Source organism: Streptomyces sp. NPDC088116 (genome assembly GCF_044741745.1).
GTDB lineage: Bacteria > Actinomycetota > Actinomycetes > Streptomycetales > Streptomycetaceae > Streptomyces.
On sequence record NZ_JBIUTF010000005.1, the window covers coordinates 281409 to 339079 of the forward strand.

The 57671-nt window shown below is 68.4% G+C and carries 54 protein-coding genes and 3 tRNA genes (1 of these 57 only partly in view); 24 read left to right on the forward strand and 33 right to left on the reverse strand.

All coding sequences use genetic code 11. From position 1 onward, the window contains the following. Window positions 1-402 precede the first annotated feature (402 nt). From ACIOJD_RS21795 to ACIOJD_RS21810, 4 genes are all read right to left on the reverse strand, one after another. Window positions 403-747, reverse strand: coding sequence for a rhodanese-like domain-containing protein (locus ACIOJD_RS21795; protein WP_401916098.1), 345 nt, complete (start codon window positions 745-747; stop codon window positions 403-405). A gap of 184 nt (window positions 748-931) precedes the next feature. After that, window positions 932-1945 carry a hypothetical protein gene (locus ACIOJD_RS21800; protein ID WP_401916100.1) on the reverse strand — a complete coding sequence of 338 codons (1014 nt, stop codon included), beginning with the start codon at window positions 1943-1945 and terminating at the stop codon, window positions 932-934. Between the two features lie 49 nt (window positions 1946-1994). Beyond that, on the reverse strand, window positions 1995-3443 hold the full coding sequence (locus ACIOJD_RS21805) for a DUF2252 domain-containing protein (RefSeq protein WP_401916103.1): 1449 nt from the start codon (window positions 3441-3443) through the stop codon (window positions 1995-1997). Window positions 3444-3622: 179 nt separating this feature from the next. Continuing rightward, window positions 3623-3985 (reverse strand): winged helix-turn-helix transcriptional regulator, encoded by a 363-nt coding sequence (locus ACIOJD_RS21810; protein ID WP_401916106.1) that lies wholly within the window; start codon window positions 3983-3985, stop codon window positions 3623-3625. A 173-nt stretch (window positions 3986-4158) separates the two neighbouring features. Between ACIOJD_RS21810 and ACIOJD_RS21815 the strand changes: the two genes are divergently transcribed. Then, on the forward strand, window positions 4159-4773 hold the full coding sequence (locus ACIOJD_RS21815) for an FMN-dependent NADH-azoreductase (protein WP_401916108.1): 615 nt from the start codon (window positions 4159-4161) through the stop codon (window positions 4771-4773). A 308-nt stretch (window positions 4774-5081) separates the two neighbouring features. Here ACIOJD_RS21815 and ACIOJD_RS21820 read toward each other — a convergent pair. Then, window positions 5082-5165 (reverse strand) — tRNA-Leu (locus tag ACIOJD_RS21820). Window positions 5166-5481: 316 nt separating this feature from the next. On the opposite strand from ACIOJD_RS21820, the gene ACIOJD_RS21825 reads away from it, so the two are divergent. The 6 genes from ACIOJD_RS21825 (at window position 5482) to pknB (ending at window position 13646) form a co-directional block, all read left to right on the forward strand. Next, window positions 5482-6366 carry an FhaA domain-containing protein gene (locus ACIOJD_RS21825; RefSeq protein ID WP_401916111.1) on the forward strand — a complete coding sequence of 295 codons (885 nt, stop codon included), beginning with the start codon at window positions 5482-5484 and terminating at the stop codon, window positions 6364-6366. A 10-nt stretch (window positions 6367-6376) separates the two neighbouring features. Then, on the forward strand, window positions 6377-6907 hold the full coding sequence (locus ACIOJD_RS21830) for an FHA domain-containing protein (protein WP_401882210.1): 531 nt from the start codon (window positions 6377-6379) through the stop codon (window positions 6905-6907). Between the two features lie 141 nt (window positions 6908-7048). After that, window positions 7049-8542: a PP2C family protein-serine/threonine phosphatase gene (locus ACIOJD_RS21835; RefSeq protein WP_401916114.1), complete on the forward strand. Its 1494-nt coding sequence runs from the start codon at window positions 7049-7051 to the stop codon at window positions 8540-8542. Between the two features lie 29 nt (window positions 8543-8571). After that, window positions 8572-9996 (forward strand): FtsW/RodA/SpoVE family cell cycle protein, encoded by a 1425-nt coding sequence (locus tag ACIOJD_RS21840; protein ID WP_401882214.1) that lies wholly within the window; start codon window positions 8572-8574, stop codon window positions 9994-9996. Then, the gene (locus ACIOJD_RS21845) at window positions 9993-11459 is read left to right on the forward strand and encodes a peptidoglycan D,D-transpeptidase FtsI family protein (RefSeq protein WP_401916119.1); all 1467 of its coding nucleotides are present in this window, start codon (window positions 9993-9995) and stop codon (window positions 11457-11459) included. The genes ACIOJD_RS21840 and ACIOJD_RS21845 overlap by 4 nt, the downstream gene beginning before the upstream one ends. A gap of 168 nt (window positions 11460-11627) precedes the next feature. Continuing rightward, window positions 11628-13646 carry a Stk1 family PASTA domain-containing Ser/Thr kinase gene (pknB, locus tag ACIOJD_RS21850; RefSeq protein WP_401916122.1) on the forward strand — a complete coding sequence of 673 codons (2019 nt, stop codon included), beginning with the start codon at window positions 11628-11630 and terminating at the stop codon, window positions 13644-13646. Between the two features lie 99 nt (window positions 13647-13745). Here the strand turns inward: pknB and ACIOJD_RS21855 are convergent, their stop codons facing one another. The 5 genes from ACIOJD_RS21855 to ACIOJD_RS21875 form a co-directional block, all read right to left on the reverse strand. Further along, window positions 13746-14567, reverse strand: coding sequence for a class E sortase (locus tag ACIOJD_RS21855; RefSeq protein ID WP_401916125.1), 822 nt, complete (start codon window positions 14565-14567; stop codon window positions 13746-13748). Window positions 14568-14603: 36 nt separating this feature from the next. Next, window positions 14604-16088, reverse strand: coding sequence for a class E sortase (locus ACIOJD_RS21860; RefSeq protein ID WP_401916128.1), 1485 nt, complete (start codon window positions 16086-16088; stop codon window positions 14604-14606). Then, window positions 16085-16720: an aminodeoxychorismate/anthranilate synthase component II gene (locus ACIOJD_RS21865; RefSeq protein ID WP_401916131.1), complete on the reverse strand. Its 636-nt coding sequence runs from the start codon at window positions 16718-16720 to the stop codon at window positions 16085-16087. The genes ACIOJD_RS21860 and ACIOJD_RS21865 overlap by 4 nt, the downstream gene beginning before the upstream one ends. Then, window positions 16717-16890 carry a hypothetical protein gene (locus ACIOJD_RS21870; RefSeq protein WP_401916134.1) on the reverse strand — a complete coding sequence of 58 codons (174 nt, stop codon included), beginning with the start codon at window positions 16888-16890 and terminating at the stop codon, window positions 16717-16719. The genes ACIOJD_RS21865 and ACIOJD_RS21870 overlap by 4 nt, the downstream gene beginning before the upstream one ends. Window positions 16891-17038: 148 nt before the next feature. Next, entirely contained in the window at window positions 17039-17806 is a 768-nt protein-coding gene (locus tag ACIOJD_RS21875) for a DUF881 domain-containing protein (RefSeq protein WP_401916137.1), read from the reverse strand. 140 nt (window positions 17807-17946) lie between these two features. On the opposite strand from ACIOJD_RS21875, the gene crgA reads away from it, so the two are divergent. Continuing rightward, window positions 17947-18204, forward strand: coding sequence for a cell division protein CrgA (crgA, locus tag ACIOJD_RS21880; protein WP_401882238.1), 258 nt, complete (start codon window positions 17947-17949; stop codon window positions 18202-18204). A gap of 374 nt (window positions 18205-18578) precedes the next feature. Here crgA and ACIOJD_RS21885 read toward each other — a convergent pair whose 3' ends face one another. Further along, window positions 18579-19490 (reverse strand): rhomboid family intramembrane serine protease, encoded by a 912-nt coding sequence (locus ACIOJD_RS21885; RefSeq protein WP_401916139.1) that lies wholly within the window; start codon window positions 19488-19490, stop codon window positions 18579-18581. A gap of 142 nt (window positions 19491-19632) precedes the next feature. Then, on the reverse strand, window positions 19633-20160 hold the full coding sequence (locus ACIOJD_RS21890) for a peptidylprolyl isomerase (protein WP_401882244.1): 528 nt from the start codon (window positions 20158-20160) through the stop codon (window positions 19633-19635). A 479-nt stretch (window positions 20161-20639) separates the two neighbouring features. On the opposite strand from ACIOJD_RS21890, the gene ACIOJD_RS21895 reads away from it, so the two are divergent. After that, the gene (locus ACIOJD_RS21895) at window positions 20640-21329 is read left to right on the forward strand and encodes a DUF5324 family protein (RefSeq protein WP_401916142.1); all 690 of its coding nucleotides are present in this window, start codon (window positions 20640-20642) and stop codon (window positions 21327-21329) included. Window positions 21330-21498: 169 nt separating this feature from the next. Here ACIOJD_RS21895 and ACIOJD_RS21900 read toward each other — a convergent pair whose 3' ends face one another. Beyond that, the gene (locus ACIOJD_RS21900; RefSeq protein WP_401916144.1) at window positions 21499-21885 is read right to left on the reverse strand and encodes a DUF6344 domain-containing protein; all 387 of its coding nucleotides are present in this window, start codon (window positions 21883-21885) and stop codon (window positions 21499-21501) included. Between the two features lie 567 nt (window positions 21886-22452). On the opposite strand from ACIOJD_RS21900, the gene ACIOJD_RS21905 reads away from it, so the two are divergent. After that, window positions 22453-23142 carry a lytic polysaccharide monooxygenase gene (locus ACIOJD_RS21905; protein WP_401916147.1) on the forward strand — a complete coding sequence of 230 codons (690 nt, stop codon included), beginning with the start codon at window positions 22453-22455 and terminating at the stop codon, window positions 23140-23142. 118 nt (window positions 23143-23260) lie between these two features. On the opposite strand, the gene ACIOJD_RS21910 is transcribed toward ACIOJD_RS21905, so the two are convergent. From ACIOJD_RS21910 to ACIOJD_RS21925, 4 genes are all read right to left on the reverse strand, one after another. Beyond that, complete coding sequence (locus tag ACIOJD_RS21910; RefSeq protein WP_401916150.1) at window positions 23261-24055, reverse strand: SDR family NAD(P)-dependent oxidoreductase; 795 nt, start codon at window positions 24053-24055, stop codon at window positions 23261-23263. Window positions 24056-24289: 234 nt separating this feature from the next. Continuing rightward, window positions 24290-25114, reverse strand: a complete 825-nt coding sequence (locus ACIOJD_RS21915; RefSeq protein WP_401916153.1) for an aldo/keto reductase — start codon at window positions 25112-25114, stop codon at window positions 24290-24292. Window positions 25115-25252: 138 nt separating this feature from the next. After that, on the reverse strand, window positions 25253-25669 hold the full coding sequence (locus ACIOJD_RS21920) for a heme-binding protein (RefSeq protein WP_401916156.1): 417 nt from the start codon (window positions 25667-25669) through the stop codon (window positions 25253-25255). 52 nt (window positions 25670-25721) lie between these two features. Next, window positions 25722-26942: an MFS transporter gene (locus ACIOJD_RS21925; protein ID WP_401916158.1), complete on the reverse strand. Its 1221-nt coding sequence runs from the start codon at window positions 26940-26942 to the stop codon at window positions 25722-25724. Between the two features lie 167 nt (window positions 26943-27109). Between ACIOJD_RS21925 and ACIOJD_RS21930 the strand changes: the two genes are divergently transcribed. From ACIOJD_RS21930 to ACIOJD_RS21940, 3 genes are all read left to right on the forward strand, one after another. After that, a complete protein-coding gene (locus ACIOJD_RS21930; protein ID WP_401916161.1) occupies window positions 27110-27577 on the forward strand; it encodes a MarR family winged helix-turn-helix transcriptional regulator in 468 nt (155 codons plus the stop codon). Between the two features lie 556 nt (window positions 27578-28133). Continuing rightward, entirely contained in the window at window positions 28134-29339 is a 1206-nt protein-coding gene (locus tag ACIOJD_RS21935; protein ID WP_401916164.1) for a glycoside hydrolase family 105 protein, read from the forward strand. 7 nt (window positions 29340-29346) lie between these two features. Then, on the forward strand, window positions 29347-30135 hold the full coding sequence (locus ACIOJD_RS21940; protein WP_401916167.1) for a heparin lyase I family protein: 789 nt from the start codon (window positions 29347-29349) through the stop codon (window positions 30133-30135). Window positions 30136-30360: 225 nt separating this feature from the next. Here the strand turns inward: ACIOJD_RS21940 and ACIOJD_RS21945 are convergent. Then, window positions 30361-30433 (reverse strand) — tRNA-Ala (locus ACIOJD_RS21945). Window positions 30434-30619: 186 nt separating this feature from the next. Here ACIOJD_RS21945 and ACIOJD_RS21950 point away from each other — a divergent pair. Further along, window positions 30620-31168 (forward strand): helix-turn-helix domain-containing protein, encoded by a 549-nt coding sequence (locus ACIOJD_RS21950; RefSeq protein WP_401916170.1) that lies wholly within the window; start codon window positions 30620-30622, stop codon window positions 31166-31168. A 146-nt stretch (window positions 31169-31314) separates the two neighbouring features. After that, entirely contained in the window at window positions 31315-32799 is a 1485-nt protein-coding gene (locus ACIOJD_RS21955) for a protein kinase (protein WP_401916173.1), read from the forward strand. 14 nt (window positions 32800-32813) lie between these two features. Here ACIOJD_RS21955 and ACIOJD_RS21960 read toward each other — a convergent pair whose 3' ends face one another. The 11 genes from ACIOJD_RS21960 to dnaA all read right to left on the reverse strand — a co-directional run bounded on the left by ACIOJD_RS21960 (window position 32814) and on the right by dnaA (window position 47835). Beyond that, the gene (locus tag ACIOJD_RS21960; RefSeq protein WP_401916176.1) at window positions 32814-34118 is read right to left on the reverse strand and encodes a hypothetical protein; all 1305 of its coding nucleotides are present in this window, start codon (window positions 34116-34118) and stop codon (window positions 32814-32816) included. 314 nt (window positions 34119-34432) lie between these two features. Further along, on the reverse strand, window positions 34433-34567 hold the full coding sequence (locus ACIOJD_RS21965; protein ID WP_003958712.1) for a DLW-39 family protein: 135 nt from the start codon (window positions 34565-34567) through the stop codon (window positions 34433-34435). 242 nt (window positions 34568-34809) lie between these two features. Further along, window positions 34810-34883, reverse strand: a tRNA-Ile gene (locus tag ACIOJD_RS21970). A 58-nt stretch (window positions 34884-34941) separates the two neighbouring features. After that, complete coding sequence (locus ACIOJD_RS21975; protein WP_401916179.1) at window positions 34942-35613, reverse strand: DUF3566 domain-containing protein; 672 nt, start codon at window positions 35611-35613, stop codon at window positions 34942-34944. Between the two features lie 87 nt (window positions 35614-35700). Next, entirely contained in the window at window positions 35701-38373 is a 2673-nt protein-coding gene (gyrA, locus tag ACIOJD_RS21980; RefSeq protein WP_401916182.1) for a DNA gyrase subunit A, read from the reverse strand. Between the two features lie 51 nt (window positions 38374-38424). Next, entirely contained in the window at window positions 38425-40503 is a 2079-nt protein-coding gene (gyrB, locus tag ACIOJD_RS21985; protein ID WP_401916185.1) for a DNA topoisomerase (ATP-hydrolyzing) subunit B, read from the reverse strand. Between the two features lie 544 nt (window positions 40504-41047). Beyond that, window positions 41048-41677 (reverse strand): DUF721 domain-containing protein, encoded by a 630-nt coding sequence (locus ACIOJD_RS21990; RefSeq protein ID WP_401916188.1) that lies wholly within the window; start codon window positions 41675-41677, stop codon window positions 41048-41050. After that, entirely contained in the window at window positions 41674-42909 is a 1236-nt protein-coding gene (gene recF / locus ACIOJD_RS21995) for a DNA replication/repair protein RecF (protein ID WP_401916190.1), read from the reverse strand. The genes ACIOJD_RS21990 and recF overlap by 4 nt, the downstream gene beginning before the upstream one ends. Before the next feature lie 77 nt (window positions 42910-42986). After that, the gene (gene gnd / locus ACIOJD_RS22000; RefSeq protein WP_401916193.1) at window positions 42987-43874 is read right to left on the reverse strand and encodes a phosphogluconate dehydrogenase (NAD(+)-dependent, decarboxylating); all 888 of its coding nucleotides are present in this window, start codon (window positions 43872-43874) and stop codon (window positions 42987-42989) included. 79 nt (window positions 43875-43953) lie between these two features. Then, complete coding sequence (gene dnaN, locus ACIOJD_RS22005; RefSeq protein ID WP_401916196.1) at window positions 43954-45084, reverse strand: DNA polymerase III subunit beta; 1131 nt, start codon at window positions 45082-45084, stop codon at window positions 43954-43956. Between the two features lie 975 nt (window positions 45085-46059). Then, complete coding sequence (gene dnaA / locus ACIOJD_RS22010; protein WP_401916199.1) at window positions 46060-47835, reverse strand: chromosomal replication initiator protein DnaA; 1776 nt, start codon at window positions 47833-47835, stop codon at window positions 46060-46062. 361 nt (window positions 47836-48196) lie between these two features. Here dnaA and rpmH point away from each other — a divergent pair, with 361 nt between their 5' ends. The 9 genes from rpmH to ACIOJD_RS22055 all read left to right on the forward strand — a co-directional run bounded on the left by rpmH (window position 48197) and on the right by ACIOJD_RS22055 (window position 55094). Further along, window positions 48197-48334 carry a 50S ribosomal protein L34 gene (rpmH, locus tag ACIOJD_RS22015; protein ID WP_030354375.1) on the forward strand — a complete coding sequence of 46 codons (138 nt, stop codon included), beginning with the start codon at window positions 48197-48199 and terminating at the stop codon, window positions 48332-48334. 26 nt (window positions 48335-48360) lie between these two features. Next, window positions 48361-48732 carry a ribonuclease P protein component gene (rnpA, locus tag ACIOJD_RS22020; protein WP_401916202.1) on the forward strand — a complete coding sequence of 124 codons (372 nt, stop codon included), beginning with the start codon at window positions 48361-48363 and terminating at the stop codon, window positions 48730-48732. Continuing rightward, the gene (yidD, locus tag ACIOJD_RS22025) at window positions 48729-49088 is read left to right on the forward strand and encodes a membrane protein insertion efficiency factor YidD (RefSeq protein WP_401882342.1); all 360 of its coding nucleotides are present in this window, start codon (window positions 48729-48731) and stop codon (window positions 49086-49088) included. The genes rnpA and yidD overlap by 4 nt, the downstream gene beginning before the upstream one ends. 3 nt (window positions 49089-49091) lie before the next feature. Continuing rightward, window positions 49092-50372 (forward strand): membrane protein insertase YidC, encoded by a 1281-nt coding sequence (yidC, locus tag ACIOJD_RS22030; protein WP_401916205.1) that lies wholly within the window; start codon window positions 49092-49094, stop codon window positions 50370-50372. A 14-nt stretch (window positions 50373-50386) separates the two neighbouring features. Then, complete coding sequence (locus tag ACIOJD_RS22035) at window positions 50387-50911, forward strand: protein jag (protein ID WP_401916208.1); 525 nt, start codon at window positions 50387-50389, stop codon at window positions 50909-50911. Window positions 50912-51017: 106 nt separating this feature from the next. After that, window positions 51018-51734, forward strand: a complete 717-nt coding sequence (gene rsmG / locus ACIOJD_RS22040; protein WP_401916211.1) for a 16S rRNA (guanine(527)-N(7))-methyltransferase RsmG — start codon at window positions 51018-51020, stop codon at window positions 51732-51734. Window positions 51735-51999: 265 nt separating this feature from the next. Then, window positions 52000-53076 (forward strand): ParA family protein, encoded by a 1077-nt coding sequence (locus ACIOJD_RS22045; protein ID WP_401917100.1) that lies wholly within the window; start codon window positions 52000-52002, stop codon window positions 53074-53076. Continuing rightward, window positions 53073-54173, forward strand: a complete 1101-nt coding sequence (locus tag ACIOJD_RS22050) for a ParB/RepB/Spo0J family partition protein (RefSeq protein ID WP_401916214.1) — start codon at window positions 53073-53075, stop codon at window positions 54171-54173. Before ACIOJD_RS22045 ends, ACIOJD_RS22050 begins: the two co-directional genes overlap by 4 nt. A 303-nt stretch (window positions 54174-54476) precedes the next feature. Continuing rightward, window positions 54477-55094, forward strand: a complete 618-nt coding sequence (locus ACIOJD_RS22055; RefSeq protein WP_401916216.1) for a GNAT family N-acetyltransferase — start codon at window positions 54477-54479, stop codon at window positions 55092-55094. A gap of 109 nt (window positions 55095-55203) precedes the next feature. Here the strand turns inward: ACIOJD_RS22055 and trxA are convergent, their stop codons facing one another. The 4 genes from trxA to sigM all read right to left on the reverse strand — a co-directional run. Beyond that, complete coding sequence (gene trxA, locus ACIOJD_RS22060) at window positions 55204-55536, reverse strand: thioredoxin (protein WP_401882357.1); 333 nt, start codon at window positions 55534-55536, stop codon at window positions 55204-55206. 42 nt (window positions 55537-55578) lie between these two features. Further along, the gene (trxB, locus tag ACIOJD_RS22065) at window positions 55579-56553 is read right to left on the reverse strand and encodes a thioredoxin-disulfide reductase (RefSeq protein WP_401916219.1); all 975 of its coding nucleotides are present in this window, start codon (window positions 56551-56553) and stop codon (window positions 55579-55581) included. Window positions 56554-56673: 120 nt separating this feature from the next. Next, on the reverse strand, window positions 56674-57627 hold the full coding sequence (locus ACIOJD_RS22070; RefSeq protein ID WP_401916222.1) for a hypothetical protein: 954 nt from the start codon (window positions 57625-57627) through the stop codon (window positions 56674-56676). Further along, a protein-coding gene (gene sigM, locus ACIOJD_RS22075; RefSeq protein WP_401916225.1) for an RNA polymerase sigma factor SigM crosses the window boundary here: on the reverse strand, window positions 57624-57671 show its 3' end. 657 nt of this gene lie beyond the right edge of the window; the window shows 48 of its 705 coding nt (coding positions 658-705); its start codon lies beyond the right edge, outside the window; its stop codon occupies window positions 57624-57626. Before sigM ends, ACIOJD_RS22070 begins: the two co-directional genes overlap by 4 nt.

Consider the following 57671-nt stretch of genomic DNA (forward strand, 5'->3'; position numbering starts at 1 on the left):
TCCGGCCACCACGGAGGTGGCGTTGGACTTCGACCGCTGACAGACCGCCGGCACCGGAGCCCTTGGGCCAGGGCCTCGTCGGGACGGCTCGGACCGGTCCGGGGCCAGCACCCCGTGCCCAAGGCCTCGTCCGGTGAGGGGCGGCGCATACCGGTCCCGTCCCGTTCCCATCCGGCCACCACGGAGGTGGCGTTGGACTTCGACCGCTGACAGACCGCCGGCACCGGAGCCCTTGGGCCAGGGCCTCGTCGGGACGGCTCGGACCGGCCCAGGACCAGCACCCCGGGCCCAAGGCCTCGTCCGGTGAGGGGCGGCGCATGCCGGTCCCGTTCCGTTCCGTTGCGACCGTACGGCAGCCGGACGAGCGGTCTCAGGCCCGTGCCCGGCCCTCCCGGACGGGCCTCAGAGGACGAAGGCCGGACTGCCGTTGTCGGTGACCATCGGACGCCCGGCGCCGTCCCAGGCGAGCATGCCGCCGTCGACGTTCACCGCGTCGATCCCCTGCTGCACCAGATACTGGGTGACCTGCGCCGAACGGCCACCGACCCGGCACATCACATACGCCCTCCGGCCGCCGTCCACCGCCTCGGTCACCTCACCGAAGCGGGCGACGAAGTCGCTCATCGGGACATGCAGGGCGCCCTCGACATGACCGGCCGCCCACTCGTCCGCCTCGCGGACGTCCAGCACCAGGCTGTCGGACGGAACCGCCGCGGCGTCGACCGAGGGCAGCGGAGCGAAATTCATGGGTGTCGCCTTCTCTCGTACGGGACCGGTGCCCAGGTTCCTGGGTGGGCCTGCGCCGGACTCGGCACCGGAACTCGGTATCGGAGTTCAGCGCGGGAATCCGCTACCGGAACCCGTCACGAGGATCCGGTGCCGGGATCCGGCCCGGAGCCAGGACGGGTCCCGGCCCGGGGCTCCGGAAAACCTACTCCACCAGCCCGGCGAGTCGCGTCTCACGCTCGGAGACCTCCGCCAGCAGCTGTTCGGCGATCTCCTCCAGCAGCCGGTCCGGGTCATCGGGCGCCATCTTGAGCATCGCGCCGATCGCGCTCTCCTCCAGCTCCTTGGCGACCAGCGTCAGCATCTCCTTGCGCTGGGACAGCCACTCCAGCCGGGCGTAGAGCTCCTCGCTCTCACTCAGCCGGGGCGCCCGCGGCGCGGGACCCGCCGCCCACTCCTCGACGAGTTCCTTCAGCAGCGGCTCGTCCCCGCGCCCGTACGCCGCGTTGACCCGCGTGATGAACTCCTCGCGGCGGGTCCGCTCCGTGTCTTCCCGCGCCAGGTCCGGATGCGCCTTGCGCACCAGATCGCGGTAGAGCTTGCGTGCCTCGTCGCTCGGCCTGACCCGCTTGGGCGGCCGCACCTGCTGGCCGGTGAGCATCGCCGCCGCCTCGGCCGACAGGCCGTCGGAGTCGAGCCAGTCGTGGAACAGCTCCTCGATGCCGGGCATCGGCTGCACGATCGCGCGGGCCTCGCGCGCCTTGCGCAGATCCTCGGGGTCGCCCGTACGAGCCGCACGGGCCTCGGCGATCATCGCGTCCAGCTCGTCCAACCGGGCGTACATCGGGCCGAGCCGCTGGTGATGCAGCCGGGAGAAGTTCTCCACCTCGATCCGGAAGGTCTCCAGAGCGATCTCGAACTCGATCAGGGCCTGCTCGGCAGCGCGCACGGCCTTCTCCAGCCGCGCCTCGGGCCGCGCCGCGGCCGCCTCGGGGCTCTCCGCCCCGGCGGCAGCCTCCGCGGCCGAGGCCGTGGCCGCCGCGTCGGACGTGACTGCCGCCTCACCCATGCCACCTGCCGCCGACGGCTCCCCCGGCCCGGCATCCGCCGCACCGCCCAGGCCCACGGCCGCCGTGGGCTCCGTGGCATCCGGCACGTCTCGTACGTCCTGCTCGTCTTCGTTACGGATCGTCGGCTCCCCAGGGGCGTCGTGCATCACCCGTCCAGCCTACGGGCGATCGCGGCCGCCTCCGCCCGCTGCCCGGCTGTCACACCCCGAGCTCGGCCGCTGTCCGCCCGCTCCTGATGGCCGTCACCAGCGCGGAATGGTCCGCCTCCGTCCGGTCGGCGTACGCCACGGCGAAGGCCGCGACGGCCGTGTCCAGCTCCTCGTTCTTGCCGCAGTACCCGGCTATCAGACGCGGATCCACGCTGTGCGCGTGCGCCCTGGCCAACAGCGCCCCGGTCATCCGGGCGTAGTCGTCCACCTGGTCGGCCGGCAGCGCCGCCGGATCCACGCTCCCCTTGCGGTTCCTGAACTGCCGTACCTGACAGGGCCTGCCCTGGACGGTCGTCCAGCCCAGCAGGTTGTCGCTCACCACCTGCATCCGCTTCTGGCCGAGAACCACGCGGCGCCCCTCGTGCGCCACCTCGGGTGCCTCGAATCCGACATCCGGCAGATGGGGCAACAGGGCGGAGGCCCGCGCCTCTTTCACCTGGAGCACCAACGGCTCGCCCAGGTGGTCGAGCAGCAGCACCACATACGACCGCGTCCCCACGCTGCCGGTGCCGACCACCCGGAACGCCACATCGTGAACCGCGTACCGCGCGAGCAGCGGCAGCCGGTCCTGGGAGAGCGTGCCCAGATACTCCTCCAGAGAGGCGGCGACCGCAGCGGCCTCCCCGTCGGGCACCCTGCGCAGCACGGGCGGGGCGTCGACGAAGCGCCGCCCCGCAGGGCCCTGCCCGTCCTCGTCCTCCAGCGCCTCGGTGGCCTTGGCAGCGAACCGCGCGCTCGTGTTGTTCCGGGCCTTCTCCGAGACGCGCTCCAGGGTGCCGGCCAGATCGCGCGCGTCCGCGTGCGAGACGAGTTCCTCGTCGGCGATCGCGTTCCACGCGTCCAGCGCCGGGAGCTTCGCCAGCAGCCGCATCGTGCGCCGGTAGGCGCCCACCGCGTCGTACGCCCCTCGCCGACAGGTGTCCTCGTCCGCTCCCGCCTCCCGGCCGGCCAGCACCAGCGAGGTGGCGAGCCGCTTGACGTCCCACTCCCAGGGACCGACCACGGTCTCGTCGAAGTCGTTGAGATCGATCACGAGCCGGCCGCGCGCGTCTCCGTACAGGCCGAAATTCGCCGCGTGCGCGTCACCGCAGATCTGCGCGCCGACACCGGTGACCGGCGTACTCGTCAGATCGTGAGCCATCAGCCCGGCGGCGCCCCGCAGAAAGGCGAAGGGCGTCGCGGCCATCCGTCCCACCCGGATCGGCACGAGCTCGGGCACCCGGCCGCGGCTCGACTCCTCGACGGCCCGCACCGCGTCGGGCCGCCCCGCCCCGAACGCCACCACGTCGTGCGAAGACCGCGGCACCCGGTCCCGCAGCGCCTTCCCCCGGGTCTTGGGAGCCTCGGCAGCGCCCGTATGCGGCGCGAAACCCAGCACTTCCGGAATGCGCCCGGGAACCGTCCGCCGTCCGGACACCACCGCCTCGGCCTCGCCCATGACGTGCCGCCTCCCCCGTACTCGTACCTCGCGTGAGATCAACTGCCCACGACGGTACCGTCGAGCGCGGACAACCGTCGTCGCCTGTGGACAACTCCCGCGCGGCCGACCGACCGCGCCGAGTCCACCATGGACCACGACGTCCCAGATCGCCCCGTGACCGTGTCAAACAGGGGTCCTCAACAGGGGTCCTCACAAGAACCTTCGGGCCTCTTCCACAGGTAGGAATCGGCCCACAGCGACAGTTCCTTCAACGCGGGTTCCATCGCCGCCCCCGCGTCGGTCAGCCGGTAGGAGACACGCAGCGGCGGCCCCTCGTCGACCTCGCGCACCACCAGCCCCGCCACGCCCAACTCGGTCAGCCGGTCCGAAAGCATGCGCTCACTGATGCCGGGGATCGCCCGGCGCAGCTCGGCGAAGTACGCCGGCCGTTCCATCAGTACGGAGATGATCGGCCCGGTCCAGCGCTTGCCGAGCAGCCCGAAGACCCGCGTGATACCCACGTCGACCTTCTTGCACGCGTCCTCGCTGTGGTCCGCCATAGGCACAGCGTACTGTCCCGAGCCAAGGGGATGAAAAAAAGTAAGTGACTATGCTATCCATAGGTGCGTACGGATTTTTCGTCCGTACGCCTCGTGCGCATACCCGCGTCACTTCGGTACGCGGCGTGCGCACTTATCCGTCGATCGCCCCCGCACCACCTATGGAGACCGTCATGGCCACGCTTCTGCACATCGACTCCGCCGTCTTCCCCGAAGGCTCCGCCTCGCGCGACATCACCGCCGCCTTCGTCCGGTCCTGGACGGAGCAGCACCCCGAGGGCAAGGTCATCTACCGCGACCTCGCCGCCACCCCGCTGCCGCACCTGGACATCGCCGCCGTCGTGGCGGGCGCGGAGAACGAACTGCGTGCCGAACTCGCGGCCGAGCTGGCCGAGGCCGACGCGGTACTCATCGGCGCCCCGATGTACAACTTCACGATCCCGTCCACCCTGAAGGCGTGGCTGGACCAGGTGATCATCGTCGGCCACAACGCGGGCCCCGACAGCACACTGGCGAGCACCCCGTTCACGGTCGTCGCCAGCCGCGGCGGCTCGTACGCCACCGGCACCCCGCGCGAGGACTTCGAGTTCGTCCAGACCTACCTGGAGAAGGTGCTCAACGGCATGTTCGGCGCCACGGAGATCGACTTCATCGTCCCGGAGCTGACCCTGGCCCACTCCAAGCCGGAGATGGCCGAACTGATCCCGCTCGCCGACGCGTCCCGCGCCAAGGCCGACGAAGAGGCCACCCAGAAGGCCAAGGCCCTGGCCGCCCGCCTCTCGGCCTGACCCCGCCCCTGAGCGTCCCCCGCCCGAGCTTCCCGGGCACCCGACGCCCCGAGAAGAGATGCCTCCCCCAGGGACCCGGCCCGTGGGAGGCATCTCTCACACCGCGCCGCCCCTGCCGCGGCCACAACGAACCGGACAAGAAACCGGCCGGAATGCGAAGTCCGGCCCGCCCCCGAAGACGTCCGGAGAACGGCGCCGCCCGAAGAAGCCGCAGACGTCCGGCAACGGGAAAACGTCTGCGTACGGGAAACGTGGCACGGGAAACGAAGAAGCCCCGCAGGTCGATGACCTGCGGGGCTTCTCTTCTGTGCGCGAGGGGGGAGTTGAACCCCCACGCCCTTTCGGGCACTGGAACCTGAATCCAGCGCGTCTGCCTATTCCGCCACCCGCGCATTGGGTGTGTCGTCCGGTGCTTCACCTGCCGGTGTGCGCTCCTGGCGACTTCGAGAAGATTAGCACGCTGGAGAGGGTGGGTTCACATCCGATTGTTTGGACGATCCGGCGGCGGAACAGGGAACCTGAGCCGGTCGCCACCCGCTCCTCCTGTGTACTCCCAGGGTGCGGGACACTGTCGGCAGGCCGCCTCTACGATCCCGTGTGAGAGGTGACACTCATGGACGGGGCAGACAAGGGGAACCACCCGATTTCCCTGCGCGTGGATACGATCAGTAAGCAGTACCAGGACGGCAACGACGGAGGAGGTGCCCCATGGGAGTCATGAAGCGTTTCGAACAGCGTCTCGAAGGTTTGGTCAACGGCACCTTCGCGAAGGTGTTCAAGTCCGAGGTCCAGCCCGTCGAGATCGCCGGCGCCCTCCAGCGCGAATGCGACAACAACGCAACGATCTGGAACCGCGAGCGGACCGTCGTACCCAATGACTTCATCGTGGAGCTGAGCACGCCCGACTACGAGCGTCTCAGCCCCTACTCCGGCCAGCTCGGCGACGAGCTGGCCGGGCTGGTCCGCGATTACGCGAAGCAGCAGCGCTACACCTTCATGGGCACGATCAAGGTCCATCTGGAGAAGGCGGAGGACCTCGACACCGGTCTGTACCGGGTGCGCAGCCGCACTCTGGCGTCGAGTTCGTCACAGGCGTCCGACCACGGACCCGCCGGCGCCGCGGCCGCCGCGGGCGCCCGCGGCGGTGCTCCCGGCGGCTACGGCTATCCGCCCAGCGCGGCACCCCCGATGCCGGCCGCTCCGCCACCCGGCTCCGGAGCCTCGCCCTCGGCGGGACGAGTACCGTCCGCAGGCCCCGGAGCTGCGGCGGGACACGGCGCGGGGCCGGGTTCCGGCGCCATGCCGCAGGGCCAGGTGCGCCGCTGGATCGAGATCAACGGCACCCGCCACCAGATCTCCCGTGCGACCCTCGTCCTGGGCCGCAGTACCGACGCCGACGTACGGATCGACGATCCCGGCGTCTCCCGCCGGCACTGCGAGATCCGCGCCGGAACGCCCCCTACGATCCAGGATCTCGGGTCCACCAACGGCATCGTGGTAGACGGACAGCACACCACCCGCGCTACGCTCCGCGACGGCTCGCGGATCGTCGTGGGCAACACCACCATCGTTTACAGGCAAGCCGAAGGGTGAAGCGGGGGCAATGTCAGAGCTGACCCTGACGGTCATGCGGCTAGGTTTTCTGGCCGTTCTGTGGCTGTTCGTGATCGTGGCCGTTCAGGTCATTCGTAGCGATCTGTTCGGAACACGCGTCACGCAGCGCGGCTCACGCCGCAATGCCGACTCCCGTCCGCAGCAGACGCGCCAGTCCGCTGCCGCGGCATCGCCGCCGCAGCAGCGCCAGCAGCAACAGCAGTCCGGCGGTCGTCAGCGCCGGGGAGCACCCACCAAGCTGGTCGTCTCCGAAGGCACCCTCACCGGAACCACGGTGGCGCTCCAGGGGCAGACCATCACGCTGGGCCGCGCGCACGATTCGACGATCGTGCTGGACGACGACTACGCGTCCAGCAGGCATGCCAGGATCTACCCGGACCGTGACGGCCAGTGGATCGTCGAGGATCTCGGGTCCACCAACGGCACGTATCTCGACCGGACCCGACTCACCAGCCCGACACCGATCGCGCCGGGCGCTCCGATTCGCATCGGCAAGACCGTCATCGAGCTGCGGAAGTAGTACGACAATGAGCGAGCGGAGCGAGCGAGCCGCAGCGGTCCCGACAGCGGACCGCAGCAGGCTCCCGACCGGAGGGTGGGCAGTGTGGCTCGAGACCGGCTGGCGCGACAGTCGACCGGCGAGCCGACGGGCGAGGTGCGCATGAGTCTCTCTCTGCGTTTCGCCGCCGGATCGCACAAGGGCATGATCCGGGAAGGCAACGAGGACTCCGGCTACGCCGGTCCCCGGCTGCTGGCCATCGCCGACGGCATGGGCGGCCAGGCCGCCGGTGAGGTCGCCTCCTCCGAGGTGATCTCCACGCTCGTGCAGCTCGACGACGACGTGCCCGGATCGGACATCCTCACCTCGCTCGGTACGGCGGTGCAGCGCGCCAACGACCAGTTGCGGGTGATGGTCGAGGAGGACCCCCAGCTGGAGGGCATGGGCACCACGCTCACCGCGCTCCTCTGGACCGGCCAGCGGCTCGGCCTCGTCCACGTCGGCGACTCCCGCGCGTACCTGCTCCGGGACGGCGTCCTGACCCAGATCACCCAGGACCACACCTGGGTGCAGCGGCTGGTCGACGAGGGCCGGATCACCGAGGAAGAGGCCACCACCCACCCGCAGCGCTCCCTGCTGATGCGCGCGCTGGGCAGCGGCGACCACGTCGAGCCCGATCTCTCGATCCGTGAAGTCCGCGCCGGCGACCGCTACTTGATCTGCTCGGACGGCCTCTCCGGCGTTGTCTCCCACCAGACGATGGAAGAGGCCCTCGCCGGCTACCAGGGCCCGCAGGAGACCATCCAGGACCTTATCCAGCTCGCCCTGCGCGGCGGCGGCCCCGACAACATCACCTGCATCGTGGCCGACGTCCTGGACGCCGAGACCAACGACACCCTGGCCGGTCAGCTCAACGACACCCCGGTCGTCGTCGGCGCGGTCGCCGAGAACCAGCTCCCGCTGAGTTCCGCCGAGGACGCCGCGATGCAGACCCCCGCGGGCCGTGCGGCCGGCCTCGGCCGCGACGTACCGCAGCAGCCCGGCGGCGGCTTCGGCCCGCCCGGCAGCGGTGACAGCTCCGACTACGACGGCATGCCGCCCGAGGGCAGCTTCGGCGCATACAGCGACGGGGACTTCACCAAACCACGTACGGGCCGTAAGTGGTTCATGAGATCCTTCTACACCGTGCTCGCGCTGGCCGTGGTCGGCGGCGGTCTGTACGGCGGTTACCGCTGGACGCAGACCCAGTACTACGTCGGCGCCGACAAGGAACATGTCGCGCTCTACCGGGGCATCAGCCAGGATCTGGGCTGGCTCTCGCTCTCCAAGGTGGAGAAAGAAACGGACATCGAACTCAAGTACCTCCCGGACTACCAGCGCAAGCAGGTCGAGGCCACCATCGCGGAGGGCAGCCTGGCCGACGGACGCGTCAAGATCGAGGAGCTCTCCGTCCAGGCGTCGGCCTGCAAGAAGGACGAGCTGCGCCGCCAGGCGGCCGACAAGCAGGCCGACGCGGTCACCGGCGAAGCCGGCGGCACGACCGGCACGGACTCCTCCGCGAAGACCACCGACATCAAGCCGAAAGCAGCTCCCACTCCAGGCCCCAGCCTCTCGGAGGACGAGCAAAAAGTGGCCTCGAACTGCGGGAAGCAGTAGTAGGCGGCCGTAGGGGGCCCTTCACCACCATGAGCGTTGTCACCAATACGACCACCATCGGCGCGATCGACGCACCGAGCCGGCGCAACACCGAGCTGGCTCTGCTCGCCTTCGCGGTCGCCATCCCGGTGTTCGCGTACCTGAACGTGGGGCTCGCCATGGACGGCGAGGTCCCCTCCGGAATGCTGGGCTACGGGCTGGGACTCGGCCTGCTCGCGGCCGTCGCACACCTCGTGGTGCGGAAATTCGCCCGCTACGCCGATCCGCTGCTGCTGCCGTTGGCGACGCTGCTCCAGGGCCTCGGTCTGGTACTGATCTGGCGCCTCGACCAGTCGCCGCGGCTGATCCGGCTCGCCGAGATCGCTTACAACTCCCCCTTCAAACCCGTCGCCCCGAAGCAGCTGATGTTCGCGGCGCTGGGCGTCGCTCTTTTCGCGGCCGTACTGATTCTCCTGAAGGATCACCGCATCCTGCAGCGCTATACCTACATCTCCATGGCCGTGGCGCTGGTGCTGCTCATCCTGCCGGTGTTCTTCCCGCCCCGGTTCGGTGCCAGGATCTGGATCCAGATCCCCGGTTTCGGCACCCTCCAGCCCGGTGAGTTCGCCAAGATCATCATCGCGATCTTCTTCTCCGGCTATCTGATGGTCAAACGCGACGCCCTGGCCCTCGCCAGCCGTCGCTTCATGGGGCTCTATCTGCCGCGTGGCCGTGACCTCGGCCCCATCCTCGCCATCTGGGCGATGTCGATCCTGATCCTCGTCTTCGAGACCGACCTCGGCACCTCGCTGCTCTTCTTCGGCCTCTTCGTGGTCATGCTGTACGTGGCGACCGAGCGCACCAGCTGGATCGTCTTCGGTCTGCTGATGTCCGTGGGAGGGGCCGTCGGCGTCGCGACCTTCGAGCCGCACGTCCAGTCCCGTGTCAATGCCTGGCTCGACCCCTTCGCCTGCTACAAGACAGACGGCAGCGGCGCCTGCCAGCAGATCGCCGACGGCCTGATGTCCTTCGGCTCCGGCGGCACCCTCGGCGCCGGGCTCGGCCAGGGGAATTCCGACCTCATCGGCTTCGCCGCCAACGCCGACTTCATCCTCACCACCGTCGGCGAGGAACTCGGTCTCGCGGGCACGATGGCGTTCCTGCTGCTCTACGGTCTGATCGTGGAGCGCGGTGTACGTACGGCCCTGGCCGCCCGCGACCCGTTCGGCAAGCTCCTCGCGATCGGCCTCTCCAGCGCCTTCGCCATCCAGGTCTTCGTCGTCGCCGGCGGCGTCCTGGGCCTCATCCCACTGACCGGTATGACCATGCCGTTCCTCGCGGCCGGTGGCTCCTCGATCCTCGCCAACTGGGCCCTGATCGGCATCCTGATCCGTATCAGTGACACCGCACGTCGGCCCGCACCGGCTCCCGCCCCGTCACCCGACGCCGAGATGACCCAGGTGGTCCGACCGTGAACAAGCCCCTGCGCCGCATCGCGATCTTCTGCGGACTCCTCGTCCTCGCCCTGCTGGTCCGGGTCAACTGGATCCAGTACGGCCGCGCCGAAGAGCTGAACACGCACGAGTACAACCGCCGGGTGCTCATCGAGCGCTACAGCCACGAGCGCGGAAACATCATCGTCGACGGCAAGCCGATCACCGGCTCCGCCAAGACCGACGGCACCGACTTCGCGTACAAGCGCACCTATACGGACGGCCCTATGTGGGCACCCGTCACCGGCTACGCCTCGCAGGCCTTCGGCGCCAACCAGATCGAGAATCTTGAGGACGGCGTCCTCAGCGGCAACGACGACCGGCTCTTCTTCGACCGCACCATGGGGATGTTCACGGGCAAGAAGCAGAGGGGCGGCAATGTCGTCACCACTCTGAACAGCGCCGCCCAGAAGGCCGCGTTCAAGGGCCTGGGCAAGAAGAAGGGCGCCGTCGCGGCCCTCGACCCGCAGACGGGCAAGATCCTCGCGCTGGCCTCCGCTCCCAGCTACGACCCCTCCAAGTTCGCCGGCAACAGCGACAAGGACAGCAAGGCCTGGACCGCGCTGGGCAAGAAGAACGACGCCAACGACCCGATGCTCAACCGCGCCCTGCGCGAGACCTACCCGCCCGGCTCCACGTTCAAGGTGCTGACCGCCGCCGCCGCTCTGGAGCACGGCACGGTCACGGACCCCGACGCGGCGACCGACTCGCCGTTGCCCTGGATCATGCCGGGGACCACCAGTCCGCTGCCGAACGAGAACAACATCCCCTGCAAGAACGTCTCGCTCCGCGAGGCGCTGCGGATGTCCTGCAACACCGTCTTCGGCAAGCTGGGAGCGGACCTCGGCAAGGACAAGATGCTGGAGACCGCGAAGAAGTTCGGCTTCAACGCGGAGCACTTCACCCCGGTCCGGGCCGATGCCTCGTACTTCTCCGACGACATGAACGTCTCGCAGACCGCGCTCTCCTCCATCGGCCAGTTCGACACCCGCGCCACCCCGCTCCAGATGGCCATGATCGCCTCCGCGGTCGCCAATGACGGCAAGCTGATGAAGCCGTACATGGTCGACCGGCTGGAAGCGCCCAACCTGGACGTGCTCGAGCAGACCGAGCCCGAGGAAATGAACCGGCCGCTGAGCCAGGAGCACGCCCAGATACTGCAGAGCGTCATGGAGACCGTCGTCAACGACGGCACCGGCAAGAACGCGCAGATCCCGGGAGTGACGGTCGGCGGCAAGACCGGTACCGCCCAGCACGGCGAGAACAACAGCAAGAACCCGTACGCCTGGTTCATCTCGTACGCCAAGACGGACGGCGGTTCGCCGGTCGCGGTCGCGGTCGTCGTCGAGGACGAGGAGGCCAGCCGTGACGACATCTCCGGTGGCGGTCTCGCCGCCCCCATCGCCAAGAGCGTGATGAAGGCAGTCGTCGACAGCAAGGAGTGACGCCGGTCACGCCTCACGTCCATATCTGCACATTGCGATACCGGTCGTATATCAGGTCACCGTTACGGGCCAACGGCATACGGCGTGCCCGGTAGCGTAGGCGCGAGCAGCACACCGCCGGACCACACACGGGTGCGGTCGGGACCGACGGAGAGGGCTGGAACAGTTATGGAAGAGCCGCGTCGCCTCGGCGGCCGGTACGAGCTGGGCTCGGTGCTCGGCCGTGGTGGCATGGCAGAGGTCTACCTCGCCCATGACACCCGGCTCGGCCGCACCGTCGCCGTGAAGACGCTGCGGGCGGATCTCGCCCGCGACCCGTCCTTCCAAGCCCGGTTCCGCCGTGAGGCCCAGTCAGCCGCCTCGCTCAACCACCCGGCGATCGTCGCCGTCTACGACACGGGCGAGGACTACGTCGACGGCGTCTCCCTCCCGTACATCGTGATGGAGCACGTCGACGGATCGACCCTGCGTGAGCTGTTGCACTCCGGGCGCAGACTGCTGCCCGAGCGCACGCTCGAGATGACGGTCGGCATCCTCCAGGCGCTGGAGTACTCGCACCGAAACGGCATCGTGCACCGTGACATCAAGCCGGCCAACGTCATGCTGACGCGCACCGGCCAGGTCAAGGTCATGGACTTCGGCATCGCCCGCGCGATGGGCGACTCCGGTATGACGATGACGCAGACCTCGGCCGTCATCGGCACCGCCCAGTACCTCTCCCCCGAGCAGGCCAAGGGCGAGCAGGTCGACGCGCGTTCCGACCTCTACTCCACCGGCTGCCTGCTGTACGAACTGCTGACAGTCCGGCCGCCCTTCATCGGTGACTCGCCGGTCGCGGTGGCCTATCAGCATGTACGGGAAGAGCCGCAGACGCCGAGCGTCTTCGACCCCGAGATCACGCCCGAGATGGACGCGATCGTGCTGAAGGCCCTGGTCAAGGACCCGGACTACCGCTACCAGTCCGCCGACGAGATGCGCGCCGACATCGAGGCCTGCCTCGACGGGCAGCCCGTCGCGGCCACGGCGGCCATGGGCGCGGTCGGCTACGGCGGCGGTTACGGCGGCGGCGACCAGCAGACGGCGGCGCTGCGCCAGCACGAACCGGCCGGCGGCCAGACGGCGATGCTGCCGCCGGTGAACCCGAACGACGGCGGCTACGACGGATACGACGAGCGCCGGGAGCGGCGTCGGCAGCCCCCGAAGAAGTCCAACACCTCGACCATCCTGCTGGTGGTCGCGGGCGTCCTGGTGCTGATCGGCGCGATCCTCATCGGCCGGGCGATCTTCCCCGGCGACGACGGCAACAACAGCGAGGTGCCGGTCCCGCAACTCGTCGGCAAGACCCTCGCGGAGGCCGAGCAGCTCGCGAGCAACGCGAGTGTGAAGGTGGCCGAATCGGGTTCGGAACGCTGCGACGAGCCCAAGGGTGCGATCTGCAGCCAGGCCCCCGAGAGCGGCAAGATGAACCAGGGCGAGACCGTCCGGGTCGTCGTCTCGGAGGGCGCCCCGAAGGTCAAGGTCCCCGACGTCACACAGAAGGACGTCGACAACGCGACCCGCATACTCAAGAACGACGGCTTCGAGGTCAAGACCGAGGAGGCCGAGTCCTCGGAACAGGATCCCGGCACGGTCCTCGATCAGAATCCCAAGGGCGGCGCGAAGGCCGAGCAGAAGTCCACGATCACGCTGACGATCGCGAAGCAGAGCCAGATCCCCGTTCCGGACGTGACCGGCCAGTCGGCGGACAGCGCCGAGGCACAGCTGAAGACGCTCGGCTTCACGGTCGCACGGACCCAGGTGGACTCGGAACAGCCTCCCGGCACCGTCACCGCGCAGTCCCCGGGCGGCAACACGCAGGCCGCCAAGGGAGCCCAGATCACCCTGAGCGTCTCCAAGGGCCCGCAGCAGCAGCCGGTCCAGATCCCCGGCGACATCGTCGGCAAGCGCCTCGGAGAGGCACAGGCCACGCTCCAGGGCCTGGGCCTGAATGTCTCGCTCGCGCCGGGCTCGTCCAACGACGGCAACGCCCTCGTGGTGAAGGCCGATCCCGGAGCCGGCCAGCAGGTCAACAAGGGAGACACCGTCACCCTGACCACGCTGGGTGGCAACAACAACGGCAACAACGGTGACAACGGCAACAATGGCGACGAAGACAACGGCGGCTTCTTCGGCGGCGCCACCGGTTAGGTCCGCCTAGGCCCGAAGTAAGCGAACGGCCCCGGCACCCCCCAAAGGGTGCCGGGGCCGTTCTGTTCCGTACAGCTCGTCAGCCTTCTCAGGCGCTCATCAGCGCAGTTCCGGCGGGAGCGCGCGCTCCTTGTCGACCTTCTCCGTACGGACGAGCTCGGCCCACACGATGTAGCGGTAGTCCGAGGTGTAGACCGGCGTGCAGGTCGTCAGCGTGAGATAGCGGCCCGGCTTGGTCTTCCCGGATTCCTTGGGGACCGGCTGGAGCACGTCCACGTTGTACTTCGAGGTCTTCGGCAGCTCCTTGAAGACCTTGTAGACGTACCAGGTGTCGCGGGTCTCGAAGACGACCGGGTCGCCGTCCTTGAGCTTGTGGATGTTGTGGAACCTCGCCCCGTGGCCGTCGCGGTGCGCGGCCAGCGTGAAGTTGCCCTTCTTGTCCCAGGGGAGCGCCGACTTGACGGGGTCGGTGTAGTAACCGGCGATGCCGTTGTTCAGCGACGACGCGCTGGTGCCCTTCTTGACGAGCACCTCGCGACTGCCCATCGCGGGGACGTGCAGGAAGCCGATGCCGTCCTCGGAGTCGAAGGTCCGGGGGCTGTCGCCGGTGGCGCCCCGCGCCCAGCCGTGCCGTACGTCGTCGCCCTGCTTGGCGGCTTCGCGGTCTGCCAGGACATTCGTCCACCACAGCGAGTAGACGACGAAGAGGCCCATCACCACACCGGCGGTGATGAGGAGTTCACCGAAGACGCTGACCGCGGCGACGATCCGGCCGCGGATCCGGGGCCGCCGGGCCACTACCGGTTCGGGGGCCGGATCGGGAGCCGGATCGGGGTCCGAGGGCGGCGCCGCGTCGGTCGTGGGCGGGTCCGGCGGGGGCGGCGTGCCGTTCTGCTCGTCGTTGTCGGTCCTCGCTGCCACCGCACCCGTCCCCGTCCCTGTCGTTTCCGATCGGCCTCAGCCGACGAGAGCGTCGGGCTTGCCCTTGCTGCGTGGCCGTTCCTCCACCATCTTGCCCCACACGATCATGCGATAGGTACTGGTGAACTCCGGTGTGCAGGTTGTCAGCGTGATGTAGCGCCCCTCCTTCGTGAACCCCGATCCCGCCGGTACGGGACGGATCACGCTCACGTTGGACGGTGGCGTCTGCGGCAGGATGCTGGCCATGTCGTACGTGTAGTACGCCTCCCGCGTCTCGACGATGATCTCGTCGCCGGGCTTCAACTGGTTGATGTACCGGAACGGTTCGCCGTGGGTGTTCCGGTGACCGGCCACCGCGAAATTGCCCTTCTTGTCGTCGGGCATCGCCGTCTTGAGCCTGCCCTCCGCGTAGTGGCCGACCATGCCGTGGTCCAGGACCTTGGACTTGCTGATGCCCTCGGCGATCGGCACGACGACGTCCAGCTTGGGGATGTGCATGATGGCGAAGCCCTGGCCGGGCTCGAAGGCACCGGGCTTCCGGCCGTTCGCGAAGCCGTCCTGGATCTTGTTCGTCTCCTGGCCCGCGTACATCCCGGCCCGGATGTTCGTCCACCAGAGCTGATACGTGACGAACAGCAGCATCACGACACCGAAGGTGATGAACAGCTCGCCGACCACGCGGCTGGCGATGACGGCGGGGCTCTCCTTACGGAGGCGTGCCGCGCGGCGTGCCTCCACGCGGGAGAGCGGCCTGGCGGCCGCGCCCGCCGCCGAGCCGTGCTCGGACTCGGCCGCCGGGGGCTCCGAGCGCTTACGGGCCCGGCTGCCGCCCTTGGCCGCCTTACGGCGCTCGGCACGGCCTCCAGTGGGCGCCTGCGGCTCCTCCCGGCGACGAGCGGCCGCGGAGCCGGCCCCTGCACCCGCCTCGGCCGCGCGGCGCGTGTCCGCCGTACGGAGCCCGATCGTCTGGTCGTCCTCAGGAGGGGCGGGTATACCAGGGGCCGGTACGGGGGGCGGAGCGGCGGATACGGGCTCGGAGGCCGGATCGGGTACGGCGGCGGCCTGGTCCGGTCCCGGCCCCTGGGGCCCCTGCGCGTAGTACGGGGACCCGCCGGGCCACTCCCCCTGAGGGTCCTGCTCCGCGTACTGGCGGTAGTAGTCGCCGGACCACTGCGGCTCCGGGGGCTGTGGGCCCGGTGCGGGCGCCGCGGCGAGGCCGTCGTCCGGGAGCCATGGCGCGTCCGGCGGTCTGCGGTGCTCCGGCTGTCCCGGGCCTCTCCGCTGCTCCTGCTGCCCGGGGATACCCGGGGGCCCCTGGGGATCCTGAGATCCGCGCTGCGGCCCCCGGTGCCGCCCCCGCCCGGGTCTCTCCTGAGGCGGCTGCCGTTGTCCCGGAAGCGGATCGCTCAGCGGATCCGCCAGCCCGTCGACCGCCGCCTCCAACTCGCCGGAGTCCCCGTACGCTCCCTGCTCGTGGGAGCCTCCGTAACCGGCGTCGTCGCCGGGACGGGGTGCGGTCACGCGAGTGCCTTGCCCACCACCGGCGCCAGGCCCTCGGACCGGCCCACCGCGCCCGGATCACCGCACTGCGCCAGCCAGTTGGCCAGCATCAGATGACCGTATTCGGTGAGGACCGACTCGGGGTGGAACTGGACTCCCTCGACGGGCAGTTCACGGTGGCGCAGGCCCATGATGATGCCGTCCTCGGTCCGGGCCGTGACCTCCAGCTCGGCGGGCAGCTCGGCCGGCTCGGCCGCGAGCGAGTGGTAGCGGGTCGCGGTGAACGGCGAGGGCAGCCCCGCGAAGACGCCCTTGCCCTCGTGCGTGACGAGGGATGTCTTGCCGTGCAGCAGCTCGGGGGCCCGGTCGACCACTCCGCCGTACGCCACGGCCATCGACTGCATGCCGAGGCAGACACCGAAGACCGGCATGCCCGTACCGGCGCAGTGGCGCACCATGTCGACGCAGATACCGGCCTGTTCGGGGGTGCCGGGCCCGGGGGAGAGCAGGACTCCGTCGAAGCCGTCGGCGTGCGAGGTGGCCACCTCGTCGTTGCGCAGCACCTCGCACTCGGCACCGAGCTGGTAGAGGTACTGGACGAGGTTGAAGACGAAGCTGTCGTAGTTGTCGACAACGAGGATGCGCGCGCTCATGAGGCGGCCCCCGCTCCGTCGACCGTCACGTCGTTGAACGGCAGCAACGGCTCCGCCCACGGGAAGACGTACTGGAACAGCACGAAGACGACGGCGATCGCCAGCACGAGCGAGATCGACGCCCGCAGCCACACGTTGCCCGGCAGATGCCGCCAGATCCAGCCGTACATGCTGTCCCTTCCGTTCGGTGCCGCCCCAGGCGGTACCGCACCAGACTAAAGGGCGACGGTGACACATGGGCGGCGCATGCGTCAGGTGTACCGAGGTTCGTGCTTGCTCTTCGCCACAGGCGCGGGACGGAAACCGGAGGGACGCCCGCTACTCGACGGGCTTCGCGTAGTGAAGATCCACCGTGCCCGAGTAGCCCGGAAGTGTCGTCCTGCCGAACTCGTCAACCTTCCAGCCGAGACCGTAGGCCTTGACGTACAGCTGGTAGTTCTGGAGCGCCCGGGAGTCGGCGAGTCCCTTACGGAGCCTGTCCCGGTCACCGACAGCGGTGATCTTGTAGGGCGGGGAGTAGACACGCCCCTGGAGGATCAGCGTGTTGCCCACGCACCGCACCGCGCTGGTGGAGATCAACCGCTGGTCCATGACCCGGATGCCCTCGGCACCGCCGTCCCACAGGGCGTTGACGACGGCCTGGAGATCCTGCTGGTGGATGACGAGGTCATTGGGCTGCGGCTCGGGATAACCGGGGTTCGCGGTGGCGTTCGGCGGCGCGTCGTCGAGGGTGACGGTGAGTCCCTGGCCGGTGAGCTTCTCGGTGCCCGCGGTCTTCTCCAGGGCGCGCAGCTTGGCGTTCTCTGCCTCGGTGGAGCCGTCGTCGCGGCTGACGAGGGTGTCGATGTCGTGCCGTAGCGCGGCGGTCCTGTCACCCAGCTCGTGGTTCTTGCGGTCGCGCTCGTGGATCAGGTCGGAGAGCTTCAGCAGCGAGGCGTCGGTACGGATGTTCGTGCCCTTGGCCGTGTTGAAACTGGTCACGAAGATCAGTCCGGCGAGCGCGAAGACGGCAGCGGTGAGCAGCCGGACGGGCCGTCGGACGGATCGGCGGACCGGCCCTGGGGGAGAGTCGGCGGAATTGCTCAACGTACCCTTATCTCCTTAGGCGCCACGGAAGCACTACGCTAACGGACGCCCGGGGGCGGTGGTGTTCCCCCTGCTCCCCACCCCGGCACCCCTTTTCGCCCCCTGCGCGGTCACGCAGCGCATCGACAGGAGAGTCCCTCGTGCCGAAGTCACGTATCCGCAAGAAGGCCGACTTCACGCCGCCGCCGGCCGCGAAGCAGGCGGTCAACATAAAGCTCACCAACCGGAGCTGGGTGGCGCCGGTCATGCTCGCCCTGTTCCTGATCGGGCTCGCCTGGATCGTCGTCTTCTATGTGACCGACGGCGACCTTCCGGTGAAGAGTTTCGGGAACTGGAACATCGTGGTCGGGTTCGGTTTCATCGCCGCCGGCTTCGGCGTCTCCACCCAGTGGAAGTAGCCGGTACACCGCTCCACCGTCAAGCTCTGCCCCTACTTATCCACAGCGTTGTCCACAGCAGGGGAAAAGGTCAGACGATCTGTGGATAACTCCACGGGATGTTGACGCCGGTGTGACTGCATCCGCCATTCTGATGACACCGAAGCCCCTTGTCGCTACTGGTCAAACCCACATTGGCGACAAGGGGCACGCATGTTCCCCACAGGATGCACAAGATCCGGCACACACTGTGGACAACTGTGGGGTACGGGCCGTCCCGGTGGCGTCACGCTGAGGTGACGGGACCCTGGCGACCGGCCCTCCATGGCCCCTCCACGGACCCTCCGCGACCGGATCGGGCACCCGAAAGCCGCCTCGGGCTCGCCAAGGTCACCTCAGGCACCGGAAGTCAGCGACGCCGTCCTGAGCACGATGATCACGACGGTCGCCACCAGCACCAGCGCGCACGTCCCGTACTGCACCAGTGCCCGGCGCTCACGAGGCGCGTGCACCATGCCTATCGCGATCGCCGTACCCGCCACCAGGCCACCGACATGCGCCTCCCAGGCGATCCCGGCCCAGGTGAAGGTGAAGAGCAGGTTCAGCGCCAGCAGGGCGAGGACCGGCCGCATGTCGTAGTTGAGCCGGCGCATCAGTACGGCGGTGGCGCCGAGCAGCCCGAAGATGGCGCCGGAAGCGCCCAGCGAGGGCTGGTTCGGCGCGGCCACGAGATAGGTGAGGGCACTGCCTGCCAGGCCGGAGAGCAGGTAGAGCGCCAGAAAGCGGACCCGGCCGAGCGCCGCTTCCAGTGGGCCGCCGAGCCACCACAGGCCCAGCATGTTGAAGCCGATGTGCCACACCTCCTGGTGCAGGAACATCGCGGTGACCAGCCGGTACCATTCACCGTCCGCCACGCCGACGACATGGCCGAGCTGAGGATCGCGGGCGATCCCGATGAGATCGAGATCCGCGACGAGGCGGTAGTTGTCACCCACCGCGAGAACGGCGACGAAGACCGCGACATTGATGCCCAGCAGGATCTTGGTGAGCAGCCGGGGATCGGCCGCGATCGTGCCGCCGGCGAGAGTGCGGGGCGCGGCGGCCGTCGCCCCGCGCCCCGTACCGCGGACACAGTCCGGGCACTGGAATCCGACAGAGGCGCTGACCATGCACTCCGGACAGATGGGGCGCTCGCAGCGGGTGCAGCTTATGCCCGTCTCCCGGCCCGGATGCCGGTAACAGCTGGGCGGACCCTCACTGACGGCGGGCTGGTCCTGGCCTCCACGGCCTCCTGGCGGGTGGTCCATCGGTCCCCTCGGTCCTCGTGACGGCGGACGGCGCACAGCGCACCGCCCCGCCCGTCCGGTATGTAACCACTACGGACGGGCAGGGCGGGAAGGTTCCCCGAACCGGGGATCCGGACCGGGGATCCGGACAGTCTGCGAGCGGTCAGCGGGTCTCGATGACTACCGACTCGATCACCACGTCCTGCACCGGACGGTCGGTGCGCGGGTTGGTCTGGGTGGCGCCGATGGCGTCCACGATCTTCTTGCCGGCCTCGCTGGTGACCTCACCGAAGATGGTGTGCTTGCGCGTCAGCCACGCGGTCGGCGACACGGTGATGAAGAACTGCGAACCGTTGGTGCCCGGACCGGCGTTGGCCATGGCCAGCAGGTACGGCTTGTCGAAGGCGAGGTCCGGGTGGAACTCGTCCTCGAACTCGTACCCCGGGCCGCCGGTGCCGTTGCCCAGCGGGTCTCCGCCCTGGATCATGAAACCGCTGATCACACGGTGGAAGACGGTGCCGTCGTACAGCCGGTCCGTGGTCTTCTTACCGGTCGCCGGGTGGGTCCACTCCCGCTCGCCCTGCGCGAGTTCGACGAAGTTCTTCACCGTCTTCGGCGCGTGGTTCGGCAGGAGCCGAATCTCGATGTCGCCCTGGTTGGTCTTCAGGGTGGCGTAAAGCTGCTCGGCCACGATCTGCCTTCCGTAAGTCTTCTCTGACTCTCACGATCCTCGCATGAGAGGTCCGGATACCGCCCGGCCGCTGCCCCCGAACATGCTTTACGCCCGACTTGAGGCGATTTCGGGGCCGTATGGAGGCAGATCCACAGGGCAGCAGAACCACAGACAACAGCCAGAGAGCAGGAAGAGCGGCCGGAGAGCCGACACGGAGGAGGCTGGATCAAGCGCGGAACAAGGACAGAACGAGGGCATGCCGAAAACCGGGCCGACGGTTGAGTCACGTCAGGCCCCGCGCACGCCGAGGCGAAGCGTGGCATTGTCGTCCACAAGCTCCCGCTCGGCTCGCATTGGACCGCAATGCCCGAACATCACCCATGTCGCCACCCACTGACCCGGATGCCCGCATCACATGCCGAGACCGAGCCCGGCGGGCATGATTTCGCAAAGGGTGGATAGGCGAAATACGGAACGCCACCGAGGAGGATGATCCTGTGACCCGCATGGACAGCGTGCGCGCCGCTACCGGTTCGGCGAAGGAGAGCGTGCAGCACGCCGCGGAAGCGGTGGCCCCCTACGCCGGTACGGCCAAGGAGCAGGCCGCTCTGTATGCCAACGAGGCGCGCGTACGGCTCGCCCCGACAATGTCGAAGGCCGCCCAGCAGGCTCGTATTCAGTACGGCGCCCATGTGGCGCCCCGCGTACCCCCAAAGGTCGATGTCGCGGCTCACCGCGCTGCCGTCCGCACCCGCGCGGCCGCCCGTCAGGCGGCGGACTACACGGTGCCGCGGGTCGAGCAGGCAGTGGCCACCGCACAGCCGGTGGCCGAGCAGGCCGCCGCACGTTCGGCGGCCGCCCTGGCCGCTCTGCGCGGACAGGTCACGGCGAAAGAGATCCAGAAGCTGGTGAAGAAGCATGAGCGGCGGGCCAGGGCCGGCCGGGTGGCCAAGGGCCTCGCGGTCCTCGGTGTGCTGGCCGGTGGTGCTTTCGCCGCCTGGAAGTGGTGGGACAAGCAGGCGAATCCGGACTGGCTGGTGGAACCGCCCGCCGCGACCGAGGTCTCGGACCGTGACCCGCTGACGTCCGTCGACGGCAGCCATGTGGTCGATCCGCTCGACCCCGAGGTACAGGCCAAACAGGCGGAGGCGGAAGCGGCGGAGTCGGACCGGGACGACCGTCCCTGACGTCCTGCGAGACGTACCTGACGGCTCTGGTGTCCTTCACGGCTCCGGTGCCGTCGGCGTCCCTGTCGCTGATCGTGGTCCGCGCGTCGTGTCGGTGGCGATGCGGGCCGTGCGACCGGGGACTTGCCGGGTTCGGCAGGCGCCGGGAGAACGCGGTGATCCCGGCGCCTCACGCCGCGACGGGCGCCGCGTCAGCGGCGGACGCGCTCTCACGTACGTCACGCACCTCGCGCAGCGCGGCGGCGTCGGCCTCGCTCAGCGGACTGGCCGGCAGGTGACGGACCGAAGGTGACGAACCGTGCGCCTCGGCGCGGATACGCTGCTTGATCGTGGGTGGCAGCGACCGGTCACGTGGCATCGACCTGGGCAGTGGCACCCGGGCCGTCGTGGACTTGGCGTTCTGGTGCGCGGCGGGTGCCGGCTCGGGCTGCTCGGCCGGCTGGTGCACGGCGGCACCGGCGGCCGAGGCCGGGGCGGTCAGCCCCAGGGAGGCGAGCACCGCGAAGAACGCGGTGATGAATACGGTCCACAGCTTCTTGACCTTGAAGGCGGCCATGACCCCTCGCTTTCGGGTTGGACGATTTCCGGGTTGCTTGGTTTCGGGTCGGTTGTTTTCGGTGTGGGTTGCTTTCGGGTGGGTGATTTCGGGCTGGTTGATCTACATACCTTCCTCATGATGTGTACGCATCTCGAGAATCCACGGAGCGACGCCGATAGCGCGTAGCTCTTCGGATGAACACCACTCGTACGGTCCAACCGGCCCCGCGAAACCGGCCCGTGAGAACGCCCGGAACCTGCCGGGAGAACACCGAGAAGGGCGCTCCGACCTGCTGAACAGGCCGGAGCGCCCTTCTCGGTGACACGGACCGCCGCCGCCTCGCGAAGCGGTTACGCAGCCGCGGAGGCGTTCTTCGTAAGACGCACCGAACGGCAGTCCCTCAAGCGGCCCAGTCCTCCGGAACAGGCCTGCGGTGGCAGGGCGGCCCGTGCCCCGGGAGCCGTTCCGCGCTTTCGCCCGCACCTTCGATGGCGCGTTTCAGACCTAGGCGGCCATGCGGCCCGATCGTAATCTGGGAGCGCTCCCATAACCGGAACCCCACTACCGGAAGAAGGAGATCCCCCCATGAATCCGTCCCGTACGTCCCCGAACGATCGGGCGCACCACAGACCGCCGTCGCGGCTCCTGTGGGCCTTCGGTCTGCTCTCCGCCGTACTGCTCTGTCTGATCCCGTCGGTCGGTACCGCCTCCGCCCACGGATCCGTCGTCGACCCCGCGTCCCGCAACTACGGCTGCTGGCTGCGCTGGGGCAGCGACTTCCAGAATCCCGCCATGGCACAGCTGGACCCGATGTGCTGGCAGGCCTGGCAGGCCAATCCCAACGCCATGTGGAACTGGAACGGGCTCTACCGCGATGGCTCCGCGGGCAACTTCCAGGCGGTCATTCCGAACGGGCAACTGTGCAGCGGAGGCCGGACCGAGGGCGGCCGCTACAACTCGCTGGACACTCCTGGTGCGTGGAAGACCACGAACGTCTCCAAGGACTTCACGGTGAAGCTGTACGACCAGGCCGTCCACGGCGCGGACTACTTCCTCGTATACGTCAGCCGGCAGGGCTTCGACCCCACCAAACAGGCGTTGACCTGGAACGATCTGCAACTGGTCAAGCGGACCGCCCGGTACGCGCCGAGTCAGAACTACGAAATCCCCGTCACCACCAGCGGCTACAGCGGCCGGCACGTCGTCTACACGATCTGGCAGGCCTCGCACATGGACCAGACATACTTCCTGTGCAGTGACGTGAACTTCACCTGAGCCGCCGACGCTTACGGGTCGTCACCGTGGCCGGGCCGCAGACGCAGACGCGCCTGCGGCCCGGTCATGTGCGTCGAGCCCTGCGGCAGGCCGCGCCGCTACGCGGCCGACGGTGGCGTCACGGCAGGATCGAGTCGATGTAGCCGCCGTCGACCCGCAGCGCGCCGCCGGTGGTTGCGGAGGCGTAGGACGAGCTGAGGTAGACCACCATGTTCGCGATCTCTTCGGGCTCGATGAGGCGTTGGATCAGGGACTGGGGACGGTGCTCGACCATGAACCGGTGCTGAGCCTCGTCCCAGGGCAGTTCGTCGCCGACGAGCTGGCGGACGAAGTCCTCCACCCCACCGGTGTGCGTGGGTCCGGCGATCACGGAGTTGACGGTGACCCCCGTACCGGCGGCCTCCTTGGCGAAACCGCGGCTGACCGCGAGCAGCGACGTCTTCGTCATGCCGTAGTGGATCATCTCGGCGGGGACGACGACGGCGGAGTCGCTCGCGAGGGAGAGCACGCGGCCCCAGCCCCGCTCCTTCATACCGGGCAGGTAGGCGCGGATCAGTCGCACTGCGGAGAGCACGTTGACCTCGAAGTAGCGGCGCCACTCGGCGTCGTCGATCTCCAGCGGCGGGGTCGCGCCGAAGATGCCGAGGTTGTTGACGAGGATGTCCACCTGCGGAACGGCGTCCAGGACGGCTCGTGTGCCGCCCTCGTCCGCCAGGTCGCCGGGTGCGGCGACAATGTCGTCGCTGTCCGTCTCGGTGCGCAGGCCGCGCACGGCCTGTTCGACCGTCTCGGCGCGCCTGCCGTTGACGGCGACACGCGCGCCCGCGCGGGCGAGACCGGCGGCGATGGCGTAACCGATGCCCTGGGTGGAGCCGGTGACGAGCGCGGTCCGGCCGGAAAGGTCGATCTTCACGGTGCTGTGCCCTCTCTGGAACGGTGAGCGCCCGGGGATGCTGCTGCCTCCGGAGCGCTCGACGGGTGCAGGTGCGTACCGCCGCCGAGGACTCCCCCTGGCCCGCCGGTGGGCGGACGCGGTGGCGGGGATTCCTCGGTGCGGCATCGCCTGCCGGGAGTGAAGGGGATCGTGAGCCGCGGACTGCCTGGTGAGTACGTCTGTGTGATCAGCATGGCAGTCGATGTCGGTGAATCAGTTGAGGCTGTCGGGGTCCGGGCCCGTGCGCGTGCCGGTGTCGAGGCCGGCGATCGCGGCGATGGCGTCGTCGCTCAGCTCGAAGCCGAAGACGTCGAGGTTCTCCCGTATGCGCTTCGGGGTGACCGACTTGGGGATGACCACATTGCCGGTCTGGAGGTGCCAGCGCAGTACCACCTGGGCCGGGCTGACGCCGTGCTTGTCGGCGATGTCCACGATGACCTGGTCGCCGAGCACGGCGCCCTGGGCCAGCGGGCTCCATGCCTCGGTGACGATGCCGTGCTCCGCGTGGAAGGCGCGCAGCTCGCTCTGCTGGAGGGCGGGGTGCAGCTCGACCTGGTTGATCACCGGGGTGATGCCGGTGTGCTCCAGCAGGCGCTGGAGGTGGGGCACCTGGAAGTTGGACACGCCGATGGCGCGGGTCCGGCCGTCGGCGAGCAGCTTCTCGAGGGCGCGCCAGGTGTCGAGGTACCGGTCACGGGCCGGAGTGGGCCAGTGGATCAGGTAGAGGTCGACGTGGTCCAGGCCGAGCTTCTCCAGGGAGGTGTCGAAGGCCGCGAGGGTCGCGTCGTAGCCCTGGTCGTCGTTCCACAGCTTGGTCGTGACGAACAGTTCCTCGCGGGCAATGCCGGAGGCGGCCAGCGCGCGGCCGACTCCGCGTTCGTTGCCGTAGATGGCGGCGGTGTCGATGCTGCGGTAGCCGGCCTCCAGGGCGCTGCCGACCGCGGCGGTGGTCTCGTCGTCGGGAACCTGGAAGACACCGAAGCCCAGCTGGGGTATGGCGACACCGTTGTTCAGCGTCACATTCGGAATCGACGTCATGGTGGATGGCCTTTCTGGGATGTTCTTTCTCGCGCCGGGTGCGCGAGGCCCCCCAAGAGGGGCGGGAGAGTGGAGAGAAGGGCGAGGGGGTTCGCGGTGAGCGCGGGTCTCTCGCCTTCCTGAGTGGCCGAGCGTGGTTCAGAGCGCCTGGAGAGCGACCGTGGCGAAGCCGTGGTCCTGCTCGGGGGTGCCGCCGCCGAGTCCGAGCGCGCCGACCAGTCGTCCGTCCCGGTGGACCGGTACTCCGCCCGCGATGAACAGCAGGGGCCGGTCCAGCGCGGTGGGAAGGGAGTGGAAGGGGCCGTCGGGCTTGACCAGATCCACCAGGTCGGCTGTCGGGGCGTCGAGTTGGAGAGATGTGTACGCCTTACGGGTGCTGGTCTCGCCCGAGATCAGCACGGCGCGGTCGTCCCGGCGGAAGGCCAGCAGGTGGCCGCCCGCGTCCAGGACGGTGACGCTGACGGGCACACCGGCCACCTCCGCGGCGCGGCGGGCGGCGAGGACGAGCACGTCCGCGTCCTCGGTGGTCAGTGGGGCGACTGAGGTGGTGCTCATGTGGCTCTTTCCTTGCGTAGAGGGCGCTCCGCCGCAGCGGCGCGCGCCGGATTCAGTGGTGGGCGACTTCGGCGTCCGGCGTGTCCGCCCGCCCGGTGGCAGGCTGCTGCGACCGGGTGGCGACGGGCTCGGAGCGGTGCTCCAGGCGCTGCGATACGAACGCGAGGACGAGGGCGGCGGCGGCAAGCACGGCGCCCACGGCGTTGGGGGCGGTGTAGCCGTATCCGGCGGAGATCACGATGCCGCCGAGCCAGGCGGAGAGGGCGTTGCCCAGGTTGAAGGCGCCGATGTTGGCGGCCGACGCCAAGGTGGGGGCGTCGTGCGCGTAGTCCAGGACCCGCTTCTGGAGCGGGGGAACGGTGGCGAAGCCCAGCGCGCCGATGAGGAAGACGGCCACGGCCGCCACGGCCTTGTTCGGCGCGCCGACGGTGAACAGCGCCAGGACGACCGCGAGACCGCCCAGGGCCGTGAAGAGCATCGGCATGAGCCGGCGGTCGGCGTACCGTCCTCCGACGAGGTTTCCGGCCACCATGCCCAGTCCGAAGAGCACCATCAGCCAGGTGACGGAGGAGTCCGCGTAGCCGCTGACCTCGGTCATCATCGGCGCGATGTAGGTGATGGCGGCGAAGACACCGCCGAAGCCGAGCACGGTCATCGCCATGGCCAGCAGCACCTGGGGGTTGGTGAGCGCCGCCATCTCGTGGCGCAGCCGTACGCCCTCGGGCTTGGGAAGGTCCGGGACCAGCTTGGCGACACCGGCCAGGCCGACGACGCCGAGGACCGCGACGATCAGGAAGGTGACGCGCCAGCCCGCGCTCTGTCCGACGAACGTGCCCAGCGGGACGCCGACCACGTTCGCCACGGTCAGCCCGGTGAACATCAGGGAGATCGCCCCGGCCCTCTTCTCCGGTGCCACCAGTTCGGCGGCGACCACGGAGCCGATGCCGAAGAAGGCGCCATGGGCCAGCGAGGCCACGACCCGGCCGATGAGCATGACCGCGAAGACAGGAGCCACCGCGGAGATGACGTTCCCCACGATGAACAGGCCCATGAGCAGCATGAGCATGTTCTTGCGGGACATCCTGGTACCGAGGACCGTCATGATCGGCGCCCCGACCATGACACCGAGCGCATAGCCGGTGACGAGCAGGCCCGCTGTCGGCACGGAGACTCCGAGGTCTCCGGCGACCTGAGGCAGCAGCCCCATGATCACGAATTCGGTGGTACCGATCCCGAAGGCCCCGATGGCGAGGGCCAGCAGTGCGAGCGGCATGACAGTTTCCTTACGATGCAGACGACCAAGTAACGCGCAAGCGCCTTACAAGCATGGACAATAATTGCACACGCCGTATATGGCAAACGCGGTATAGTGGCGTACGCGACTAAGGGGCGCCATTACGCGGTGCGCCCGAGTCGACCGCCCGGACCGAGGAAGCCGACATGACCGCCACAGACCCCGCGATGACCGCCCTCGCCCACAGCTGGTCCGCGCTTTCGCTGCTGCACGGGCGCATCGAGAGCAGCATCGAACGCGCGCTCCAGTCCGCACACGGCCTGAGCGCACGTGAGTACTCCTTGCTCGACGTCCTCAGCCGTCAGCACGAGGGCGAGGGCGGCCACCTGCAGATGCGCCAGGTCGCCGACTCCGTCGTCCTCAGCCAGAGCGCGACCACCCGCCTGGTCACCCGGCTGGAAAACCGCGGCCTGCTCTCGCGCTACCTGTGCCCCACCGACCGGCGTGGCATCTACACCGACGTCACCGACAAGGGCAGAAGCCTGCTGGAGGAAGCCCGCCCCACCAACAACACGGCCCTGCGCGAGGCCCTCGACGCGGCAGCCGCCGCACCCGAACTCGCCCCCCTCGTCCACGCGGTCGAGCAGTTGCAGAGCCGTCCGGCCGCCATGTGACCTTTGCGCGTCTCGTGGGCCGGGGGCACCACCAGAGGCAAGCGCGTTGCGCACGTCAGGCGGGACGCGCGTCGGCGTGACGCGCATCAGCGTGACGACAAGGCCGGTGCGCCATCAGCGTGCTCGCGAACAGCGCCGATCTCGTCCGGATGCCGGACGGTGTTCGCCGCCGCACCGGTCATCGACGCGACCAGACCGTAGCTCTTCGGCACACCGAGGGGCCGAGACCCGATCCGCGGTGGCCCCGCCCCCGGCTCCGTCAGCCCCTTGCGCCACGTGGAGATTGGCCGGAAATGGCTCCGCCCTTATCGGTCCGGACCATTGACCCCGCTTTGCCTGACCGGGACTCTGTTCCACGCCCCTCAACCCGGTGCATGAACCTGGTACACACATGTGAACGGTCGGCGTCCGTGTGGAGTCTCTGCGCACTCCACGCGCCCCCACACACTTCAGGAAGGCGAGCACACCGCATGAGCGAGGAACCCTTCGGTACCCAACCCGCGGAACGAAGCCTTCAGGAAACCTCGGAGGACCGAGTCCTGAGGGCAGGAGAGTCATGAGCCGTCTCCGTGCCGCCCTGACGGCGGGAGCGCTCGCCACCGCGGGGCTGCTGACGGTCTCGGCCGCAGCTCAGCCGGCGGCTCCGCGGCAGGCCCCGGCCCCGGTCACCCTCCCGGCCGCGGCCACGGACTGGTCCGCGGCCATGGTCGACTCGACCACGGCCCGCTTCACACCGAGCACCATCGGCAGCTGGTCGTACCCCGTGGGCCTGTATCTCTACGGCCAGTACCTCACCTACCTGCGCACACACGAGCCGCGGTACCTCTCGTACATCAAGAGCTACGTCGACCGCTTCGTGCACGACGACGGAACCATCGACGAGAACTTCAACAGCCTCGACAGCATGCAGGCCGGCCGGCTGCTGGTGATCCTGCACCACGAGACCGGCGAAGACCGCTACCGCACGGCGGCCAAGAAGATCCGCGACCGGCTGAACAGCTACCCGCGGACCTCCGACGGCGGTTTCTGGCACGCCGACACCAGCAGCCGCGCCCACCAGCTCTGGGCGGACGGCGTCTACATGGTGAACCCGTTCCTCGTCGAGTACGGCAAGGAGTTCGGCGACGCGGCCTACGCGAACGACGAGGCGGCCAGGCAGCTCTACGTCTACGGGCGCCACCTCCAGGTGTCGAACGGGCTGCTGCGGCACGCCTACGACGAGTCGAAGACCGTGAGCTGGGCCGATCCGCGGACGGGGCTCGCTCCCGAGCACTGGTGCCGGGCGGTCGGCTGGTACTCGATGACGATCGTCGACGTGCTCGACGCGCTCCCCACGGGGCACGCGCGCCGTCCTCAACTCGTCGGCGTCCTCCGGGATCTGGCCGCCGGGCTGGAGCGGTACCAGGATCCGGGCACCGGGCGCTGGTTCCAGGTGATCGACAAGGGAAGCCGGAGCGGCAACTGGACCGAGACCTCCTGCTCCAGCATGTTCACCTACGCCCTCTCGCGCGGCGCCCAGCAGGGGTACATCGACGCGCACTACCAGTCCGTCGCGCGGCGCGGCTACGAGGGTGTCCTTGCCAGGGTCTCGCTCGGCTCCGACGGCCGCACCAACCTCACCGACATCTCCATCGGCACCGGCGTCGGCGCCTACGACTTCTACATCGCACGGCCCAGGCAGACCAATGACTTCCACGGCCTCGGCGCTTTTCTGATCATGAACGAGCAGCTCAGGACGCAGCCCCCACGCAGAACGAGGTGAGTCAGTCATGAGTACATCCCGCAGGACCCTGCTCGGCGCCGCACTCGGCGGCGCCGCGGCGGCCACCGCCAAAGGCCTGCCCGGCGTCGCGCACGCCGCCTCCTGGCAGCAGAAGTGGGCGCCGTCGGCGAGCGGCGACGGCCTCGGCGCCTTCGAGACCATCGAGGACGACCGCGCCGGCTCCCACACATCGAGCCGGCCGCACATCTTCGCCACCGGCAACAACTGGCGCTTCAACATGCACACGGCCGACCGGGACACCTCCACCGACCGCCAGCGCCAGGAGGTCACCGGTCTGCGCAACGGCAGCGGCGGCAACTACCTCAAGTGGACCTCGGGCCAGACCTGGCGGATCACGTACTCGATGTACATCCCCAGCTCCCTGAAGGCCACCACCACCTTCACCCACATCATGCAGATGAAGCAGCCGGGCTCCGGCGGCTCCCCCATCGTCGTGCAGTCCCTGCGCCGGGTGAACGGAGCGCAGACCATCGAGCTCAAGCTGTTCGAGAGCGACACCCTCGTGGGCCGCACCAGCCTCGACCCGCTGCACGACAAATGGACCGACGTCGACTTCCAGATCAAGATCGGCAACGGCTCGGCCGGCTCGGTGCGCTGGATCCTCAAGAGCGGCTCGACCACCGTCGTCGAAGCGTCGAAGACGGGCGTCGACACCTTCCTCGCCGACCGGGTGCGTCCGAAGTGGGGCATCTACCGCTCCCTGGGCGACACTTCGGGGTCCCTCCAGGACTGCTATCTCCCGCTCACCAATCTGCGCGGCTACCAGCTCGTCTGACCGGACGGGTCCCGTGCGGCAGCGCGAGCGAGGGGGCGACCATCGTCCTCGCCGTCGTCACGTCCGCGCTCCCGGACCGGTGACACCCGAGCCCGCCGCCGGGGAGCCAGGACCCGGCGGGGCACGGGCCCCGGCTCCCCGGCATCAACAGCGCACGTTGACGTGTCCACACAAAAAAGCACCTCCTCAAACCGCGTTTCCGCAGGTCGGAGGAGGTGTGAAGAGTGGAGCCTAGGGGAGTCGAACCCCTGACATCTGCCATGCAAAGACAGCGCTCTACCAACTGAGCTAAGGCCCCGGAACGGGATGGATACGGCCGAGCGACAGCAGCGGCTCGTCCATCACCGGTGACCAGAGTACCGGGTGTACCCCGTGATCCCGCAAAACGATTGGGGCTCCCCGTGCGCGACCACTCTCCGTAAGATGCCCCACGAGGTTCGCAGCAGCGAAGCTGCCGCATTGGGGAAGCGATGGGGAGACGCGCATGGATGCAGTTCAACAGGAATCGACCGCCAGAGCCAGAGAGCTTCAGCGGAGCTGGTACGGAGAGCCGCTGGGGGCGCTCTTCCGTCGTCTCATCGATGATCTGGGCCTGAACCAGGCCCGGCTCGCCGCGGTGCTGGGGCTCTCCGCACCGATGCTCTCTCAGCTGATGAGCGGTCAGCGTGCCAAGATCGGCAATCCCGCGGTCGTCCAGCGGGTCCAGGCCTTGCAGGATCTGGCGGGTCAGGTCGCCGACGGCAGCGTCAGTGCCGGGGAGGCCACGGACCGTATGGCGGAGATCAAGAAGTCCCAGGGCGGCTCGGTTCTCACCAGCACCGGCCAGACGACGAACACTTCGGGAGCGCCCACCGTGCGCCGGGTGGTTCGCGAGATCCAGTCCCTGCTGCGGTCGGTCGCCGGGGCCGGGGACATCATCGACGCGGCGGACACCCTCGCCGCGACCCAGCCCGAACTGGCAGAGTTCCTCAGGGTCTACGGCGCCGGGCGCACCGCGGAAGCGGTCGCCCACTACGAGGCCCACCAGAGCTAGTTCCCGCTTCCCGGATCATCGTGGCACGCAGCGATCCGGGGAAGGGGGATCTGGACGGGGGATCCGGACACAGCGGGGGCGCTGGAAGGCTGGGTACGGCGGCGGGCAGGCCTCCGTACGGGACTACTGGGAGCGAGCGCGGCGCAATGGGTGAGGTCTTCGCGGGGCGGTACGAGCTGATCGACCCGATCGGCCGTGGTGGTGTCGGCGCCGTCTGGCGTGCCTGGGACCACCGGCGCCGACGCTATGTGGCGGCGAAGGTCCTCCAACAGAGCGACGCGCACGCCCTGTTGCGGTTCGTCAGGGAACAGGCCCTGCGGATCGATCACCCCCATGTCCTCGCCCCGGCCAGCTGGGCCGCGGACGACGACAAGGTGCTGTTCACCATGGATCTGGTGAGCGGCGGGTCGCTGGCGCATCTCATAGGCGATTACGGTCCGCTGCCTCCCCGTTTCGTCTGCACCCTGCTCGACCAGCTGCTGTCCGGTCTGTCCGCGGTGCACGCGGAGGGCGTCGTGCACCGCGACATCAAACCGGCCAACATCCTGCTGGAGGCCACTGGATCGGCGCGTCCCCACCTCCGCCTGTCCGACTTCGGCATCTCGATGCGCAAGGGCGAGCCGCGCCTGACGGAGACCAACTACGTGGTGGGAACACCCGGTTACTTCGCGCCCGAGCAGATGATGGGCCACGAACCCGACTTCCCCGCCGATCTCTTCGCGGTCGGTCTCGTCGCCCTCTATCTGCTCCAGGGCCGGAAGCCGGACGCCAAGGCCCTGGTCGAACACTTCGTCGCGCACGGCACCCCGGGAGCGCCTCAGGGCATCCCTGAGCCGCTGTGGCAGGTGCTGGCGGGCCTGTTGCAGCCCGACCCGCACGCTCGGTTCCGTACGGCCACAGGAGCCCGCAAGGCGCTCACGTCGGCCGTGGAGCTGCTTCCCGAGCCGGATATCGACGACGAGCCGGTCGAGGTCTTCGACCAGATCGGTCCACTGCCTTCCGCGTTCGGCCCGTCCGGCCCCGCGGCTCCCGCCGATCCCACCGGTCCCACCGGCTCCTCCGGTCCCACCGGCTCACTCGGCCCCACCAGCCCTGTCGGTCCCGCAGGCCCCGTCAACCCCACCGGCCCCAACGGCCCTGCCAATCCCGCCGGCTCCGTCGTGGATCCACAGCCCGGCCACCGCCCCTCGGCCCCGTACACCGACCCGCGCCTGGCGCAGCCGACCGATGGCGGGGCATCCGTACGGGAACCGTCCGCCGCCCTCCCGATGTCGGAGACCGGCAGCTTCCACCTCCCTCCACCGCCGAGCACACGACCGGCCCCTCAACAGCAGCCACCCGCCGCCCTTCCACACCCGCCGCGACCGGCACCCCCTGTCCAGGCGCCCCCCGTCCAGGCACCCCCGACGCCCCCGCCCCTGTCGCAGGCCGAGACAGCCTCCGTCCCCCACGAGCAGGCCCTCACCCGTCCGTACACCGCGCAGAGCCCACAGCACGTTCCGGTCCCGCGAACACCGGCCCACCGCGCCCCGCACACACGTCCGGGACCGCCCCCGAAGGTGACGGTCCCGGTTCTGCTGCTCGCGCTGGCCTGTTTCGCGGTGGGTTTCTGGGCGCTGACCCAGATCTGAGACCCGCCCGACGGCTACCCGGCGCGGGGCGGCCCGTACCGCCGCGCCAGCAGTGTCCACACCCCGAGCCCCAGCACCAGCACCGTGCCCGCGCCGATCCCGCCCGTCGCGACCAGCACCATCGTGTCGTTCTCCGGCCCGTCCGCGGCCACGTCCCGGTCGTCGTCCGTCACGGCGAAGTCGCCGGCGGGCCCGTCGTACCCCGGACCGCTCGTCGCCTGCCCCCTGACGTCCACCCGCAGGGTCAGTCCGTACGGCTTCTCGCCGAACTTCTCGCCCACCTCGGGGTGGAGAGCGACCTTCAGGTAGTACCAGCCCGCGAACCGCATGTCCTTGTCACCCGTGCGGGAGCCGAAACGGTTCTCGTACGCCACCGGTGGCAGCGGATCGAGCGCCGTCGTCTTCTGTTTTCCGTCGTACGAGACCGAGTTGGCGCTGTCGACGAACCCGCGCGCCGGGTTGTACAGCGATACGGCGAGCGCTCCGCTGACAAAGCCCTCTCCCCCGGAACTGCCCAGGTCCGCGCTCGCGAAGAGCTGCCGTCCCCAGTCCACCGGCACCTTGTAGAAGAGCGAAGCTCCCGGCTCGATCTTCGCCGTCCACTCGCCGTCGCTCACCCCCGCGGCGTCGTAGAAGCTCGTGCCGCCCTCGCGCGCCCGCGGCTCGCCGCCGACCGGCGCGGGGGAGGCGCTTGGCCACTCGGAGGGCGCTTCGGAGGGGCCGGATCCGGCCTTTTCCAGCCCTGGCTCGGAGACATGACGGATCTCCAGGTCCCACGGCGCGGAGTCGGCCGATTCCTCGTCGGTCCGCTCGACGACCACGAAGTACGGTCCCGCCTCCTGGCAGGAGGTCGCGCCCTCCTCGATGGTCCGGTACGCATAGGCCGCGAGCGGCTGCGAGAACTTCCCGACGGTGCCGAACCGCGCGTCGTTGGAGCTGCAGTCACTGCCCTCGCGGTCCTGCAACGAGACCGAGATCCGGTCTCCGTAGTCGGTCTCCATGCCCAACTCGGGTACCGCCACCGCCGAGACGTAGGCGTTGGTCTTCGCGTCGAGATCCAGCCGGTAGATCAGTGTGCCGCCGGGCCGGATCGAGTCGCGGTAGGTGGCGCCGGCGTCGAGCCGCCGCGCGTCGCTCGTGGTCGCCGCTCCGGTGATCGGCCGCGCCTCGGGATCGAAGACGTACGGGTTCGGCTCACCGGCCGCCCATGCCTGCCCCGGCAGCGCCGCCACCGCGCAGATCGCCGCCACGCACGCCGCCACCCGTCGCCTGCCACGCCGTACGCCGACGCGCCGCGCTTTCACGCGCTGCCACTTCACGCGCTTCCCCTTGCCGTCTCGGACCGTCTCGGCCCTCGTGCGCCGCGGCGGTCGCGGTGCCGGTCCATCCTGCCCCGGCGGCACCCTCGCTGTCTGCGGCGTCCCTCGGATCCCCGCCACTCCATGCCGCCTGCCCGTCACGAGCTCGGGCATGGCCTGAATTACCCGCCGTCCAACGCTTTTGCTCCAGCAAGCCAATGCTTTGCGTAAGCGAATTAAAACGCTCCGCGATATCTCCGGACAGCACGAGCTCCGGACAGCACGAAGCCCCGGCCGCTCGGCGGCCGGGGCTCGCATTTCAGGGCTACTGGGACTCACACACCCGAACCTGCGGGCACGGAGTCGGTCGCCTCCGTCCACAGATCCTGCTCGGCGCGATCCGCCTGGATCTGGCGGTACACGAGGAGCCCGCCGATGGCGGCCAGTGCGACCAAGAGAAGCTTCTTCACCGCGCGACCTCGTCTTTCCTTGACGTAGGGGACTTCTGGGGCCCGACTATACACACCGACCGATACCGATCGGTGACCTCCCCGCGGCCCAACTGCCGTCGCGATCACGGGAGAAAGAGCAGCTGATAGCAAGAGTCACTTGGATGACTCAGGCAATCGCTTGGACGCCACCCCAACAATGCGCGTGGCCCGTAATGCAATCGGCCCGTACGAATGCACTCCGTACGGGCCGATCATCGCGGTGGGGCTAACAGGATTTGAACCTGTGGCCTCATCCTTATCAGGGATGCGCTCTAACCAACTGAGCTATAGCCCCGCGCTGCCCCTGAAGATTAGCGCACTTCAGGGCCAGTCCCAAAATCGATACCGCGCTCTCACTCGTCCTCGGCGAGCGTGAGCTCGACACCGCCCACGAAGCCCGCCGACAGGTTGTAGATGAAGGCTCCGAGCGTCGCCAGCGCCGTCGCCAGGACCACATCGATCACGGCGATGACCGAGGTGAAGACGAGCACCCTAGGCAGCGACAGGAACGACTGGAGATCGAAGCCGTTGCTCTCGTTCGAGCCCGTGGCCTCACTGATCGTCCCGCCGACCGTCGAGAAGACGCCCATCGCGTCCATGACCATCCACAGCACCGCGGACGCGACGATCGTGCACACGCCCAGCGCGATGGAGAGCAGGAAGCTGACCTTCATCACCGACCACGGATCGGCCTTCGCCACCCGCAGTCGCGCCTTGCGGGTACGCGGGGTCGTCCGCGCGCCCGTGCGCGGCAGGCGTACCGCGGCGCCCGCCGAGGCCGGCTGGGCCGAGGTCTCGGCTGACCCCGCGGTCCCCGGAGCCTTGGCCCCAGAAGCGGTGGTGGATGCGGCCGTTGTCACAGAAGCTCCCTTTTGACCCTGCTGTCCGCCCCGCGTTCCGCCACCCTGAGGCGTGGGATACGCCTGCGGCGGGTGATACGGCTGCGCGGCCGGCTGTGGCTGTGCCTTCGGCTGTTCAGCGCCGTACTTCTTGTAGGGGGGCTGCTGCCCCCGGGTATCGGTCACCGTTACCCCCTGGGAGTCCGTGGCAGGGCCACGGGCACCGTTCGCTCCGGAATCGGCCGATCCGGCGCCCGTGGCTCCACTCACGATCTACTCCTCGTGCTCCCCTGCCGAGGGCTGAGTGCCCTCGGCAACCTCGGCCGTACCGGCCTCGTCGGTCACCGGGTCATCGGTCCCGTCGACCTCTTCCGCCTCACGGCCCGCCTCGGCGTTACGAGCGATGCCGACCACGGCATCACGCTTGCCCAGGTTGATCAGTTGGACGCCCATGGTGTCACGCCCGGTCTCCCTGACTTCGTTGACTCGCGTGCGAATCACACCACCGCCGAGGGTGATGGCAAGAATCTCATCCGTCTCCTCGACCACCAACGCCCCGACGAGGGAACCGCGGTCCTCCACGATCTTGGCCGCCTTGATACCGAGGCCTCCACGACCCTGGACGCGATAATCGTCGACCGCGGTTCGCTTCGCGTATCCGCCATCCGTGGCGGTGAATACGAACGTACCGGGCCGGACGACATTCATCGAGAGCAGTTCGTCTCCCTCCCGGAAACTCATGCCCTTGACGCCCGAGGTGGCCCGCCCCATCGGACGCAGCGCGTCGTCCGTCGCGGTGAACCGGATCGACTGCGCCTTCCTGCTGATGAGCAGCAGGTCGTCCTCGGACGACACCAGCTCGGCGCCGATCAGCTCGTCGTCGGCGCCCGCGTCCGTCTCCCGGAGGTTGATCGCGATGACACCGCCCGAACGCGGCGAGTCGTAGTCCTTGAGCGGGGTCTTCTTCACCAGACCGGCCTTGGTCGCCAGGACCAGGTACGGCACGGCGTCGTAATCCCTGATCGCCAGGATCTCGGCGATCTGCTCGTCCGGCTGGAAGGCGAGCAGGTTGGCCACATGCTGACCGCGCGCCTCGCGGCCCGCGTCCGGCAGCTCGTACGCCTTCGCCCGATAGACCCGGCCCTTGTTCGTGAAGAACAGCAGCCAGTGGTGCGTCGTCGAGACGAAGAAGTGGTCGACGATGTCGTCTTCCTTGAGCTTCGTGCCCCGAACGCCCTTGCCGCCGCGCTTCTGCGAGCGGTAGTCGTCCGTCTTCGTACGCTTCACATAGCCGCCACGCGTGATCGTGACGACGATGTCCTCCTCGGCGATCAAGTCCTCCATGGACATGTCACCGTCGAAGGGCACCAGCTTCGAACGCCGGTCGTCCCCGAACTTGTCGACGAGAACGGCCAGTTCCTCGCTGACGATCTGACGCTGCTTCTCGGGCGAGGCCAGGATCCCGTTGTACTCGTTGATCTTCTGCTGGAGATCGTCGTGCTCCGCGACGATCTTCTGCCGCTCCAGGGCCGCCAGCCGTCGCAGCTGCATCTCCAGGATCGCGTTCGCCTGGATCTCGTCGATCGAGAGCAGCCCCATCAGGCCCTCGCGCGCGGTCTCGACCGTGTCGCTGCGCCGGATCAGCGCGATGACCTCGTCGATCGCGTCGAGCGCCTTGAGCAGACCGCGCAGGATGTGCGCCCGCTCCTCGGCCTTGCGCAGCCGGAACTTCGTGCGCCGGACGATGACCTCGATCTGGTGCGTCACCCAGTGCCGGATGAACGCGTCCAGCGACAGCGTGCGCGGCACGCCGTCGACCAGCGCCAGCATGTTCGCGCCGAAGTTGGACTGGAGATCGGTGTGCTTGTACAAGTTGTTCAGTACGACCTTGGCGACCGCGTCCCGCTTCAGGACGACCACCAGCCGCTGGCCCGTACGGGAGGACGTCTCGTCGCGGACGTCCGCGATGCCGCCGACCCTTCCGTCCTTGACCAGATCCGCGATCTTCTGAGCGAGGTTGTCCGGGTTGGTCTGGTACGGCAGCTCCGTGACCACCAGGCACTGGCGGTTCTGGATCTCCTCGACCTCGACCACCGCGCGCATCGTGATCGAGCCACGGCCCGTGCGGTACGCCTCCTCGATGCCCTTGCGGCCCACGACCAGCGCGCCGCTCGGGAAGTCGGGCCCCTTGATCCGCTCGATCAGCGCGTCGAGCAGCTCGTCGTGGCTGGCCTCCGGGTGCTCCAGCGCCCACTGGGCACCGGCCGCCACCTCGCGCAGGTTGTGCGGGGGGATGTTGGTGGCCATACCGACGGCGATACCGGCCGAGCCGTTGATCAGAAGATTCGGGAAGCGCGCCGGCAGGACCGTCGGCTCCTGGTTGCGGCCGTCGTAGTTGTCCGCGAAGTCGACGGTCTCCTCGTCGATGTCCCGGAGCATCTCCATCGACAGCGGCATCATCTTGCACTCGGTGTACCGCATGGCCGCGGCCGGGTCGTTGCCCGGAGAACCGAAGTTGCCGTTGGAGTCCACCAGCGGCATCCGCATCGACCACGGCTGCGCGAGGCGGACCAGGGCGTCGTAGATCGAGGAGTCGCCGTGCGGGTGGTACGTACCCATGACGTCACCGACGACGCGGGCGCACTTGTAGAAGCCCTTCTCGGGCCGGTATCCGCCGTCGTACATCGCGTACAGCACGCGCCGGTGGACGGGCTTGAGCCCGTCCCGCACGTCCGGCAGCGCGCGCGACACGATGACGGACATCGCGTAGTCGAGGTACGAGCGCTGCATCTCCGTCTCGAGCCCGACCGGCTCGACACGCATCGCCAGGCCCTCCACGCCCTCCACGGTCTCCTCCACGACGGGCGAGCCGGGAGTGCCGGGGACGCCGGAGTTCTCGGGGGTGCTGGGGTTGTCGGGTGTGTCAGGGGTGTTCTCGTCGGCCATTGCTGGTCAGTGTTCCTTTCGGCCTTGTCGAATCCGTCAGCTGAGACCGACTCAGATGTCGAGGAAGCGGACGTCCTTGGCATTGCGCTGGATGAAGGACCGCCGTGCCTCGACGTCCTCGCCCATCAGTACCGAGAACAGATCGTCGGCCTGGGCGGCGTCGTCCAGGGTGACCTGGCCGAGCACCCGGTGGTCGACGTCCATCGTGGTGACCCGCAGTTCCTCGGCGTTCATCTCGCCCAGACCCTTGAAGCGCTGGATCGAGTCCTCACGGATGCGCTTGCCGTTCTGCTTGCCCAGCTCGACCAGGGCGTCGCGCTCCGTGTCGGAGTACGCGTACTCGAAGTCGTCGCGGCCCCACTTGATCTTGTAGAGCGGCGGGCGGGACAGATAGACGTGTCCGGCCTCGACCAGCGGGCGCATGAAGCGGAACAGGAACGTCAGCAGCAGGGTGTTGATGTGCTGGCCGTCGACGTCGGCGTCCGCCATCAGAATGATCTTGTGATAGCGGAGCTTCTCGATGTCGAAGTCCTCGTGCACGCCGGTGCCGAACGCCGAGATCAGCGCCTGTACCTCGGTGTTCTGGAGGATCTTGTCGATCCGCGCCTTCTCGACGTTCAGGATCTTGCCCCGGATCGGCAGGATGGCCTGGTACATCGGGTTACGGCCCGACTTCGCGGAACCTCCGGCGGAGTCACCCTCGACGATGAAGATCTCGCACTTCGAGGGGTCGTTCGACTGGCAGTCGCTCAGCTTGCCCGGCAGGGACGCGCTCTCCAGCAGCCCCTTGCGGCGGGTGAGGTCGCGCGCCTTACGGGCCGCGACCCGGGCCGTGGCGGCCTGGATCGCCTTGCGGATGATGTCCGCGGCCTCGTTCGGATTGCGGTCGAACCAGTCCGTCAGGTGCTCGTGGACGATCTTCTGTACGAAGGTCTTCGCCTCGGTGTTGCCCAGCTTCGTCTTCGTCTGGCCCTCGAACTGCGGCTCGCCCAGCTTCACCGAGATGATCGCGGTCAGACCCTCGCGGATGTCCTCGCCGGCGAGGTTGTCGTCCTTCTCCCGCAGGAACTTCTTCTCGCGCGCGTAGCGGTTGACCAGCCCGGTCATCGCCGCGCGGAAGCCCTCTTCGTGCGTACCGCCCTCGTGCGTGTGGATCGTGTTCGCGAACGAGTACACGCCCTCGCTGTACTGCGAGTTCCACTGCATCGCGATCTCGACCGAGAGCATCCGCTCCTTGTCCTCGGCCTCGATGTCGATGACCGTGGGGTGGATCAGCTCGCCCTTGCGGGAGTTGAGGTACTTCACGAAGTCGACGATGCCGCCCTCGTAGAAGTACGTCACCGTACGGGCCGGCGCCTCGGCCAGGCTCTCGGTGGTGTCCGTACCCGCGATGTCGGCGCCGACGACGGCCTTCGCCGACTCGCGCTCGTCGGTCAGCGTCAGGGTCAGGCCCTTGTTGAGGAAGGCCATCTCCTGGAAACGCCGGGACAGCGTCTCGAAGGAGTACTCGGTCGTCTCGAAGATGTCGGAGTCGGCCCAGAACGTCACGGTCGTGCCGGAGTCGTCCGTCTCCTCGTTGCGCAGGAGCGGTGCCGTCGGCACGCCGAGCTTGTAGTCCTGCGTCCAGCGGTAGCCGTCACACTTGACCTCGACCGCGACCCTCGACGACAGCGCGTTGACGACGGAGACGCCCACGCCGTGCAGACCGCCGGAGACGGCGTACCCGCCGCCGCCGAACTTGCCGCCCGCGTGCAGCACCGTCATCACGACCTCGACGGCCGGCTTGTTCTCGGAGGGAACGATGCCCACCGGGATACCGCGGCCGTTGTCGACCACACGGACCCCGCCGTCGGCGAGGATCGTGACGTCGATGGTGTCCGCGTGCCCGGCCAGAGCCTCGTCGACGGAGTTGTCGACGACCTCGTAGACCAAGTGATGCAGGCCGCGCTCACCTGTGGAGCCGATGTACATGCCGGGCCGCTTGCGGACCGCGTCCAGGCCCTCGAGCACAGTGATGGCACTGGCGTCGTACGAGGCGGTCACCTCGCCGTGCTCACCAGTGGCGATGGACGGAGTCTTCTCATTGGGGTTGCCGGAATCGGCCACGAAGCGCCCTTTCTGGCACAGCACAGGCCGTTCTCCGAGCAAGCGGGACCGGCTGCGTCGTTCGGCTATGTGTCAGCATCTGTTGACGGTTCCCGCAAGCACAGCGGGATTCGCCACCAGTCTACCGGTAGCGCCGACCCGAATGGGGGTTTGCCGGTACCTGAGTCCGCATGTGCCGCCCTGAATGAGCGCCTGCCGACTCCCCATATTCGGGAAGGGGCTCCAAGAGGCTCACACCGGCATTGAGCGCTTCGGCCTGTCAACCTGCCGCTACGGTGAGGGACGCCTCACTCTTCCCAGACAGCGTCCCAGGTCACAGCGCTATCGACGGGGCGAGGGGCAAGGGGGCGGGGAGCGGTTCGGGTGGGGCCGAGGAGGAACGTGCGACGCCCACGGTCAGGGGGCCGGGTCCGGGGCATGACCCGGCCCCGGGAATCGGTCTTCGTCGAGGCCGCCGGGCCGTGGGCCTCGACGTGCGGCCTCGACGTGCGGGCCGGGTGCCAGGTCGTACGTCACAGGGCACCGACGGAGGCGGGTCGACGAACGCGTCAAGGGGAACACCGCCCCCTCATCCGTACGTGTCGCCGGGCCCCTTGCTCCCGGGCGCCCGCAGCCGGCCGAACCGCTGCGGTGGCCCACCGGGCCCCAGCACCTTGATCATTCGTACGGTGCCGTGCCCGAGGTCCTCGTTCAGCCGGGCCACCAGCCGGGGCGCCAGCAGCCGCAGCTGTGTCGCCCACGCCGTGGAATCGCACTGGACCGTCAGAACACGCTCGTCGTTGCCGTCGTCGTACCGCTGCGGCACACAGTGCTTCGCCACGTCCTCGCCGACGATCTGCGGCCACCGGCCCATCACCCCGCCCACAGCGGCCGGCGTCTCCCAGCCCCGCTCCGTGATCAGCCGGTTGATCGCCGCCCCCAGCGGCAACGGATCACGTCCGTCGGCACCGGATCCCGAGCGCAGCCCGCCACCGCGCCTGGCCTGCTTCTTCTGCTGGGCCGCGGCGCCCCGCGCCCGCGCCTGCTCCTTCGCCGCGCGCAACGCGACCCGCGCCAGGTCCACCCCCGACGACTCGGGAGGCTTCGGCGCCTCGGGCCCCTCGGGCAGTTCGGCGGGCGGCTGCGTGGCCGACGTGCGTACGCCGGACCGGCCGGACCGCGCCGACTGCCCTGTCTCCGGCCCTCCCGAGCCGCTCATACGCGTTCCACGGCGCCGTCGGCCACCAGGAACCGCGCCCCCGCCAGCACGCTCGGTACGTCGTCGTCGACCGCCGCCGTCACCAGCACCTGCTCACCGGGAACCACCAGTTCCGCGAGCCGCTCCCGGCGCCGTGTGTCCAGCTCGGCGAAGACGTCGTCCAGTACGAGCACCGGCTCATTGCCCTCGGCGCGGAGCAGGTCGTACGAGGCGAGCCGCAGCGCCAGGGCGTAGGACCAGGACTCGCCGTGGCTGGCGTACCCCTTCGCGGGCAGCCGGCCCAGGTTGAGCACCAGGTCGTCACGGTGCGGACCGACCAGCGTGACGCCCCGCTCGATCTCCTGCTTGCGTACGCCGGCGAGGGCGGCGAGCAGCCGCTCGTACAGCTCGTCGCGGGGATGAGCGGCCACGGCGGCCTGCGCCGAGTCGGGACCGGGGACGGAACCGGCGGACGTCCCGGCGGACGTCCCGGCGGACGTCCCGGCGGACGTCCCGGCGGCGGAAACGTCGAGGTCGGCGGGGTCGAGGGCGGCGGAACGGTACTCCAGCGCCACCGGACCGCCGCCGGGCGCCAGTTGCTCGTACGCCTTGTCCGTCAGCGGCTGCAGGGTCGCGATCAGATCGATCCGCTGCGCCAGCAGCTCCGCCCCCGCGCGCGCCAGATGCTGGTCCCAGACATCCAACGTCGACAGGTCCATGCCACGCCCGCCGTGCCGTCGTGCCATCGCCGCCGACTTCAGCAGGGTGTTGCGCTGCCTGAGCACCCGGTCGTAGTCCGACCGCACCCCCGCCATACGCGGCGAGCGCGCCGTGACCAGCTCGTCGAGAAAGCGCCGGCGCTCGCCCGGATCGCCCTTCACCAGCGCCAGATCCTCCGGCGCGAACAGCACGGTTCGTACGATGCCCAGCACGTCACGCGGTTTGACCTGCGAGGACCGGTTGATCCGCGCCCGGTTCGCCCGGCCCGGGTTGAGTTCGAGTTCGACCAGCTGGGAGCGCTCGCCCTGGGTGACCGCCGCCCGGATCACCGCGCGCTCCGCGCCCATCCGCACCAACGGCGCGTCCGAGGACACCCGGTGGCTGCCGAGAGTCGCCAGATAGCCGACCGCTTCGACCAGGTTGGTCTTCCCCTGCCCGTTCGCCCCCACGAACGCGGTGACGCCCGGATCGAGCGGGACCTCGATCCGGGCGTAGGACCGGAAGTCGGCCAGCGACAGATGCGTGACATGCATGGGTGACGCCGGCCTTCCCCGGTTGAACGTTCCGCCTCCCGCACGCGCGCGTGCGGGAGCCTTCCTACTGCTGGGGCCTACTTCATGGGCTTGTTCGACTCGACCGCGTGGCCGCCGAACTGATTGCGCAGCGCGGCGACCATCTTCATCTGCGGCGAGTCGTCCTGCCGGGACGCGAATCGCGCGAACAGGGACGCGGTGATAGCGGGAAGCGGCACCGCGTGGTTGATGGCGGCCTCGACCGTCCAGCGGCCCTCACCGGAGTCCTCCGCGTAGCCCCGCAGCTGGTCCAGGTGCTCGTCGCCGTCGAGCGCGTTGACCGCCAGGTCCAGCAGCCAGGAACGGATGACCGTGCCCTCCTGCCAGGAGCGGAAGACCTCACGGACATCGGTGACCGAGTCGACCTTCTCCAGCAGCTCCCAGCCCTCGGCATAGGCCTGCATCATGGCGTACTCGATGCCGTTGTGGACCATCTTGGCGAAGTGGCCCGCGCCGACCTTGCCGGCGTGTACGGAGCCGAACTCGCCCTCGGGCTTGAGCGCGTCGAAGATCGGCTGTGCCCGCTCGACATGCTCCGGCGTGCCGCCGTACATCAGCGCATAGCCGTTCTCCAGGCCCCAGACGCCGCCGGAGACACCGCAGTCTACGAAGCCGATGCCCTTGATGCCCAGCTCCACCGCGTGCTTCTCGTCGTCCGTCCAGCGGGAGTTCCCGCCGTCCACCACCACATCGCCCGGGGAGAGCAGCTCGGCCAGCTCGTCGATGGTGGCCTGCGTCGCGGCACCGGCGGGAACCATCACCCAGATCACCCGCGGGCCCTTGAGCTTGCCCACCAGCTCCTGAAGGCTGTGCACATCGGCGAGGTCGGGATTGCGGTCGTAACCGATGACGGTGTGGCCCGCGCGGCGAATGCGCTCGCGCATGTTGCCGCCCATCTTGCCGAGACCGATGAGACCGAGCTCCATCAGGCGTTTTCCTTAAGCGTTGTGGCGATTCGTACCCAGGCCCGAGCCTACGCCCGGACCTGGACACTCACCTGTGGGGTCAGCCGCTCAGGCGTACCGGCATGATCAGGTACTTGTACGCCTCGTCCGCCTCCGCGTCGACGGCCGGCCGGCCGCTGAGCAGCGCCGGCTTCGTGGACGTCGTGAAGGAGAGCTGAGCGACCGGCGAGTCGATCGCGCTCAGGCCGTCCAGCAGGAAGGTCGGGTTGAAGGCGATCGAGATGTCGTCGCCGTCGAGCTGCGCGTCGACCCGCTCCACAGCCTGTGCGTCGTCGCTGGAGCCCGCCTCCAGGATCAGCACGCCCTGCTCGAAGCTGAGCCGCACCGGGGTGTTCCGCTCGGCCACCAGGGCCACACGCTTGACCGCCTCGACGAACGGGGCGGTCTCGATGACCGCCACCGAGTTGAACTCGGTGGGGAACAGCGTGCGGTACTTCGGCAGATCGCCTTCGAGCAGCCGCGTGGTGGTGCGCCGTCCCGCGCCCTCGAAACCGATCAGCCCCTCACCGGCACCCGCGCCGGAGAGCGCCAGGGTGACCGTGTCACCACTGGTGAGCGCCTTGGCGGTGTCCAGCAGCGTCTTGGCGGGGACCAGAGCGACCGCGGAGATGTCCGGGGCTTCCGGCTTCCAGAGGAACTCACGGACCGCGAAGCGGTAACGGTCGGTCGAGGCCAGGGTGACCGTGTCGCCCTCGATCTCGATCCGTACGCCGGTGAGCACCGGCAGCGTGTCGTCACGGCCCGCGGCGATGGCGACCTGGGAGGCGGCCGAGGCGAAGACCTCACCGGGAACGGTGCCCGTCGCCGTCGGCATCTGCGGCAGCGCGGGGTACTCGTCCACGGGAAGGGTGTGGAGCGTGAACCGCGAGGAACCGCAGACCACGGTCGCCCGTACACCGTCTGTGGAGATCTCGACCGGGCGGTTGGGCAGGGCCCGGCAGATGTCGGCGAGGAGCCGGCCGGAGACGAGGACGGTGCCGTCCTCCTCCACCTCCGCGTCCACCGAGACCCGCGCCGACACCTCGTAGTCGAAGCTGGAGAAGCTGAGTGCGCCCTCCTCCGCCTTCAGCAGAAGGCCCGCAAGTACGGGCGCGGGCGGACGGGCCGGGAGGCTACGGGCCACCCAGGCCACCGCCTCCGCGAGTACATCGCGCTCCACCCGGATCTTCACCGGAACCGCCTCCTGCTGTTGCTGGCTCGCCCTGCTGGCCTTCGTCGTCGGCTGTGATGCCGGGGACCAGTCTGACGCACGGCACCGACAGTCGGTGCGGCTGCGGGTCAAGTCGTTGTCACAGGTGCCGGAGGCTCCGGGGCCGAGTTGTGCACAGGGCCTTCTTCGAAGCGGATTCCTCGTTAACTCTGAGTGGGAGTAGTAGTAGGGCCTGTGGAAACCGTGGATAACGCCATCCGCGCAGGTCAGACCCGTTTTTTTGTCCACCGACCCTGTGGGCGGCAGCCGTGGACAACCGGGTCGTTCTGTGGACGGGCGAAAGTTCTGCACACCCGATGCACAGGACACAGGTACTTCTCCCCAGCGCTGTCCCCAGCTTTACCCACGTTCCCCACAGCCCAACCGACCTCCTTGGTGTGACGCCTTTCACTCGACTCAGCGATGCCGGGCGTTTCGTTGCCGAACAGTGGACAGGGCTGTGGAGAAGCTGTGGGCAATGAAGCTCTGCCTGTGGGCCGCCGGTGGACAACGAAGCGGGCTGCCTGTGGAAGACTTTTTCGTCCACAGTCTGTGGAGCGGCGTCAACCACAATTCCACAGGGACTTGACCTGGCCCGATGATCTTCCAAGAGGTGCGGCTGTGGACACGGTCTGGACAACTTCCCTGTCCCCAGGCTGTGGACGGAAGATTTCTCCCCGATCTGTGGAGAAGACCTCCGCGTGGCGCCGTATTCGAACAGCGGGGGCGGGAAGCGACACGCCGACGGGGTTCGCGCGGGGCCCATGGACCGCCCGCAGACCACTCGTGGACCATCCGCGGACCCCCCTCAGAGCGCCGGACCGGACGTGCGGACCGTCGATTCAAGGGCTCCGGCGGCATCATCCAGCGGCTCGTGGGACGGCGAAGGGCGCCCCGGGACCGTGAGTCGGACGGTGGTCCCGGAGCGCCCTTCGCAGAGGCCGTGCGCAGGCTGTGTCAGCCGTTCTTGATGCGGTTGGTCAGCTCGGTGACCTGGTTGTAGATGGAGCGCCGCTCGGCCATCAGCGCGCGGATCTTCCGGTCCGCGTGCATCACGGTCGTATGGTCGCGGCCGCCGAACTGCGCACCGATCTTGGGCAGTGAGAGATCGGTCAGCTCGCGGCACAGGTACATCGCGATCTGCCGCGCCGTCACCAGCACCCGGCTCCGCGACGAGCCGCAGAGGTCCTCCACCGTCAGACCGAAGTAGTCGGCGGTCGCCGCCATGATGGCGCTCGCGGTGATCTCGGGGGCGGCGTCCTCGCCGCCCGGGATCAGATCCTTGAGCACGATCTCGGTGAGACCGAGATCCACCGGCTGCCGGTTCAGGCTCGCGAACGCGGTGACCCGGATCAGCGCGCCCTCCAGCTCGCGGATGTTGCGGGAGATCCGCGAGGCGATGAACTCCAGCACCTCGGGCGGGGCGTTCAGCTGCTCCTGTACCGCCTTCTTACGGAGGATCGCGATACGGGTCTCCAGCTCCGGCGGCTGGACATCGGTGGTCAGTCCCCACTCGAAGCGGTTGCGCAGCCGGTCCTCCAGGGTGATCAGCTGCTTGGGCGGCCGGTCCGAGGACAGCACGATCTGCTTGTTGGCGTTGTGGAGCGTATTGAAGGTGTGGAAGAACTCCTCCTGGGTCGACTCCTTGCTCGCCAGGAACTGGATGTCGTCGACCAGGAGGATGTCGACATCGCGGTAACGCTTGCGGAAGGTGTCGCCCTTGCCGTCACGGATCGAGTTGATGAACTCGTTCGTGAACTCCTCCGAGCTCACGTACCGCACCCGCGTGCCGGGGTAGAGGCTGCGCGCGTAGTGCCCGATGGCATGGAGCAGGTGCGTCTTGCCGAGCCCGGACTCCCCGTAGATGAAGAGCGGGTTGTACGCCTTGGCCGGTGCCTCGGCGACGGCGACCGCCGCCGCGTGCGCGAACCGGTTGGACGCGCCGATGACAAAGGTGTCGAAGAGGTACTTGGGATTGAGCCGGGCATGCGGCTCGCCGGGTCCCGGCGCGGGAGCGGGCTGGGCACCCAGCGGCCCCGGCGCCCCGCCGCGCGTCCCGGTGCGGCCGACGCTGTGCGCGCCGCCGTGCCGGGGCGGCTGGGGGCCCTGGAGGTCGTGCCGGTCGGTGTGCTGATCGTACGGGGAGTGCTCGGGCCCCTGCGGCTGGCGGTAGTCGTGCTGCGGCTGCTGGGGGCGGGCGGTGGCGTACGGGTCGCGCTCCTGGTAACCGCCGAGCCGGGGCTGCTGCCAGGACAGGTCCTCCTGGGTACGCGGCCATGCGCCGGCGCCGGGGCGCTGCTGCTGGTAGTCCGGGTACGCGGGCCGTACCGACGGCATGCCGTCGTCCGACGGGCGGTGTCCGTAGCCGTCGTATGTATCGCCCTGCCGCGGCTCGTCGTGCTGCGGGCCCTGGTAGCGGTGCTGCTGGGGCAGCGGCGGGGCCGGCGGCGTGGGTTCGCCGGCGGAGTCGTCGACGGTGATGGCGATCCGGATGGGCCGGCCGCATTCGTGGCTCAGGGTCTCGCTGATGAGCGGGGCGAGGCGACCTTCGAGAACCCGCTTGCCCCACTCGTTCGGGACGGCCAGCAGTGCGGTGTCGGCGACCAGGGCGAGCGGCTGGCAGCGTTCGATCCACTGCTTGTCCTTGGGCTCTACGCCCTGCTGGCCCTCCCTGAGGAGTTGCTCCAGCACTCGTGGCCACACTGCGGCAAGATCGGCAGGTACATCAGCCACAAGGCACGCTCTCTCGCAGGTCCCACGAATGTGTGGTTCTCGGGACGGGGTGGGAAGACCGGCAGGAAATGAGCCGGAGTCCGGCCACGGTAGTCAGGCGGCCCACGTGGTTCAAGTTGTTGTCCACAGCCTGTGCACAATGGAGTCCGGCACAGAGCTGGTTTGACCGGATGGCGTAGCCGCGCGTACCGTGACCAGGTCGAGTTGTCGATGGCTGCTGCCGCCTGCCTCCGATGGGCAAAGATCACGATCTGTGGTTGTGAAGCGGTGCGCTCGGGCGTGATCGCGAGCTTCTCGTGGGCGCACGGTGACAGCCAGGCGATGTCCCGCCATCACACACATCATTTTCTGGAGCCCCCGAGTGAGCAAGCGCACCTTCCAGCCGAACAACCGTCGTCGCGCCAAGACCCACGGGTTCAGGCTGCGCATGCGTACCCGTGCCGGCCGCGCGATTCTCGCGACCCGCCGTGGCAAGGGTCGCGCCCGTCTGTCCGCCTGATCGCCTGAACGCCAACAGGTCATGACGTGCTGCCTACCGAGAATCGGCTGAGGCGGCGCGAAGATTTCGCGACCGCGGTACGCCGAGGACGCCGGGCCGGACGCCCGCTTCTCGTCGTCCATCTACGCAGCGGTGCAACGGACCCGCACGCGCCTGGGGAGAGCGCTTCCCCGACGCGTGCGGGTTTCGTCGTAAGCAAAGCCGTGGGTGGAGCTGTTGTACGCAACCTGGTGAAGCGCCGACTTCGTCACCTGATACGCGACCGACTGTCCTCGCTGCCCCCCGGTAGCCTGGTTGTCGTACGGGCGCTGCCCGGAGCGGGCGACGCCGACCATGCACAGCTGGCCCAAGACCTGGACGCCGCTCTTCGGCGGCTGCTGGGAGGGGGCGCGCGATGAAATACCCGCTGCTTGCCCTGATCAAGTTGTACCAGTGGACGATCAGCCCGCTTCTCGGGCCTGTCTGCCGGTACTACCCGTCGTGTTCGCACTACGGATATACGGCCATCGACCGGCATGGCGCGGTGAAGGGCACGGCGCTGACCGCTTGGCGCATTCTGCGGTGCAATCCGTGGTCGCCGGGTGGTGTGGACCATGTCCCGCCACGCAGACGGCCTCGCTGGCATGAACTGCTGCGCAATGCGTGGCGCGGCAGAAAGGGCGGGCACTCCGCTGCCGGCGTGCCTTCCGGGGGACCGGCCCCCGACACCCCCAGCTCGGCCGCAGAGACCTCGCCCAATGCTCAAGGAGCCTGATTAGTGGACACGATTGCCAGTTTCTTCAGTTTTATCACCACACCTGTTTCATGGGTCATCGTCCAGTTCCACTCGCTGTACGGGATGATTTTCGGCCCCGACACGGGCTGGGCCTGGGGACTGTCCATCGTGTCCCTGGTGGTGCTGATCCGGATCTGCCTGATCCCGCTTTTCGTGAAGCAGATCAAGTCGACCCGGAACATGCAGGTGCTCCAGCCCAAGATGAAGGCGATCCAGGAGCGCTACAAGAACGACAAGCAGCGGCAGTCCGAAGAGATGATGAAGCTGTACAAGGAGACGGGCACCAACCCGCTCTCCTCGTGTCTTCCCATCCTGGCGCAGTCGCCGTTCTTCTTCGCCCTGTACCACGTGCTCTCCAGCATCGCCAACGGCAACACCATCGGCGTCATCAACCAGGGGCTGCTCGACAGCGCGCGGCAGGCACACATCTTCGGTGCCCCGCTGGCCGCGAAGTTCCTGGACAGCAGTGACAAGGTGGCGTCCCTGAACGCCACGCTCACCGATGTACGCATCGTCACCGCGATCATGATCGTCATGATGTCGGCGTCGCAGTTCTACACGCAGCGCCAGCTGATGACCAAGAACGTCGACCTGACGGTCAAGACGCCGTACATGCAGCAGCAGAAGATGCTGATGTACATCTTCCCGCTGATCTTCGCTGTCACGGGTGTCAACTTCCCCGTGGGTGTGCTCGTCTACTGGCTGACCACCAACGTGTGGACCATGGGCCAGCAGATGTACGTGATCAACCAGAACCCCACGCCGGGCAGCAAGGCGCAGGACCAGTACCTCCAGCGCCTGCTGAAGAGCATCACCTCGCACACCGAGGTGCGGTCCCGCCGTAAGCGCGGCATCGTCCAGGCGATCGTGGCCAAGGGGCCCGACCGCAATGACAACGAGCGCAAGTTCATCACGGGCCTGGCGAAGGTGGGCCTGGCCGCGCAGGCCGACGGCACGGTGGTCAAGAGCGACACCGCGGCCGCCGAGGCCGAGTCCGGCAGTGCGGCGAAGCGGCAGCAGCCCAAGCGTCAGACCAAGGCGAAGCGGCAGGCCGCCGCCACTCACCCGGGCACGGACAAGCCGGCGCAGGCCAAGGACTCCGAGGCCGCCGGTGAGGCGGCGAAGACCTCGTTGCAGAAGAAGGACGAGTCGCAGGACACCACGTCCCAGCCGTCGGGCAAGCCCGCCGCCGGTTCCGCACGCCAAGCCAAGTCGGGGCAGCGTAAGGGCCAGCAGCGGCCCAAGCACCCGTCCAAGAAGTAAGAAGGAGTCCATCCGTGACGGAAGGCACCATCTCCGCCGCCCCCGAGTCCGGCGTCGAGGGGAGCGACACCCTGACCCGCCTGGAACAGGAAGGGGAGATCGCGGCCGACTACCTCGAGGGCCTGCTCGATATCGCCGATCTCGACGGTGATATCGACATGGACGTCGAGGCCGACCGGGCCGCGGTCTCGATCATCAGCGACTCGAGTGGCCGGGATCTGCAGAAGCTTGTCGGACACGACGGTGAGGTGCTGGAGGCGCTTCAGGAGCTGACGCGGCTCGCCGTGCACCGGGAGACCGGGGACCGTAGCCGGCTGATGCTGGACATCGCGGGCTTTCGGGCCAAGAAGCGCACCGAACTGGCCGAGTTGGGCGCCAAGGCCGCGGACGAGGTGAAGTCCACCGGTGAGCCGGTGAAGCTGAACCCCATGACACCCTTCGAGCGCAAGGTCGTGCATGACGCGGTCGCGGCCGCCGGTCTGCGCAGCGAGTCCGAGGGCGAAGAGCCGCAGCGCTTCGTCGTGGTGCTCCCTGCCTGAGTGGTCCTTTGCTTTTCGGCCCCGTCTGTTACGCAGGCGGGGCCGAACTTTGTCAGCCTGATAGTTCAGCCACCAGTCGGTGGATCGGTATGGAAGGACGGTTCCCGTGACGGAGGCAGCAGAGCTTCCCCCCGCACCGGAAGAGGCACGCACTGTTTTCGGTGAGTTCTTTCCGGAAGCTGTCCGCTACGGGGAGCTGCTGGCGGACGCCGGGGTCAAGCGCGGACTGATCGGTCCACGTGAGGTCCCACGGCTGTGGGAGCGGCACCTGCTGAACTGCGCGGTGCTCTCCGAGGTCGTACCTGAGGGCGTCATGGTCTGCGATGTCGGCTCGGGTGCGGGGCTTCCCGGAATCCCGCTGGCGCTGGTACGGCCGGACCTGAAGATCACGCTGCTGGAGCCCCTGCTGCGGCGCACGAACTTTCTCCAGGAAGTGGTCGAGCTGCTGGGCCTGGAGCATGTGACTGTCGTACGTGGCCGGGCCGAGGAGGTCCTCGGCACCTTGCAACCGGTACATGTGGTGACAGCCCGCGCGGTGGCTCCGCTGGATCGGCTGGCCGGTTGGGGGGTGCCGCTGTTGCGCCCGTACGGCGAGATGCTGGCACTCAAAGGCGACACGGCCGAGGAGGAGATCCAGGGCGCCCGCGCGGCGCTCAGCAAACTCGGTGTGGTGGACACCTCGGTTGTGCATGTCGGAGAAGGCATCGTCGACCCGCTGGCCACCGTGGTGCGGGTGGAGGTCGGGGAGAGCCCCGGTGGCGTGAGGTTCGCTACGAAGAAGGCCAAGGCCGCCCGTGCGGGGCGTGTGAGGCGTCGCCGTTGAGCCGTACAGTTCGCACTGCCTATCAGTGATGCTCCATACAAGCTGCCATACCCATGCATTGCGGAGTGTCGTGACGGTCTAGCTCTGCGGCGAGTGCATCGTGTTTCACGTGAAACGTCGCTCACTGCTGCAGGGAATCATCAGCCGTGGCCGCGCGGCTTCCACGCCGCGCGGCCGGAAGCCCCTCGAAAGAGGGACGGGGTTGTCCACAGAAGTGGATTCCTCCACAGAACCACGGGCCTCGCTGGTTCACGACCCCGAAAGCATGGCAGGCTCTGTTCATTGCGAGTCTGAAGTCGAGGAGAGTGAATCCTTGCGGTCCGACGCCAACATCGCGGGACCGATGACCGATCCGGTCCCCGGTCCCCGTACCGAGTCGGCGGGGGAGGATGTTTCAAGTGAAACACCGCCCCCGATGGACGACACCCCTATTGGCCGAGCTGCCCAGTTGGCGGTGGAGGCACTGGGCCGCGCCGGCGAGGGCCTGCCCCGCCCGGAACAGACGCGTGTCATGGTCGTCGCCAATCAGAAGGGCGGCGTGGGGAAGACGACGACAACGGTCAACCTCGCCGCTTCGCTCGCGCTCCATGGCGCGCGCGTTCTGGTGATCGACCTCGATCCACAGGGCAACGCCTCCACGGCGCTCGGGATCGACCATCACGCCGAAGTTCCCTCGATCTATGACGTCCTGGTGGAGAGCAAGCCACTCTCGGAAGTGGTCCAGCCAGTCCCGGACGTCGAAGGTCTCTTCTGTGCCCCGGCCACCATCGATCTCGCCGGTGCGGAGATCGAGTTGGTGTCGCTCGTGGCACGGGAGAGCCGACTACAGCGGGCGATCGAAGCATATGAGCAGCCGTTGGACTACATCCTCATCGACTGCCCGCCCTCGCTCGGCCTGCTGACCGTCAACGCAATGGTCGCCGGTGCCGAGGTGCTGATCCCCATTCAGTGCGAGTACTACGCGCTGGAAGGTCTGGGGCAGTTGCTGCGGAACGTCGACCTGGTGCGAGGACATCTCAATCCCGCGCTGCATGTGTCGACGATCCTGCTCACCATGTACGACGGCAGGACGCGACTCGCCTCGCAGGTGGCGGACGAAGTGCGCAGCCACTTCGGCAAGGAGGTTCTGCGGACGAGCATCCCTCGGTCCGTACGTATCTCGGAGGCGCCGAGCTATGGCCAGACGGTGCTGACGTATGACCCGGGGTCCAGCGGGTCTCTGTCGTACCTCGAAGCCGCCCGTGAGATCGCTCTAAGGGGGGTTGGGGTGCACTATGACGCCCAGCAGGTCCATATGGGCAGCCAGAACAGCCAGCAGACCATGTCGGAGGGGATCCAGTGAGCGAGCGACGTAGAGGATTGGGGCGTGGGCTCGGTGCGCTGATCCCTGCCGCTCCGCAGGAGAAGCAGGTGCCCGCCGCCGGAGTGGCCTCGGCTTCTCCTGGAGCGGCTCCGGTGCTGACCACGGACCGGGGTGTTGCCGCCGCGAAGGTGACATCGCTGCCGCAGGCCGCTATGCCGCCGGACACGGAGACCGCGGCTCCGGAGCAGGAGCCGGCGCCCGCGCCGACGGCCGGGGCGCACTTCGCCGAAGTGCCGATCGGGTTCATCACGCCGAACCCCCGGCAGCCCCGTGAGGTGTTCGACGAGGACGCACTCGCCGAGCTGGTCACGTCCATCAAGGAGGTCGGGCTCCTCCAGCCGGTTGTCGTACGGCAGGTAGGGCCGGAGCGCTATGAGCTCATCATGGGTGAGCGGCGCTGGCGGGCGTGCCGGGAAGCCGGTCTGGAACGCATTCCCGCGATCGTCCGTGCCACGGACGACGAGAAGCTGCTGCTTGACGCGCTGCTGGAGAACCTGCACCGCGCCCAGCTGAACCCGCTGGAAGAGGCCGCGGCCTACGACCAGTTGCTCAAGGACTTCAACTGCACGCATGACCAGCTGGCCGACCGGATCGGGCGCTCGCGTCCGCAGGTCTCCAACACGCTTCGTCTGCTGCGGCTTTCTCCCCCTGTGCAGCGCAGGGTTGCCGCCGGTGTGCTGTCGGCCGGTCATGCGAGGGCGCTTCTCGCGGTGGAGGACTCAGAGGAACAGGACCGCCTGGCGCATCGCATCGTGGCCGAAGGACTCTCGGTCCGAGCGGTCGAGGAGATCGTGACCCTGATGGGGTCGCGTCCTCAGAGCACCCCGAAGTCGAAGGGGCCCCGAGCCGGCGCCCGGCTTTCTCCGGCGCTGACCGATCTGGCATCGCGTCTCTCGGACCGCTTCGAAACCCGGGTGAAGGTCGACCTGGGACAGAAGAAGGGAAAGATCGTCGTCGAGTTCGCCTCGGTAGACGATCTGGACCGGATTCTTGGCACGCTCGCACCGGGCGAGGGGCGTGTCCTGGAGAAGAGCCTTTCCGAGGAAGAGGGTGCTGGAGAGGACGACGAGAGCTGAGGCTCTCACGTAGCCACCGGGCGGGCCGTGTTCCATGCTGACTGGAAAGCGGCCCGCCCTTTGCTGTCCCTCGGTGTGCCGGAAACCTCTGGGTGGATACGATGCGTTCTGGTATGGCGCATCCACGTTGATCCACCTCAGAAGGAGAGCGGAGGCCATGCGAGCGGTGAGCCGCAACCAATTGGTGTCAGCTGGACTGGGTCTTGGCGTGCTCGGCGGCTTCGTCGGCAGTCTGCTTCGGGAACGGAGTGCGCTGACTGCCGCCCGTGACGCGACGGGCGAGGGAAGTGAGGAACTGCCTCCATGGGGCGTCGGCTGGTACCGCTCACGCTGGACAACCTTCCGGACCTCCCCAAGCGCTGCCGTGCGTGTGTCTTCTGGGAGCTTGATCCGGTCAGCGGGGAAGCCGCAGTAAGGGCGGGCAGGGCCGAGGCGGAGAAAGAGGCCTGGATCTCGGCCGTTCTGCTGGAGTGGGGATCCTGCGGCCGGGTCGTCTATATCGACGATGTGCCGGTCGGTTTCGTTCTGTACGCGCCGCCGGCATACGTGCCGCGGTCCACGGCCTTCCCGACGAGCCCGGTCTCTCCGGACGCGGTCCAGCTCATGACCGCGTGGATCAGGCCCGGTTACCAAGGGCAGGGACTCGGTCGTGTGATGGTGCAGACCGTGGCCAAAGATCTGCTGCGACGCGAGTTCAAGGCGATTGAGGCCTTCGGTGACGCCCGCTGGAAGGAACCGGCCTGCGTGCTGCCCGCCGATCATCTACTGGCGGTGGGCTTCAAGACCGTGCGCCCACATCCGAGGTATCCACGGTTGAGGCTGGAACTGCGGACCACGCTTTCCTGGAAGGAAGATGTGGAGCTGGCTCTGGACCGGTTGCTGGGCGCGGTGAAGAAGGAACCGGCGCTGAGGCCGCTCTGAGTCTGATGAAGGAAGACGAGACATCAAACGGGCCCGATCCCCCAGCTGGAGGAACGGGCCCGTTTCACGTGAAACATCGAAGGCCGACCGCTGCCGACCGTCGACTGTCCTACTCGCTGATGAAGCCCTCCAGCTCCTTCACGAGCGCGGACTTGGGCTTGGCGCCGACGATGGTCTTGGCAACCTCACCGTTCTGGTAGACGTTCAGCGTCGGGATGGACATCACGCCGTACTTGGCTGCGGTGGCCGGGTTCTCGTCGATGTTGAGCTTGACGATCTGGATCTTGTCGCCGTGCTCGGCCGCGATGGCCTCGAGCGACGGAGCGATCTGACGGCACGGTCCGCACCAGGCGGCCCAGAAGTCCACCAGTACGGGCTTGTCGCTCTTCAGGACGTCCTCTTCGAAGGAGTCGTCGGTCACATGCTTCAGGTCGCCGGCCACGGCGGCCTCCTTAAAATCGTGGGTGTATGTCGGGTTGGACGATCAGACGGTGGCGGTCTTCTCCGGCTCGGCGGTCGCCTCGCTGTCGCCCAACGCGGCGAGGTGGCGCTCGGCGTCGAGAGCGGCAGAGCATCCGGTGCCCGCAGCCGTGATCGCCTGACGGTAGGTGTGGTCGACGACATCGCCGGCGCCGAAGACCCCGGACAGGTTCGTCCGCGTCGACGGGGCAGCGACGGTGAGGTAGCCCTCGTCATCCAGGTCGAGCTGCCCCTTGAAGAGCTCGGTCCGCGGGTCGTGGCCCACCGCGATGAATAGGCCGGTCACGGAGAGCGGGGAAGTCTCACCGGTCTTGGTGTTGCGCAGGGTCAGACCGGAGAGCTTCTGATCGCCGTGGATCTCCGCGACCTCGCTGTCCCAGGCGAACTTGATCTTGGGGTCGGCAAAGGCACGGTCCTGCATGGCCTTGGAGGCACGCAGCGTGTCCCGGCGGTGGACGATCGTGACGGACTTGGCGAAGCGCGAAAGGAAGGTGGCTTCCTCCATCGCGGTGTCGCCGCCACCGACGACGGCGATGTCCTGGTCCTTGAAGAAGAAGCCGTCACAGGTGGCACACCAGGAGACGCCGCGCCCGGACAGGGTGTCCTCATTGGGCAGGCCGAGCTTGCGGTGCTGGGAGCCGGTTGTGACGATCACTGCCTTGGCGCGGTGCACCGTGCCGGCCGTGTCGGTGACCGTCTTGATGTCGCCGGTGAGGTCGGCAGCGATGACATCGTCCGGGACGAGCTCGGCGCCAAAACGCTCCGCCTGTGCCCGCATGTTGTCCATCAGGTCCGGGCCCATGATGCCGTCGCGGAACCCCGGGAAGTTCTCCACATCGGTGGTGTTCATCAGCGCACCACCGGCGGTGACGGCGCCCTCGAAGACCAGCGGCTTCAGCGATGCGCGCGCGGTGTACAGCGCGGCCGTATAGCCGGCGGGCCCGGAGCCGATGATGATCACATTACGGACGTCGCTCACGGGTTTCTTCCTCGTCTCTGCAGACTGCCTACTGGGGCCGGATCAACGACTTTCACCCCATCCAACGGATCCTACGGGTCTTGCATTCCCGAGGTGTCCCGGCGGCACGGCAGGGTGTCGTCAGCGGCGGGGGTAGGAGTGCGTCAGCAGGAGTTTCCCTTTGGACGAGGGGGCGCTGTCAACGCATGTCGCATCGATCACATACGCCTCGACCCGGGTGCTGTCTGCAGGGTGCGGCAGGACGACGAGGTAGGCACGGCTGCCTTGGTACCTGCCTTGCTCGGCTGCGAGCGCGGCCTCGGTGCGGCCGGTGCCCTGCTGAACACAGGAAGGCACCTCGGGTTCGGGCTCGAGCAGTGGAGCGTTCGACATGCTCCGGTCGCTGCTCGAGCCATCCTCCTGTTGAGTCTTGGACTCTCCGGCCGGACGATCGGATGCCAGCAGCGCGTCCACGCGTCCTTGGAGGCGTGCCTCGGAGAATTCCTCCCCGGTGCTCGCAGTGGAATTCACCCCCGAAGCGGCCTGTTTGTCGGTACTGCTCTCGTTCGAGGCCTGGAACGCCTGGAGCACCAGAAGGCTGACCCCCACTGCGGCGGTTCCGAAGACGGCCCCCAGTACCGCGATACGGCGCCGACGGCGCGTGTATCCGGCCCGGCCGGGGCCGGTAGCGGCCCTCGGACGGCCGGCGGGGCGGTCGGCTCGTACAGGTTCCGCTGCGGCGGCCGACGCTGACGTCCGAGGATCGGGCGTTGTTTCACGTGAAACATGCCCGGTCTTCCCGAGCGCCGTGTCGACCGGTGCGGTTTCGCGGGTCGCGGTCGAGTCCAGGAGCGCCTCAGCCGCCAGCGCGGCATCGATACGTCCCGCGATCTCGGCCGGCATCCGTGGTGGCCCGGGGAGGGTACCGAGTAGTCCCTTGATCTCTGCGAGGGAGTCGTGGACATCGGCGCACAGCGGGCAGCCGTCGAGATGGCGCCGTATGTCGGCCGTGCGGGACGGCGAGAGCAGCCCCTCCGCCAGTTCAGAGATCTCCGAGACATCCGGGTGCTGAGCCGTGTCGGTCGTCGATGTCACGTGCGCCCACCTCCGCCCTTCACTGCAGCAGGATCGCTTGGTCC

Coding starts and splice junctions, on each gene's coding strand:
- ACIOJD_RS21870 (WP_401916134.1), bottom strand. CDS start 16,890: ATGTACGGCTGGATCTGGCGGCATCTGCCGGGCAACGTGTGGCTGCGG.
- ACIOJD_RS21810 (WP_401916106.1), bottom strand. CDS start 3,985: ATGGCGGACCACAGCGAGGACGCGTGCAAGAAGGTCGACGTGGGTATC.
- ACIOJD_RS21830 (WP_401882210.1), top strand. CDS start 6,377: ATGTCAGAGCTGACCCTGACGGTCATGCGGCTAGGTTTTCTGGCCGTT.
- ACIOJD_RS21805 (WP_401916103.1), bottom strand. CDS start 3,443: ATGGGCGAGGCCGAGGCGGTGGTGTCCGGACGGCGGACGGTTCCCGGG.
- ACIOJD_RS21940 (WP_401916167.1), top strand. CDS start 29,347: ATGAGTACATCCCGCAGGACCCTGCTCGGCGCCGCACTCGGCGGCGCC.
- ACIOJD_RS21925 (WP_401916158.1), bottom strand. CDS start 26,942: ATGCCGCTCGCACTGCTGGCCCTCGCCATCGGGGCCTTCGGGATCGGT.
- ACIOJD_RS21840 (WP_401882214.1), top strand. CDS start 8,572: ATGAGCGTTGTCACCAATACGACCACCATCGGCGCGATCGACGCACCG.
- ACIOJD_RS21990 (WP_401916188.1), bottom strand. CDS start 41,677: ATGAGCGGCTCGGGAGGGCCGGAGACAGGGCAGTCGGCGCGGTCCGGC.
- ACIOJD_RS21835 (WP_401916114.1), top strand. CDS start 7,049: ATGAGTCTCTCTCTGCGTTTCGCCGCCGGATCGCACAAGGGCATGATC.
- ACIOJD_RS21905 (WP_401916147.1), top strand. CDS start 22,453: ATGAATCCGTCCCGTACGTCCCCGAACGATCGGGCGCACCACAGACCG.
- ACIOJD_RS22045 (WP_401917100.1), top strand. CDS start 52,000: ATGGCAGGCTCTGTTCATTGCGAGTCTGAAGTCGAGGAGAGTGAATCC.
- gnd (WP_401916193.1), bottom strand. CDS start 43,874: ATGGAGCTCGGTCTCATCGGTCTCGGCAAGATGGGCGGCAACATGCGC.
- ACIOJD_RS21825 (WP_401916111.1), top strand. CDS start 5,482: ATGGGAGTCATGAAGCGTTTCGAACAGCGTCTCGAAGGTTTGGTCAAC.
- ACIOJD_RS22055 (WP_401916216.1), top strand. CDS start 54,477: ATGGGGCGTCGGCTGGTACCGCTCACGCTGGACAACCTTCCGGACCTC.
- pknB (WP_401916122.1), top strand. CDS start 11,628: ATGGAAGAGCCGCGTCGCCTCGGCGGCCGGTACGAGCTGGGCTCGGTG.
- ACIOJD_RS21885 (WP_401916139.1), bottom strand. CDS start 19,490: ATGGACCACCCGCCAGGAGGCCGTGGAGGCCAGGACCAGCCCGCCGTC.
- yidD (WP_401882342.1), top strand. CDS start 48,729: ATGAAATACCCGCTGCTTGCCCTGATCAAGTTGTACCAGTGGACGATC.
- ACIOJD_RS21955 (WP_401916173.1), top strand. CDS start 31,315: ATGGGTGAGGTCTTCGCGGGGCGGTACGAGCTGATCGACCCGATCGGC.
- ACIOJD_RS21900 (WP_401916144.1), bottom strand. CDS start 21,885: ATGGCCGCCTTCAAGGTCAAGAAGCTGTGGACCGTATTCATCACCGCG.
- gyrA (WP_401916182.1), bottom strand. CDS start 38,373: ATGGCCGACGAGAACACCCCTGACACACCCGACAACCCCAGCACCCCC.
- ACIOJD_RS21865 (WP_401916131.1), bottom strand. CDS start 16,720: ATGAGCGCGCGCATCCTCGTTGTCGACAACTACGACAGCTTCGTCTTC.
- ACIOJD_RS21815 (WP_401916108.1), top strand. CDS start 4,159: ATGGCCACGCTTCTGCACATCGACTCCGCCGTCTTCCCCGAAGGCTCC.
- ACIOJD_RS21950 (WP_401916170.1), top strand. CDS start 30,620: ATGGATGCAGTTCAACAGGAATCGACCGCCAGAGCCAGAGAGCTTCAG.
- ACIOJD_RS21795 (WP_401916098.1), bottom strand. CDS start 747: ATGAATTTCGCTCCGCTGCCCTCGGTCGACGCCGCGGCGGTTCCGTCC.
- ACIOJD_RS21920 (WP_401916156.1), bottom strand. CDS start 25,669: ATGAGCACCACCTCAGTCGCCCCACTGACCACCGAGGACGCGGACGTG.
- recF (WP_401916190.1), bottom strand. CDS start 42,909: ATGCATGTCACGCATCTGTCGCTGGCCGACTTCCGGTCCTACGCCCGG.
- ACIOJD_RS21930 (WP_401916161.1), top strand. CDS start 27,110: ATGACCGCCACAGACCCCGCGATGACCGCCCTCGCCCACAGCTGGTCC.
- ACIOJD_RS21915 (WP_401916153.1), bottom strand. CDS start 25,114: ATGACGTCGATTCCGAATGTGACGCTGAACAACGGTGTCGCCATACCC.
- ACIOJD_RS21935 (WP_401916164.1), top strand. CDS start 28,134: ATGAGCCGTCTCCGTGCCGCCCTGACGGCGGGAGCGCTCGCCACCGCG.